Below are 56813 nucleotides of genomic sequence, written 5' to 3' on the forward strand. Positions count from 1 at the left end.
GCGACACCGTGCCGATCCGGCGCGCTCTCGTCTCGGTCAGCGACAAGACCGACCTGCTCGTGCTCGCCGCCGCGCTCGCCGAGGCGGGCGTCGAGATCGTCTCGACCGGCTCGACGGCGTCCACCATCCGCGACGCCGGCTTCGAGGTGACCGACGTGGCCGCGGTCACCGGTGTCGCCGAGATGCTCGACGGCCGGGTCAAGACGCTGCACCCGAAGGTGCACGGAGGCCTGCTCGCCGACCTGCGCCTGGAGGACCACGAGCGGCAGCTCGCCGACCTCGACATCGCGCCGTTCGAGCTCGTCGTCGTCAACCTCTACCCGTTCGTGGAGACCGTGGCCTCCGGCGCCGAGGGTGACGACGTGGTGGAGCAGATCGACATCGGCGGCCCCGCCATGGTGCGTGCGGCGGCGAAGAACCACGCCAACGTCGCGATCGTCGTGTCGCCGCAGTCCTACCCGGCGATCATCGCGGCTGCGGCGCAGGGCGGCACGTCTCTCGCCCAGCGGCGGGAGCTCGCGGCGCGGGCGTTCGCGCACACCGCGGCCTACGACACGGCCGTCGCGCAGTGGTTCGCCGAGGGCACGCTCAACGACCCGGGCGACCTCCCGGCGCACCTGACGATCCAGGCCGAGCGCCTCGCCACCCTCCGCTACGGGGAGAACTCCCACCAGCGCGGGGCCATCTACACCCGCGCCGGGGGCCACGGCATCGCCCAGGCCACGCAGCTGCAGGGCAAGGAGATGTCGTACAACAACTACGTCGACGCGGACGCCGCCCTGCGCGCCGCCTACGACATGGTCAAGCCGGCGGTAGCGATCATCAAGCACGCGAACCCCTGCGGGATCGCCACGACGGCCCCGAACGCCCTGGACCCGATCGCCAGCGCGCACCTCCGCGCCCACGAGTGCGACCCCGTGTCGGCGTACGGCGGCGTGATCGCCGCGAACGGCACCGTGACGCTGAAGATGGCCGAGAACCTCAAGGACATCTTCACCGAGGTCATCGTCGCGCCGTCGTTCGAGCCCGCGGCCCTCGAGGTGTTCAAGGCGAAGAAGAACCTGCGTCTGCTGCAGCTTCCCGAGGACTGGCAGCAGGAGCGCATGGACGTGCGTCTCGTGTCCGGCGGCCTCCTGCTCCAGGACGCGGACCGCTTCCCGGACGACATCGTCTCCGTCGCCAAGAACTGGGAGCTCGTGTCGGGGGAGCGTCCGAGCGACGAGGAGATGGAGAACCTGATCTTCGCGTGGAAGGCCTGCCGGGCCGTGAAGTCGAACGCGATCGTGCTGGCGAAGGACAACGCGACGGTCGGCGTCGGCATGGGCCAGGTCAATCGCGTCGACTCGTGCCGCCTCGCGGTGGAGCGTGCGGGTGATCGTGCCGCCGGATCCGTCGCCTCGTCCGACGCGTTCTTCCCGTTCGCCGACGGTGCCCAGGTGCTCATCGACGCGGGTGTCACGGCGATCGTGCAGCCCGGCGGCTCCGTGCGGGACGAGGAGGTCGTCGATGCCGCGCGCAAGGCCGGTGTCACGATGTTCTTCACGGGGGAGCGTCACTTCTTCCACTGACCGAGACCCCGGTCTTCCGCCGAGACCCCGGCGTGCGCACGTCTGCACGCCGGGGTCTCGGCGCGTAGGCGGGGTCTCGGGGGAGGGAACCGCGATGTCCGATTTCCGCCAGCCGTAGCCGTGCGGGGGTGAGAGAGTGGAGGACATGAACCCCTCCTTCGACGAGCGCTACCGGGCGATCAGCGCTCGGGACACCCGCTTCGACGGGCAGTTCGTCACCGCCGTGCGCTCGACCGGGATCTACTGCCGGCCCAGCTGCCCCGCGCGCACGCCGAAGCCGCAGAACGTCACGTTCTATCCGACGAGTGCCGCGGCGCACGAGGCCGGCTACCGCGCGTGCAAGCGGTGTCTGCCGGAGGCCGCCCCCGGGTCGCCCGCGTGGGACGTCCGCGGAGACACGGCCGCGCGGGCCATGCGCCTGATCGCGTCCGGCGTGGTCGAGCGCGAGGGCGTGCCAGGACTCGCGTCGCGGCTCGGCTACTCGAGCCGTCACCTCACGCGGCTGCTGACGACCGAGCTCGGCGCCGGGCCGCTTGCACTTGCGCGAGCGCACCGCGCCCACACGGCCCGCATGCTCCTCGTGGGCACCGACATGCCCATCGCGGACGTCGCCTTCGCCGCCGGTTTCCACAGCGTCCGCCAGAGCAACGACACGATCCGCGAGGTGTTCGGTCTCACGCCGGGGGAGCTGCGCGCCCGCCGCCGCACGCCCTCCGCGGCCGTACCCGGAACGATCGACCTCGTCCTGCCGTACCGGGGCCCCCTGGATGCGGCCGGGGTCTTCGCGTGGATGGCCGCGCGAGCCGTGACGGGCGTCGAGGAGACCACGGCGACCTCGTTCTCCCGGCACCTCCGGATGCCGGGCGGCCCCGCGTGGTTCGAGGTGCGTCAGGACGAGGCGGACCGTCTCCGCCTCCGTGCGCGGGTCGCGCAGCTCAGCGACCTCGCACCGCTCGTGGCGACCGCGCGCCGCATCTTCGACCTGGATGCGGACCCTCTTGCGATCGAGGAGGCGCTGATGGCGCACCCGCCGCTCGCGCCCCTCGTCGCGCGGACCCCCGGCATCCGCGTGCCCGGCGCTGCCGATCCGCACGAGATGCTCATCCGCGCGATGATCGGGCAGCAGATCACGGTTGTCGCCGCCCGCACCGCGCTCACCGCCCTCACCGACGCGCTGGGGGAGCGGACCCCCGAGGGACTGCTGTTCCCGACGATGTCGGCCATCGCGGCGCACGGCGCGGAGGTGCTGCGCGGACCCGCCGCCCGGATCCGCGCCGTGACGGGAGCCGCCGCGGCCCTGGCGGACGGGAGCCTGACCCTCACCGTGGGCGATGACGGCCCGACGCAGCGCGCCGCCCTCCTCGCGATGCCCGGCATCGGACCCTGGACCGCCGATTACGTGCGGATGCGGGTGCTCGGCGATCCGGACGTGCTGCTCCCCGGCGACGTGGCTCTCCGGGCCGGTGCCGCCGCGTCCGGGCTGCCCGCCGACCCGAAGACCCTCACCGCCTGGGCGGAGCGCACCGCACCGTGGCGCAGCTACCTCAGCGCGCATCTGTGGCGTGCCGCCCCGATCCGTCCCGCCGGACCGCGGCGCAGGTCCGCCGTCCGGCCCGCCCGCGACATCGCATCCGACACCGAGGAGACCTCATGACCGCTCTCATCCAGACCCTCGACACCCCCGATGGTCCCTTCACGATCCTCGCCGACGAGCGCCAGCGGGTGCTCGTGTCCGGGTGGACCGACGACGTCGAGGCGATCCTCGGCCGTCTTCCCGCCCGCGTCCGCCCCGACACCGTGCGCGACGCCGAGACGGAGGCGGCCGACGCGGTCGGCGCGTACTACGCGGGTGACGTCACGGCGATCGACGGGGTCGCCGTCGCGCAGACGGGCACCGCCCTCCAGCTCGCCGGCTGGGCGGCGCTCCGCGGCATCGCGCCGGGGGAGCCCCTGACCTACACCGGCTTCGCGGCCCGGCTCGGCAATCCGCAGGCGGTGCGGGCCGCGGCGTCGATCTGCGCCCGCAACGCCCCGGCGCTGTTCGTGCCCTGCCATCGGGTGCTCCGCACGGACGGCTCCCTCGGCGGCTTCGCGTGGGGGCTCCCGGTGAAGGAGAGCCTTCTGGCGCGGGAGCGCGCCGCCCGCTGACCTCCGATACGAGGAGCCCGCCCCGCACGGAGCGGGCTCTTCGGCGTCCCGGGAATTCCCCTTGCGCTCAGCTGGTTCACAGGAATAGGCTGATGGGCTGTCGCGCCAACCGGACGACCTCGCCGAGCCTTGAGGAGGACACCATGACCACGATCGCCACCGCGCGGATCGCCACCCTCGGCTCGACCCCGGCGCGCCCGCTCTCCTAGAGCCTCCGCCCCTCTTCTGCACCGGATGCCGGGCTCCGTGAGCCCGCTCTCGCATCCGTTCCCCGCTCTTCTCCCCTTCGACTCCTCTGAGAGACATGTCTTCCTCGTCTTCCGCGCAGAACCCGTCCCCCTCGTCCTCCCTCTCCACGCCCGCCGCGCTGTGGCGGCTCAAGCCGTTCGTGAAGCCCGTCATCTGGCGCCTCGCCGGCGGTGCCGCCAGCGCGCTCGCGGCCGCGCTCATCGCCCTGATGATCCCCATCGTGCTCGAGCAGATCATCGGCGGGCCGGTGCAGTCCGGAGCGCTCGACGCGATCATCTGGGGAGCGCTCGCCGTGTTCGCCCTCGGCCTCGGCGAGGCGCTCATGGTGTGGCTCCGCCGGCAGTTCGTGCTCTTCCCCGCCACGCAGGTGGAGTACCGCATGCGCACCGAGCTCTACTCGCGCCTGCAGACGCTTCCCGTCGCGTTCCACGACCGGTGGCAGTCCGGGCAGCTGCTGAGCCGCATGATGCAGGACATCGGCCTCATCCGCCGGTGGCTCGCCTTCGGCCTCGTGCTGCTGGTCGTGAACGTGCTGACGATCCTCATCGGCTCGGTGCTGCTGTTCCGCTGGCACTGGCTGCTGGGCACGATCTTCCTCGTGACGGCGATCCCGCTGTGGATCCGCGGCTACCTGTTCGAGAAGCGCTACGGCGCGCTCACCCGCCGCAGCCAGGACCAGGCGGGCGATCTCGCCACCAGCGTCGAGGAGAGCGTGCACGGCATCCGCGTGCTCAAGGCGTTCGGCCGCGGCACGCACGCCCTCCGCCGCTTCAGCCGTCAGGCCGAGACGCTGCGCGAGACCGAGATGAGCAAGGCCGGGGCCATCGCCTCGATCTGGTTCTGGCTCGACCTCATGCCGCAGATCGCCTTCGGCCTCAGCCTCATGTCGGGCATCTGGCTCATCTCGCAGGACGCGATCACGTCGGCGGAGCTCTTCGCCTTCTTCGCGATGGCCGTCGTGCTCCGCTGGCCGATCGAGTCGATCGGCTTCCTGTTCTCGTTCATGCTCGACGCGCGCACGGCGACGGACCGCGTCTTCGACATCTTCTCGGAGACGAACACCATCACCGATCCGGAGAACCCGGTGCACATCGAGAACCCGCGCGGCGAGCTCGCGTTCGAGAACGCGCACTTCCGGTACCAGGACGCGGCCGCCGACGAGCGGGACCTGCTCGACGGCATCGACCTCGTGCTGCGGCCGGGGGAGACCATGGCGCTCGTCGGGCTCACCGGCAGCGGCAAGACGACGCTGACGACGCTGCCGACGCGGCTGTACGACGTGACGGGAGGCCGGGTCACTCTGGACGGCGTCGACGTGCGCGACCTGACGCTCGCCGAGCTCCGGGAGCACATCGCGATGGCGTTCGAGGACGCGACGCTCTTCTCGGCGTCGGTCCGCGAGAACGTCCTGCTCGGACGCGCTGACCTCGACGTGCACAGCCCCGAAGCCGAGCGCGTCCTGCGCGAGGCGCTCGACGTGGCCCAGGCCGCCTTCGTCGACACGCTCCCCGAGGGCGTCGAGACGGTGATCGGCGAGGAGGGACTGAGCCTGTCCGGCGGACAGCGCCAGCGGCTCGCGCTGGCCCGTGCCGTGGCCGCCAACCCCCGGGTCCTCGTCCTCGACGATCCGCTGTCGGCGCTGGACGTCGACACCGAGGCGCTCGTCGAGGAGGCGCTGCGGCACGTGCTCGCCGACACCACCGCGATGATCGTCGCGCATCGTCCGTCCACCGTGGCCCTCGCCGACCGCGTGGCGCTGCTCGAGGACGGCCGGATCACCGCCGTCGGCACGCACGCCGAGCTGCTGAGGACGAGCCGCCACTACCGGCATGTCATCTCCAGTCTGGAAGCCGAAGAGGCCGCCCGCACCGGTGCCATCCCGATCATCCGCGACGAGCAGGCCGAGATCCACGAGACCGTGCAGGACGGCATCCGCGAGGAGGCCGATGACGAGGCGCCGGGAGGCGCCCCCCGATTCGCAGGAGAGGAGGTGCAGCGATGAGCTCCCTCACCGGAACCCAGGACGAGGACCGCTCCCGCCTCACCACGGAGGAGAGCAGGGCGATCCGCCGCCGCTCGCTGCGGCTGCTCGGCTCGCTCGTGCGTCCGCTCAAGCCGCAGATCGTGCTCGCCGCGACCGTGCTCGTCATCTCGACGGCGCTGCAGGTGGCGGGGCCGATCCTCATCAGCATCGGCCTCGACCGGGCGCTCCCCGCGGTGCTCGACGACGCCGACTGGATGCCGACGTTCGTCGTCGGCGGGATCTACCTGCTCGCGGGTGCTCTCGCCGCCGTGCTCATCGCCTGGTACGTCATCATCGCGGCGAAGCTGACTCAGGCCGTCCTGCTGGACCTGCGCAAGCGCATCTTCCTGCACACCCAGCGCCTGAGCCTGGAGTTCCACGAGTCGTACACCTCGGGGCGGATCATCTCGCGCCAGACGAGCGACCTGGACTCCATCAAGGAGCTCCTCGACGGCGGCCTGAACGAGCTCGTCTCCGGCGTGCTCTTCGGTGTCTTCACCTTCATCGCGCTGTGCGTGTGGGACTGGCAGTCCGGTCTGATCCTCGCGATCGGCGGCATCCCGCTGTTCTTCCTCATGCGCTGGTTCTACTCGCGCTCGCAGCTCGTGTACCGCGAGTCCCGGGTGATCAGCGCGAAGGTGATCGTCCAGTTCGTGGAGACCATGACGGGCATCCGCGCGGTCAAGGCCTTCCGGAAGGAGCCGCGCAACGACGAGGCCTTCCAGGGTGTGGCCGGCGAGTACCGGGATGTGAACCGTCGCTCGATGCTGCTGTTCGGCACGTTCGAGCCGGGCCTCATGGGCGTCGCGGCGCTCGTGCTCGGCGTCGTCGTGCTGTGGGGCGGCATCCGGGTCTCGGAAGGAGCGCTCACGGTCGGCGTGCTGCTGTCCGCCGTGCTCTACGTGCGCAACTTCTTCGCTCCGATGCAGGAGATCGCGATGTTCCTCAACTCCTACCAGTCCGCCACCGCGGCGCTGGAGAAGGTGTCGGGCGTCCTGGAGGAGGTCCCGACGGTGCCGGACCCCGAGAAGCCGGTCGACCTCTGGGAGTCCCGCGGGCACATCCGCTTCGACGAGGTCACGTTCGCGTACAACGAGGACAAGACGATCCTGCCCAACTTCTCGCTCGACATCCCGGCCGGGCAGACCATCGCGCTGGTCGGGACGACGGGGGCGGGCAAGTCCACGCTGGCCAAGCTCATCTCGCGGTTCTACGACCCCTCCGCGGGGACGGTGACGCTCGACGGCGTCGATCTCCGGTCGCTGCACCCGAAGGATCTCCGCCGGGCGATCGTCATGGTCACGCAGGAGGCGTACCTGTTCAGCGGGACCGTGGCCGACAACATCGCGCTCGGGCGCCCGGACGCGACGCTGGACGAGATCCGCGAGGCGGCACGGGCGGTGGGCGCCGACGCGTTCATCTCTGCGCTGCCGGACGGGTACGACACCGACGTGAACAAGCGCGGTGGTCGTGTCTCGGCGGGGCAGCGCCAGCTCATCTCGTTCGCCCGCGCCTTCCTCGCCGACCCGGCGGTGCTGATCCTCGACGAGGCGACGGCCTCGCTGGACATCCCGTCCGAGCGGTTGATCCAGGACGCGCTGCAGACGCTGCTGGCCGACCGGACGGCGATCATCATCGCGCACCGGCTCTCTACGGTGGCGATCGCGGATCGGGTGCTCGTGATGGAGCACGGCCGGATCATCGAGGACGACACCCCGGCCGCCCTGATCGGCGGCACCGGGAAGTTCGCCCAGCTGCACGCGGCCTGGCAGGAGACGCTCGTCTGACGCGCTGACGCGACAGCGGCCCCGGCATCCGCACGGATGCCGGGGCCGCTGCGTCGGGGCGCGGGCGCGCCGCGATCGGTAGCATCGAAGGATGGACCCCTTCCTCCTCGTCGCGGAGTGGTGGTGGCTCGCGCCGACCGCCGCCGCCGGGGTGACCGCGGGGGCGATCGGGGTGCGTCGTCGCAACACCCGCAGCGGCCGCCGTCTGGAGTACGACGCCGCACGGCACGACCTCCGCGAGGCGCAGCAGCGCGCGGTGGTCCGACGGACGGCGCTGAAGGTGGCACGAGCCGACCTCGCGAGGGTCTCCGCCGAGCGGGCCGCGCAGCGCGCGAGCGCCGAGCAGGTGGCCGGCGCCCGGCGCATGCTCAAGGAGCGTGAACGCGATGCCAGGGCGGCGGCGGCCGACGTCCGCGCCCGGCGCGTCAGGGTGAACGCCGCCCGGGCCGCGATCCCCGCCGGCTCCGCCCCGCGGCCGCTGGAGCGGCTGTATGCGGAGCACGAGGCAGTGACGGCGCGGTGGATGCGGTACGAGACCGACCCCGCGCTGCAGATCACCTATCCCGAGATGACGGACGTGAAGCGCCCGGAGACGGCCGCCTACCTCCGGGCCGCCGGCGCGGCGGTCGAGGCGCGTCGGCAGACGACGGGCCGCGTGACCGCCGCCGAGTACGCGGCCTACCGCGACGCCGTCGCCGAGCTGGAGCGGGCGTTCGAGGCCGCCGAGCACGCCGCGAAGGTGCAGACGGGGGAGGCGCCGCCGACTCCGGCCTGGCAGGACGCCGCACAGGACATGCTGCACCGGTCTGCGGAGGCCATCGACCGGGCGGCCGGAGCTGCCGCGTCTGCGCTCGCCGCGTGGAACAGCCGCCGGGGGAAGGGCACGCCTCCCGGCGACAGCGGTCAGCGCTGAGAGGGATCGAGGTCGCGCCGCCCGGCGGAATCCGAGGGCGACGGAGTCTCGATGGGGGAGGGGATTCGAGACCCCGCCGCCGGTCTCAGGAGGGGACCCGGATCTCGGCGATGACCTCGCCGTAGGCCGTCTCCCCGACGGGGGTGAAGCCGACGCGCCGGAAGAACGCCTCCGGGCCGTCCTCGCCGGCTTCGTAGATGACGTTGACGTGGTCGACGCCGCGGTTGCGCGCTTCGTCGATGAGGCTCTCCACGGCGAAGCGGCCGACACCGCGACCCTGGTCGTCCGCGTCGACGTTGATGCGCCACAGCACGGAGCGGAAGTGCTCCTCCGGGGCCTCGTCATCGAAGTTGGCGCTCACGAAGCCCACGACCTCGTTGCGGTCCAGGATCACCCGCTGCCAGGAGGTCTGCGGGTTGATGACGGTGGCCGCGATGCCGTACGAGACGGGGGCGAGGAACTGCTCCTGTCCGGGCTTGAGCGACAGGTTGTTCACGGCGACGATCGTCGCGGCGGAGAGTTCGACCATGCGCAGTTCGGACATGTCCCCAGGCTAGCCCCTCCGGTCACCGCATTCATCACTCGGGAGGACTTTTCACGGACCGGGTGCCTCCCTCGGGGCCGCCGCTTCGGGGCCGACGCCGCTCAGGTATCTTGGTATCGAGACAAATAGACCTCGTGAACGGAGAACCTCCCGGTGACCGACGACGCCATCATCTACACCTACACCGACGAGGCACCGGCACTGGCCACCGCCTCGTTCCTGCCGATCGTCCAGGCCTACACGGGCCAGGCGGGCATCGAGTTCGAGACGCGGGACATCTCTCTGGCCGGCCGCATCCTCGCCGCCTTCCCGCAGAAGCTCACCCCCGAGCAGCAGGTCGGCGACGCGCTGGCGGAGCTGGGCGGCCTCGCCACCCTCCCCGAGGCCAACATCATCAAGCTGCCGAACATCTCGGCGTCGATCCCGCAGCTCAAGGCGGCCATCGCGGAGCTGCAGCAGCAGGGGTACGACATCCCCGACTTCCCGGACGAGCCCTCGTCGCTGGAGGAGAAGGACATCCGCGCCCGCTACGACCGCATCAAGGGCTCCGCCGTGAACCCGGTGCTGCGCGAAGGCAACAGCGACCGCCGGGCCCCGCTGGCGGTGAAGAACTACGCCAAGAAGCACCCGCACCGCAACAAGCCGTTCGCGGAGGGCTCCAAGACCCGCGTCGCCACCCTGGGCCACGACGACTTCAAGCACAACGAGCGCTCGTGGGTCGCCGCTCACGACGACGTCCTCTCCTTCCGCCACACCGCGAAGGACGGCACCGTCACGGTCCTCAAGGAGGGGCTCAAGGTCCTCCCGCGCGAGATCATCGACGCCACGTTCCTGTCCGCGAAGGAGCTGGACGCGTTCCTCGCCGACACCCTCGCGGAGGCCAAGGCCGACGACGTGCTCTACTCGGTGCACCTCAAGGCCACGATGATGAAGGTCAGCGACCCGATCATCTTCGGTCACGTCGTGAAGGCGTTCTTCAAGGACGTCTTCGACCAGTACGGTACCCAGCTCGCCGAGGCCGGGCTCAGCGCGAACGACGGCCTCGGCTCGATCCTCGCCGGCCTGGCCACCGTCGCGGGTGGCGAGGAGATCGCCGCGGCGTTCGACAAGGCCATCGCCGAAGGGCCGCGCCTGTCGTACGTGAACTCCGACAAGGGGATCACGAACCTGCACGTGCCGAGCGATGTCATCGTCGACGCGTCCATGCCCGCCCTCGTCCGCAACGGCGGCAAGCTCTGGGGCAAGGACGGCGAGGAGGCCGACACGATCGCGGTCATCCCCGACTCCTCCTACGCGAGCGTCTACCAGGCCGTGATCGACGATGTGATCGCGAACGGCCCGCTCGACCCCGCCACCATCGGCACCGTGCCGAACGTGGGTCTCATGGCGCAGGCGGCCGAGGAGTACGGCAGCCACGACAAGACGTTCGAGATCACGGCGGACGGCATCGTCCAGGTGCTCGACAGCGAGGGCACCGTCCTCATCGAGCACGAGGTCGGCGCGGGCGACATCTGGCGTGCGACGCAGACCAAGCACATCCCGGTCATGGACTGGGTCAAGCTCGCGGTCGGCCGCGCCCGCGCGACGGGTGCCCCGGCCGTGTTCTGGCTCGACGCGAACCGCTCGCACGACGCGCAGATCATCGCGAAGGTGCACCAGGGTCTCGCCACGCTCGACACCAAGGGCCTGACGATCACGATCCTCGCGCCGGAGGAGGCGACGCGGTACACGCTCGCCCGCATGCGTCACGGCCTGGACACCATCTCGGTGACCGGCAACGTGCTGCGCGACTACCTCACCGACCTGTTCCCGATCCTCGAGGTCGGCACGAGCGCCAAGATGCTCTCGATCGTGCCGCTGCTCGCCGGCGGCGGACTGTTCGAGACGGGCGCCGGTGGCTCGGCTCCGAAGCACGTGCAGCAGCTGGTCGAGGAGAACTACCTGCGCTGGGACTCGCTGGGCGAGTTCTTCGCGCTGGCCGCCTCCCTCGAGCACTTCGCCGACCGCACGGGCAACGAGAAGGCCCGCGTGCTCGCGGAGACGCTCGACGCCGCGACCGGCACCTTCCTCGAGGAGGACCGCTCGCCCGGCCGTGCTCTCGGCACGATCGACAACCGCGGCAGCCACTTCTACCTCGGCCTGTACTGGGCGCAGGAGCTGGCGACGCAGACGAAGGACCCGGAGCTCGCCGCCGCCTTCGCGCCCATCGCCGAGAAGCTCGCCGCCAACGAGGAGACGATCGTCTCCGAACTCAACGCGGTCCAGGGTTCCCCGGTGGAGATCGGCGGCTACTACCGTCCGGACGAGAAGCTCGTCGAGGCGGTCATGCGCCCGTCCACGACGCTCAACGAGATCGTCGACGCCCTGCGCTGAGACGACGAGAAGGGGGCGGATGCTGCGGCATCCGCCCCCTTCTGCTGTCTTCCCCTGCCGGGCTCGCCCGGTGCAGGGCTCCGGGTCAGTTGTGGACGGACACCTCGAGACCCTCGGGGGACCAGTTGTAGACGTACTTGGCGAGGTCGACCGGGAGGTTGACGCAGCCGTGGCTCATCCGGTTGCCGAAGTTGTTGTGCCAGTAGGTGCCGTGGAAGCCGATGTTCGGGGCGAACCAGGTGATCCAGGGCACGTCCTCGGTACAGTACGGCGCCCCTTCGAAGCAGCCCATGTCCTGCATGGCGGTGTGTGCGAAGACCTTGAAGTTGCCGGTCGGTGTCGGAGTCCCCGGGAGACCGGTGGACACCGCCCAGGACTGCACGACCTTGTCGTTCTCGAACAGGTACGCCCGCTGCGAGCTCAGGTCGATCTCGGCACGACGGAACAGATTCGTCGTCTCGAAGGGGGTCTCGCTGACCGGGAGAGCGAACGCCCCGTTGCCCGCGGCCAGCTGTGTCGCGAACTGGTCGGCGATCTGCGAGGTGTCGCCCAGCGCGCGTCCGGTGGCGCCCTCCTGCTCGGCGCGCAGCACCGTACCGGCGGAGTCGACGATGTTGGTCGCGTTGACGGGCGCGCGGTCCACGGCGGCGGGCAGCGTGTCGACCGTGGCCTGGATCGCCTCGGGGTCGGCCTCGATGCGGAGCTGCCCGTCGTCGTCGACCACGGTCAGCCAGGAGGCCGCGACCTCGGGGGAGACGGGGACGGTCCGCTCCTCTCCGACGTAGAAGCCGATCGTCGAGAGCATGGTGTTGAGCGTGGTCGCCGTCGCCGTGGCGTCGTCGTCGGACACGGCCGGCGCGGCTTCGGCCGGACCGCCGGGGTACTCGAACGTCGTGCGGCCGTCGCCCACGGCCTCGACGAAGGCCGCGTTCAGATCGGCCACGTCGATGCCCGTTCCCGGAGTAGACGGGGTGACGGTGTAGGCCCCCGTCGCGGCGTCGAAGACGACACCGGCGTCGACCGGGTCGACGAAGCTCCCGGGGACGGCGCTGCGGAGAGCCGCGGCGGCGGTCTCCTGGTCGAGCACGATGTCGGCCGGCACGGGGTCGCCCATCCACGCGCCGAGGTTCCACATCGGGTGCGCGGAGAACGCGGCGTCGGCGAGCGCGGTGGCATCGGCGGTCGCGCCCAGGTCGGCGCCCGTGAGCACGGCGTCGTCGCCCTCGCCCGTGAGCGTGACCTCGGTCTGCGCGAGGCGGGAGCTGATCGCATCGGCGGCGGCCCCGGGGGTCATCCAGCCGACCGGGATGCCCGCGACGGTGGTGCCGGGGGCGATGAGGATCATCGAGGCGGCGCCGGCACCGAGCGCGACCACGCCGAGGCCGAGACCGATCCACAGGCCGAGGCGGCGCTTCTTCGGGGCGGGCTCGACGGGAGCCCAGGCCAGGGGCTGCTCGCCGGTCTGCGGAGGCACCGTGTCGGTCGTCGCCTCCGGCGTCAGGACGCTCGTCGGTGTCGCATCGTCGGGCTGTGCCCCCGTCGCAGTGCCCGGTGTGGAAATCAGATCGGTCACGAACTACACCCCCCGCAGTCTCGACGTGTCCTGTCGTCCATGGTACGGGATGGCTGGTAACGGGGAGGCAACGGTCCTGATAAGGTGCCTCCCCGTTCGCCTGGGGTGTCGGAGGTCAGTCGACGACGGCGAGCCCGTCGATCTCGACGAGCATCTCCTCGCGGGGAAGTCCGGTGAAGACGGTGGTCCGCGAGGGCAGCACGCCGCTGGTCGTGTGGGCCTCGACGAATGCGCCGTACGCCTCGTTCATGATCGGGAAGTCCTCGCGCTTGGTGAGGTACACGCGCAGCATCACGACATCGTCGAACGTGGCGCCGGAGGCCTCCACGATGGCCTTGACGTTCTCGAGCGTGCGGGTGGTCTGCGCCGCGACGTCGCCCGGGTACAGGTACTCGTTCGTCTGCGGGTCGACGGGGCCCTGGCCGGAGACCTGGACGATCGGGCCCTTGCGGACGCCCTGCGAGAAGGTGTGCGCGGGAGCGGGGGCGGCGTCGGTGGAAACTCGTGTCTTCGCGGTCATGCCGCCAGCCTAGTAGCCTTGTTAGATGCCTCTACAAATTCCGGATCCCGTCCTCGGCGCCTGGGCGAAGGGGTTTCCGGCCCACGCGGCGGGGCTGCGTCTGTCGGAGGTCGGCGCCGCCGGTCTGCGCCTGTCGGACCTCGGCACCCCGGTGCTCACGGTGCATGCCGACGCGATCGCGCACAACGAGGACACGGTGTTCGGCTGGGCCGCCCGCGAGGGCGTCCGCCTCGCCCCCCACGGCAAGACGACCATGGCGCCCGCACTCTGGCAGCGGCTGCTCGATGCCGGAGCCTGGGGGATCTCGGTCGCCACGCCCTGGCAGGCCCGCGTCGCCGTCGACGCCGGTGTGCCGACGGTGCTCATCGCCAACGGAGTGACGGACGGCGCCGCGGCCCGTGAGCTCGGAGCGATGCTCGCTGCCGACGAGGGCCTGCGGATCCTCTGCGGCGCGGACTCCCTCGCCGGGGTCGCGATCCTCGCCGACGCCCTCGCCGGCGCCCCGCGACCGCTGGACGTGCTCGTGGAGCTCGGCGGCGCGCAGGGCAGGACGGGCGCGCGCACGGTGGCGGAGGGCGAGCACATCGCCGCGGCGATCGCGGCCGCTCCTGGCCTCCGCCTGGCCGGAGTGACGGGCTACGAGGGGCCCTTCGGTCCCGACCGCTCCGCGGCCTCGGTCGCCGCGGTGGACGGCTTCCTGGCCACGCTCGTCGAACTGCATCACCGACTGGACTACCCCGACGACCTCCGGCCCGTGCTCAGCGCGGGAGGCAGCTCCTTCCCCGATCGCGCCGCCGCGGTCCTCGGCGCCGCGGGAGGGGACGCCGAGGTCGTGCTGCGCTCCGGTGCGTTCCAGATCCACGACGACGGCTTCTACTCCCGCATGTCGCCGTTCGGTCCGCTGACGGACACCGCTCCGCTGCGGTCCGCGATGCACGCGTGGTCGCGAGTGGTCTCCCAGCCCGAACCCGGCCTCGCCCTGCTCGACGCCGGGCGGCGGGACGTGCCGTTCGACATCGACCTCCCGGTGCCGCAGTCGGTCGCCGGCGCCGTGACCGCCCTGAACGACCAGCACGCCTTCCTCCGGCTTGCCGACGGGGCGACCGTCGCGGTCGGGGAGGTCGTGCGGCTGGGTCTCTCGCATCCGTGCACCGCGTTCGACAAATGGCGCGTCGTCGCCGTGATCGACGACCCCGACGCCGAGGACCCCCGGGTGATCGACGCGGTGGCGACATGCTTCTGAGCGCCGAGAAGGCCACCGCCGGCCTGGTGCGCGTCTATCGTCGGGCGACCGTCGTCGACGGCACCGGTGCCCCGCGCGTCGTCGCGGACGTCGCGGTGGAGGGGGCCAGGGTCGTCGCCGTCGTCCGCGACGGCGACAGGGCGACGCTCGAGCTGCCGGAGGGCGCGGTCGAGGTCGACGCGTCCGGCCTCGTCCTGGCGCCCGGTTTCATCGACATGCACGCGCACAGCGACCTCGCGGTGCTCCAGGGCGCCGCGCACGACGCCAAGATCCGGCAGGGGGTCACGACCGAGGTGCTCGGGCAGGACGGCCTGGGCTACGCGCCGCTGGACGAGGCGACCGCCGCCGTCATCCCTGCCCAGATCGCGGGCTGGAACGGGCGGCCGGCGGAGGTCCCGTGGCGGTCGATGGACGACTTCCTGGAGGCGATCGACGCTGCCGCGGTGGCCAACGCCGCGGTGCTGGTGCCGCAGGGCAACCTCCGGATGATGGTGGTCGGACATGACGACCGCCGGGCGACCCCTGCCGAGATCGCGGAGATGGCCGACCTTCTCGGGCAGGCCCTGGACGCGGGGGCCTTCGGCATGTCGAGCGGCCTGACCTACACCCCGGGCATGTACGCCGACACCGCGGAGCTCGAAGCCCTCTGCCGGGTGGTGGCGGAGCGCGGCGGCTACTGGGCGCCGCACACCCGCAGCTACGGGCGGGCGGCGCTGGACGCGTATCGCGAGGCCATTGAGATCGGCCGCCGCACCGGGTGCCCGGTCCATCTCACCCACGCGACCATGAACTTCACCCCGAACCGCGGTCGCGCCGCCGAGTTGCTGGCGCTCGTCGACGCGGCGACGGCCGACGGCGTCGACGTGACCCTGGACACCTATCCCTATCTCCCGGGGGCGACGACCCTCGCCGCCCTCCTGCCCAGCCGGCTGGCGGCGACCGGCGACCTGCTCGGCGTCCTGGGAGCTCTCGACGCCGAGGGGCGCGAGGCGGTCCGGGTCGAGCTGGAGGAGATCGGCTGCGACGGATTCCACGGCGAGACGGCGGACTGGTCGGCGATCCAGATCTCCGGAACGGCCCACCCCGATCTGGCCGGGCTCGTCGGCCGGACGATCGCCGACATCGCGGCGGAGACGGGGCAGCGCGCCGTCGACGTCGTGATCGACACGATCCTCGCCGATGCGGGCGCCACGGGGGTGCTCATGCACATCGGCGACGAGGACAACGTCCGCGCCATCATGCGGCACCCGCGGCACTCCGGCGGCAGCGACGGCATCCTCATCGGCGCGCGCCCGCACCCGCGCGGCCGCGGCACGTTCCCGCGCTACCTCGGGCACTACGTCAGGGAGCTGGGGGTGCTGAGCCTCGAGGAAGCGGTCCGTCATCTCTCCGGCAACCCGGCCGCCCGCCTCGGCCTCGACCGCGGCGACGCACCGCGCGGGGTGATCCGCGAGGGCGCCACCGCCGACCTGGTGCTCTTCGATCCCGCGACGATCGCGGCCGGAGCCACCTTCGACGACCCGCACGGCGCGCCGCAGGGCGTGCAAGAGGTGCTCGTCGGCGGTGTGCCGGTCGTCATCGACGGCAACCCCACGGGTGCCGTCGCCGGCCGTGCGCTGCGGATGCCTCCGTCCGCGCCGCGGGCGACGGTGCCGCACATCCCCGCAGAGATCGTCTCCCTGGCTCCGGGCTTCCGGTGGACGCCCTCGACCCCGATCCTCGGCGCGCTGGAGCTGGCGGCCGCGGTCGCACGGCTCGGCGGCGGGGGAGCGGACGACATACTGCCCGCGATCCGCCTCGTGATCGACGAGGAGCTGGGCGCCGCGGCCTCCGCCGCGGGGCGCCACGGGGCCGAGGCCTTCCGGGTGACCGTGACGGCCTCCGGGATCGAGATCGCGGGGGCGACGCCAGAAGGAGTCTTCCGCGGCGCGACGATGCTGCGGCAGCTCCGCGACCCGGACCACGACCCCGCCCTCCCCGCGATCATCCCGGCCGGGCGCTGGGAGGGCTCTCCCGCCTCCGCCTGGCGCGGTGCGATGCTCGACGTGGCGCGGCACTTCCGCCCTGCGGAGGACGTGCGTCGCCTCATCGACCTGCTCGCCGATCACCACCTCAGCATCCTGCACCTGCACCTGACGGACGACCAGGGCTGGCGCTTCGAGGTGCCCGGCTACCCGCGTCTGACCGAGGTCGGCGCGCGGCGCGAGGCCACCCAACGCGGTCACGGACCGGAGGCCACGGTCGAGCCCGGCGTGCACGAGGGCTTCTACACCTCCGCCGAGCTGCGCGACCTCGTGCGCTACGCGGAGGAGCGCTTCGTGACGCTCGTGCCCGAGGTCGAGCTGCCGGGACACATCCAGGCCGCGCTCGCCGCCTATCCAGAGCTCGGCAACCTCGACGTCGGGACGCCGCCCACCGGGCCGTGGGAGCGCTTCGGCGTGAACGCCCGCACCCTCGCGCCGACCCCGGAGGCGCTGGCCTTCGGCCGTGCCGCCATCGACGCGCTGTGCGACGTGTTCCCGTCCCCGTGGATCGGGATCGGCGGGGACGAGGTCCCGGTGACCGAGTGGGCGGAGAGCGCGGCCGCCGCCGCGCGCATGCAGGAGCTCGGGCTGGCCACGGCGCACGACGTGCAGCCGTGGTTCACGGCGCAGTTCGTCGACCACGTCCGCCGCCGCGGTCGGACCGCGCTGGCCTGGGACGAGGTGCTGGAGGGCGAGGTGCCCGAGGGCGTCCGCATCCTCGCCTGGCGCGGACCGGTCGCGATGCGCGAGGCGCTGCGCCGGGGGATCCCGGTCGTGGGGTGTCCGGATCTCGAGGTCTACCTCGACTACCCGCAGTCGGAATCGACCGAGGAGCCCATCCGCGTCGGTCCGCCGCTGACCATCGAGCGCGCGTACTCCTTCCAGGTCGTCGAGGGGGCGGTCGGCGGGCAGGCGAACGTGTGGACGGAGCACCTGCCGAGCAGGGACCGGGTCGACTTCGCGATGTTCCCGCGTCTCGCCGCGATCGCGGAACGGCTCTGGGACGGGGGAGAGCCCGCCCCGTTCGCCGACTTCGCGCGGCGGCTGCCCACGCACCTGCGGCGCCTCGCCGCGGCGGGGGTGCGGTATCGTCCGCTGGACGGTCCGTCGCCCGAGCAGCGGCGCCCGGGGGTCCCCGGCAAGCCCATGACCGTAGAGACACGGGAGGCGATCGTCGCCGGCCTCGTCGAGCGCCTGCTCCGCCGGGCCGCTGACGAGGATCCGTGGTCGGCATGATGTCACGTTTCGGTAACCCTGCCCGCGGAATCGCGCGGAACAGTTGCACAATTCCTGTTCGTAAGGTCTACTAACAAACATGTCCGTTTCGGATGATCAGCGCCCCGCGGCAACGACAGACTTCGTCGCCGCGAACGCGCACGCCTTCGGCCCCGCGCGGCATCTCCGTTCGCGCACCAAGGTGCTCCCCGAGCACGCGCGCGGTCACAACCGCGCCCTCGTGCTGCAGACGCTCTATCACTCGGGGGCGATGAGCCGCGCCGACCTCTCCCGCGAGACCGGCCTCACGCGCGTCACGATCTCCGACCTCGTCGCGGAGTTCATCGCCGACGGCATCGTCGTCGAGATCGGCGTCCGCGAGGCGGTGGGCCCCGGAAAGCCGCCGATCCTCATCGACATCGACCGCGTGGGGCATCAGATCATCGGACTCGACCTGTCCGGTCCGACCGCCTTCGAGGGCGCCGTGCTCAGCCTCGACGGCGACGTGCTGGAGCGGCGTCAGGTTCCGCGTCCCGCGACGCCCGACGGCGATGCCGCGTACGACGCCCTCCGCGGCCTCGCGCAGACCCTCGTCGAGATCGCCACGCAGCCGGTGCTCGGCGTCGGCATCGGCACCCCGGGTGTCGTGCGCCCGGACGGCCTCGTCCTCAGCTCGCCCAACCTCGGCTGGACCGACTTCCCGTTGGAGGCCAAGCTCAGCGCCGAGCTCGACCTCCCCGTGCTGGCGCGCAACGACGCCAACGCCGCTGTGCTCGCGGAGTACACGTTCGGCGAGGCGGAAGCCGACTTCATGCTGATCAAGATCGGCCGCGGCGTGGGTGCCGGGCTCATCACCGGCAGCCAGCCGCTCCTCGGCAGCCGTTTTGCGGCGGGGGAGATCGGTCACGTCGTCGTCGGCACGGACGGCGGCCCCCGCTGCGCGTGCGGCAAGATCGGCTGCCTGGAGGCCTGGCTGAGCGTGAGTCGCATGCAGGAGGCGCTCGACGCCGACCCGGCCGCGCGCGAGGAGATCCTCCGCGACTCCGGGACCCGCATGGCGATCGCGATCGCCCCGATTGTCGCCGCCCTCGACCTGTCCGAGGTCGTGCTCTCCGGACCCGCCGAGCTGCTGGACGGCACGCTCATCGACGCCGCCGTCGAGACGCTCCACGCCCGCACGCTCGAGGGCGTCTTCGAGGACGTCATGGTGCGGCTCACCCGTCAGGACGACATCGTGCTCCGGGGCGCCGCGGTGATGGTGCTCTCCGGGCAGCTGGGGGTGTCGTGACCTCCGCGACCATGACCGGGAACGGCATCCGATGATCGTCCCCGCCTCCGCCGACCGCGCCGGTCGGCCCCTTCGCGTGGGCCTCGACGTGGGCGGCACGAAGATCGACGCCGTCGCCGTCGACCCGGCGGGGACGATCCTCGCCCGCCTCCGCCGCCCGACCGGGTGGGGAGAGGACGCCGTCGTCGACAGCATCGTCTCGACCGTCGCCGCGCTCGCCGAGGAGAGCGGGCTGCCGCTGTCCGCCGTCGGATCCGCCGGCATCGGCATCCCCGGCCTCGTGGAGGCGGAGACCGGGCGTGTGCTGCACGCCGTGAACCTCGGCGTGGAATCCCTCGACCTCGCGGCGCGCGCCGAGCAGGCGCTGGGCGTCCCGTTCCGGGTGGAGAACGACGTGAAGGCGGCCGCGCTCGGCGCCGCCGTCCTGAGCGACGTCGCCGGATCGATGGCCTACCTGAACCTCGGCACCGGCGTCGCGGCCGGCATCGTCGTCGACGGCCGCATCTGGCGCGGGGCGCGGGGGACCGCGGGCGAGGTCGGGCACCTCTCCGTCGACCCCCGCGGGCGTCTGTGCGGCTGCGGACAGCGCGGCTGCGTGGAGACGTTCTGCGGCGGCGGGGCGCTGGCCAAGGCCTGGGGACGCCCCGGCGCGCTCCCGATCAAGGACATCGTGGAGGCAGCCGACGCGGGCGATCCGCACGCCCTCGCCCTGCAGGCGGACCTGTTCTTCGGGGCCGCGGCGGCCGTGCGCGTGCTCGTGCTCTCGGCCGACGTCGAGACGGTGGTCATCGGCGGCGGTCTCACCGCGCTCGGTGGCCGGCTCGCGGACGGGATCCGCGCGGCCCTGCACGCGGGCGCGCAGGCGTCACCGTTCCTGAAGTCCCTGCGGCTGGATGAGAGAATCGAACTGCTCCCCGCGGGTTCCCCCGCCGCCGCTTTCGGCGCCGCTCTGGTGGGCGCATCCATTTCTGAGAAGGAGATCGTTCCGCATGGCTGAGGTCGTCATCGTCGAGAATGCCGAGGCCGCCGGCGCCCTGGTCGCCACCGAGATCGTCGAGCTCATCGACCGCCGCCCCGACGCGGTGCTCGGACTCGCGACCGGATCCACGCCGCTGCCGGTGTACCAGGCTCTCCGCAGCCGCCTCGCGGGCCGGGACGTCTCGCAGGTGCGGGGCTTCGCGCTCGACGAGTACGTCGGGATCGACCCCTCCCACCCGGAGAGCTACCGCTCGGTCATCACCCGCGAGGTGGTGGAGCCGCTGGGCCTCGACCCGGAGCGCATCCACGTGCCGAACGGCGCGGAGGCGACCATCCAGCACGCGGGTGAGGACTACGACGCGGCCATCGCCGCGGCCGGCGGGGTCGACCTGCAGATCCTCGGCATCGGCACCGACGGGCACATCGGCTTCAACGAGCCCGGGTCCTCCTTCGCCTCCCGCACCCGGGTGAAGACCCTGACGGAGCAGACCCGGGAGGACAACGCCCGGTTCTTCGACTCGATCGACGACGTCCCGATGCACTGCATCACGCAGGGGCTGGGGACCATCCTGGAAGCGCGTCACCTCGTGCTGCTGGCGTTCGGCGCGGGCAAGGCCGAGGCCGTGGCCGGTGCGGTCGAGGGGCCGCTCACCGCGCTGCTGCCTGGTTCGGCCATCCAGCTGCACCCGCACGCGACCATCGTCGTCGACGAGGCCGCCGCGTCGAAGCTGCAGCTCGCCGACTACTACCGCTACACGTTCGCGAACAAGCCGGCCTGGCAGGGCATCTGATCCGAGGCGCTAGCGCGCTCCGGCCGGCCACGCGAGCGGCAGCAGATGCTCGACGCTCAGCGGGGCCAGCGGGAGCGCCGCGGCGTCCTCCGGGGTGATCCAGCGCAGCTCGGCGAGCTCGGCCTGCACGCGGACCCCGTCGGGATCGATCGTGGCCGAGAACGCGTCGGCCACCACGCGGTGCCCCGGCTCGTTGGCGGCCGCCGACACGAAGCGCCCCAGGGGCCGGAGGTCGGCGTCCGTGAGCTCGAGCCCGAGCTCTTCGTGCAGCTCGCGGATGAGGGTCTCGACGGGGGATTCGCCCGGCTCCGGCTTGCCGCCGGGCTGCATGAAGCGGGTGGTGCCGTGCTTGCGGACGACGAGGACCCGCCCCTGCGCATCGACGATCACGGCCGCGCTCACGTGGATGTCAGGCATCGGGAGAGAAGACCTTTCCGGGGTTGAGGATGCCGAGGGGGTCGAACACCGCGGCGATGTCGCGCTGGAGGCGCCATTGGTCGTCGCCGAGCTCGTCAGCCAGCCAGCGCCGTTTGAGGACGCCGATGCCGTGCTCGCCGGTGAGGGTGCCGCCCAGCCGGATCGCGGCGCGGAAGAGCTCGTCGGCCGCCGCCCACACCTGCGGCGGGGTCTCCGGACCCTCGAAGATGAAGTTCGGGTGCAGGTTGCCGTCGCCGGCGTGGGCCACGGTCGGGATCACCATGTCGAACTGGCGCTCGATCCGGGCGATCTCGTCGAACATCGCGGGCATGGCGCTCCGCGGCACCGAGACGTCCTCAATGAGGGTGGTTCCCAGCGACGCCATCGCGGCGTGCATCGACCGCCGGATCGCAAGCAGGCGATCGCCCTCGACGGGGTCGTGCGAGACCACGGGGACGCCCTCGTGGGCGCTCAGGATCGCGGCGATGGCGTGCGCCTCCGCACGCGCGGCCGGACCGTCGGTCTGAATCGTCAGCTGTGCGGCGCCCGGGGTCGGCGCGGGGAGGGCGAGCAGGGCGTGGACGGCGGCGAGGCTCGCGGCATCCATGAGCTCCATGATCGCGGGCTGGATCCCCGCGGCGGTGACGGCCGCGGAGCCTGCGGCCGCCGCCCGGACGCCGGGGAAGGTCGCCGTCACGGTGCAGGTCTCGCCCGGCACCAGGCGGCGCAGCTTGAGTGTGGCCCCGACGACGACGCCGAGCGTTCCCTCCGACCCCACGACGAGGGCGGTGAGGTCGAGCCCGGTCACGCCCTTCACGCTGCGGTGCCCGAGGTGGAGCAGGCGTCCGTCGGCGAGGACGAGATCGACGCCGAGGACCGCATCGCGGACGACGCCGTATTTCGCGCAGAGCAGTCCGCCGGCTCCGGTCGCGATGTTGCCGCCGACGGTGGAGATGTCGCGACTGGCGGGGTCGGGCGGCCACCAGAGTCCCTGGGCCGCCAGGTGCGCGTTGAGGTCGGCATTGAGGATGCCGGGCTCGACCACGGCGAGGAGGTCGTCCGGCCGCACCTCGAGGACGGCGTCCATCCGGCGGAGGGAGAGGACGATCTCCCCCTCACCGGCGTTGGCGGCCCCGGCGAGCCCGGTCCCGGCACCGCGAACGACCACGGGCGTGCGCGTGGCCGTGGCGATGCGCAGGGTCTGCTGCACGTCGTCCACGCTCTCGGCATGGATGACGGCCAGGGGGAGGCCCACCGCGGCATGACCGGAGCGGTCGGCTCTGGCCTCGCGCCGCGCCTGCTCGCTGACGTCCACGCGCGCCCCGAGGGCGTCGCGGAGCAGCGAGACGACGCTCACGACCGTGCGCTCATGCCAGAGCGCGGCGTCCGCTGAGGACTCCGGCGACGACGGCCACCAGCGCGAAGGCCGTGCCGATGAGGGCCTGGCCCATGGACCACCACGCGATGGTCACGCCGACGTAGATGAAGAGCTCGACGACCGCGCGGAGGAAGGGGTGCACGCGGAGCACCGGGCGCGGGGAGAGGAACAGCGCCCACAGCAGGAGGGCGACGACGGGGGCGCCGACGCCGATCACGATGTTCCACGGCAGGTCCCAGCTCGCGAACCCCCACAGGGCGAGCGAGGCGATCGCCGCGATGAGGACGACGACGCGGACGATGTCGAGGGCCGTGAGGGCCGGACGGTCGACGCCGGCGACAGGGGCGGAATCCGGGGTCATGCGTCCAGTCTATTCTGCGACCGGAGCGTCCTCGGCCGGGGTCGGGGCCTCCTCGACGAGCGCGCCCGCGCTCGGAGCGGGCGTGGCCGGGGCCGCCTCAGGTGCCGGGGCGGGGTCCGTCGGCTCGGTCTCAGCCGGGGTGGCCTCGACGATCGTGGTGGTCTCGTCGGCCGGGGCCGCGGACTCCTCGGCGGCGGCCGTCGGTGCCTCGATCGAAGCGGGCTCCTCGACGACCGCCGTCTGCTCGACAGGAGCGGTGGCCACCGTGCGCTCGTCCGCGCCTGCGGCCTCGGGCTGCAGGTCGTAGAGCGTGGTGACGGTCGACGGACCGACCTCGTCACCCGGGAAGAGATAGCGGAACGTCACCGGCACGAGGGGGGCGATGAGGACCTCGAAGTGCGACGGGCGGAGCTCGATGGTGGCCGTGCCGTCCTCGCCCAGGACGACGCGGGGGCCGTCCTCATCATCTCCGAGGAGTGCCTGCACGATGAGCCCTGGCGTGCCCGCCACCGGCACGAGGTAATGCCAGTGCAGATCCTCGTCGAGCCAGAAATCCGCTGCGCTCCACGTGGGCGGCTCCGTCGGGAGCGGGGGGACCTCGGTCTCCGGCGAGGGGGACTCGGGCTCCGGCGCGGCGCCAGGACCGGCGGGAGCGGCCGGTGGCTGCGGGGCCTCGGGCAGCGCGGGCACCGCCACGGGGGCGGCAGGAGCCGCATCGGGTCCGGCCTCCGAAGACACCGGCGGGGCCGTCTCCTCCTCGGCGGGGGGAGACGGCGGCTGCGTGGCATCCGGCGTCTCGATGACCACGGGCTCGTCGAGGTCGAGCGAGGAGTCCGGGGCGATGTCGGTCGCGATCGACGACGGATCGGTGTCTGAGGCGCTCGGCAGAGAGGTCGCGGGATTCGCGCCCGCGAGCCCGGGGACGATGGCCGCCGCGGCGACGACTCCGGCCACCACGAGGGCCGCCGACCCGGCGCCGACGACGGCGCCCATGCCCGTGAAGACGCCGCCCGTGCTCGCGCCCGTGCCCGCACCGCCGGCGGAGCCGGCTCCCGAACCCGCGGCGCCGGCACCGGAGGTGGCCGCCGCGGCGTGTCCGATACCGCCGTCGCCGACGAACACCGCGCCCGGGATGGTGGACGCCGCGCCCGCCACCGCCAGGACCGGCGCACCGCCCTGGAGGGCGGCGAGGTACCCGGAGGCGCCGGTGGCGCCGAGGACGAGCGGGAGCAGCACGAGGGCGAGGCGCTTGGAGACGTCCTTGGCCTCGGCGGCGACGATCATGCAGCGCGCGCACTCGTCGAGGTGCAGCTCCAGGCGACGGTGGTCGCGGGTGGCGAGGTTGCCGCGCGAATAGGCGCCGAGATGCTCGATCGTCCACTGGCACTCGGAACCGGGGCTCGCGCTTCGCAGGTGCGCCTGGATCCACGCCTCGCGGAGCCCTTCGCGGGCGCGGAAGGCGAGCTGCGACACCGCGCCGGCCTTCATGCCGAGGAGCGGAGCCACCTCCTGGGGCTTCATCTGCTCGATCTCGGTGTACCAGAGCACTTCCTGCCACCGCGAGGGGAGGCTGCGGAACGCCTGAGCGGTGAGGCTGCGGTCGAGCGCCTCGTTCGTGGCGTGCTCGGTGCTGTCCGGGTCGGCGACCGTGTCGAGCTCGTCGATCGCGGTCTCGCGGCGCGCGCGTCCCCAGGCGGCCGCGGTGTTGCGGATGCTCGTGAAGAGGTACGCGCGGAACGAGCCGTTGGGGCCGCCGCCCTTGAGGATCGCCTGGTAGATGCGGGTGTAGGACTCCTGCACCAGGTCGTCCGGATCGATGGACGAGGTCACCGACCGTGCGACCGCCATCCCGGAGGGGTAGTGCCGCCTCCAGAGTTCGCCGAACGCCCCCTTGTCGCCGGAGCGGACGCGGAGGATCAGGTCGGCATCGCCGATGGTGTCGTCTGGTGTGGTGTTCTCTCGGTGCACGGTCATCCATCTGGTCCCGGGGCACACAACCGTCCCCAGGAGGAGAGACGCGAGAAGGCGTCTTTCATTACGCGGTCCCTCCATTGTCTCGCGAAACAGGTGTCGTGGCCACCCCCAGGGAGGACTCGAAGCAGATGCTCGGGGACGCCTCCGCGTCCCGGCGGTGATGCCCGGGAAGAACTCTCTGAACTTTTTTCCGAGAACCGCGTAATGAACCGGGCCGCCCTTCGTCTCATCCCGTAGAGACAGCCGAAATGGACTCCACCGGGGGGCGGAGTTCCGGCGCTGGTGCGGGGGGTACTGCACCAGTGGGCGGGTCGGGATCCTCGGGGGAGGAGCTCCCGGCCCCGCCCGCTCGAGCGGGAGGGAATGGGCCGCCGATCTGGGGAGAACGGCGGCCCACCACTCCCACACCTGCGAGACGCACGTCACCGATCTGGGGAGTCCGGTGACACCGTCTTGTCCGATCGACCGGAGACCGCAGTGCTGCGCGTCGCGCGGAGCGCTGTCGTCCTAGGCGGGCAGCGCCGGTCCCGTCCAGACCCGCGCGACGCGCAGCTCCGCGTCCAGGAGCACCGCATCGCCGAGCAGGCCGGGGCGCAGCGCGCCGAGGTGGGCGTCACGTCCGATCGCGCGGGCCGGGGTCTCCGTGAGCGCCCGCACGACCTCCGGCAGCGGCACGCCCGCCGCCACCGCCCGCTGCAGCGCGACGTCCTGGGTTAGGGTGGAGCCGGCGATAGAGCCGGTGTCGTCGGCGCGGGCCACGCCGTTCTCGACGGTGACCTTGACCGCACCGAGGTCGTACGTGCCGTCGGCGCTCCCGGCCGCGGCCATGGCGTCGGTGATGAGCGCCACGCGCTGCGGCGCCGCGTCGAACACGAGCTTGACGACGTGCGGGTCGAGGTGCACGTCGTCGGCGATCGCCTCCAGGATCACCCGATGGTCGGCGGCCGCAGCCAGCACCGGACCGGGGGCGCGGTGGTGGATTCCGGGCATCGCGTTGAAGGCGTGGGTCAGCAGCGAGGCGCCGGCCTCGAAGGCGGCGACGGCCATCGCGGCGTCGGCGTCGGTGTGCCCCACCGCGGCCGCGGCACCCGCCGCGACGATCTGACGGACGGCGTCGATCCCGCCGGGGAGTTCCGGCGCGATGGTGACCTGACGGACGGTGCCTTCTCCGGCATCCAGCAGACGGGCCACGTCGGCCGGGACGGGGTGCCGCAGCAGCGAGGGCTCATGGGCGCCGTGGTGCCCGGGGTCGAGGAACGGGCCCTCCAGGTGCGAGCCGAGGACGTCGGGGTCGGTCCTGGTCAGGGCAGCGATCAGGGCGACGCTGCGGGCGAGGTCGTCGATCGTGCCCGTGACGAGCGAGATGACGGCCCTGGTGGTGCCGTGCTCGCGGTGCAGATCCCGCCCGGTCCGGATGGCGTCCACACCGTCGTCGTACGCCGCACCCGCTCCGCCGTGACCGTGGATGTCGACGAAGCCCGGCGTGAGCAGCGCGCCCGCGCCCGCCACGGCGGTCGCGTCCACGACCTCCGTCGCGGGCTCCCAGTCCGTTCCGGAGCCGCGGGACGCCACGACGCCGTCCTCGATGCGCACCCAGCCGTCCTCGACGATCTCCCCGTGATCGACGAGGCGGGCGGAGTGGATGACGAGGGAACCGGTCGCGGAGGAGAGGGTCTTCAACGGGCGCTCCAGGGGATCTCGGGGGCAGGGTGGAAATCGACCCCCTCAGCCTTCCACAGCGGCGCGAGGGCGCCGACCCGGGCGCGGAAGGAATCCCACGTGCGGCCCACGCCCTCGCGCGGCGACCAGGCGATCTCGGCCTGCGCGGCGGCACGGGGGAACACGAGCTGCTCCACCTCGTCGAGCGTGCGGGTGGTCTCGGACCACAGCGGCGCCTCGATCCCCAGGATCGCCTCGTCCGGCACGTCGAGGACGGCGGTCGGCTCCCACTCGTACGCGCGGCGGACGTCGATGATGGCGGCCCAGGTGAGTCCGAGCGGGAACTCGGCCGTGTACTTCATGTCGAGATAGGTCGCATCCGCCGCCGACATGATGAGGGCTCCGCCGCGCTCGACGAAGTGCGCGGCCTCCTCGGCATGCGTGCCCGTCGGCGTCGTCATGCCCCAGTACTGCCCGATCGTGCCGCGGGCGATGCCGGCCGCCGACCCCATCTCGTGCCACGCGACCGGGGTCTTGCCCTCCTCGACGACGATGGCCGTCGCGCGCTCCGCGAACAGGTCGAAGTCGGCCTGGGGTGTGCCGAGGGACTCGTCGCCCCCGATGTGGATGTAGGGCCCCGGGGTCATCTCGGCGAGCTCGCGGACGACGTCGCGGACGAACCGGTACGTCTCCTCCTCGTGGATGCGCACGCTGGAGTGCCCGACGCCCCAGCCCAGGTAGGGCTCTCCGGCCACAGGGAGCGGCTGGCCGAGCTGCTCGGACTGGGCGACCAGCGCGTCGTTCAGCACCGGGGCCTCGACCAGCTCCGGGTAGGCCACGCCGATCGCGTGGGTGTGGCCGGGGAGGTCGACCTCGGGGATCACGATCATGTGGCGCGCCGCCGCGTATGCCACGATCTCGCGGTAGTCGTCCTTGGTGTAGAAGCCGCCGGGGGCGCCGTCGGCCGCGGTGGCGGCGGCGCGCTCGGTGAGCAGCGGCCAGGAGTCGATGTGCACGCGCCAGCCCTGGTCGTCGGTGAGGTGCAGGTGCAGGTGGTTGAACTTCAGTGCGCTGGTGCTGTCGATGAGCCGCTTCACGTCGTCGACGCCGAAGAAGTGCCGCGCCACGTCGAGCATCACGCCGCGGCGGGCGAAGCGCGGGGCGTCGGCGATGTCGGCGCGGAGCAGCGCCCAGCCGGCGTCGTCCTCCCGGAGCAGCTGCAGCAGCGTCTGGACCCCGTAGAAGAGCCCCGCCTCATCGGCGCCGATGAGGATGGCGCGGTCGCCGACCTCGAGCGTGTAGCCCTCCGGCGCGGAGGAGGCCGCGTCGACGAACAGCTCGATCTCGGCGGGGCCGGAGTCCACCGCGGTGAGGCGGAGGCCGGTGCGGCGTTCGACGGCGTCGATCAGCTGTCCGGCGGCGGGGGAGGTGCCGAGCACGCGCGTCGTCGCGGCGAGCGGCAGACGTCCCTCCCTGGCCTTCGCGGACACCGGAGCAGGGACGAGGGGCAGATCAAGAGGTAGGACCATGAACAAAACCTAGCCGTCGAAACGCCGCAAGGGAACAGGGGGATCGAAACGATTCTGCAGACGGTGGGCACGATGACCGAAACGGCCGCGTGCGCGGCGGCTCGCATCGGCTATGCTCGTAACCGTCGCGACTGGCGTCTGGGTGGACAACCACCGGGGAGCGACTGACCACGGAATTCGACCGCGCGCCTGGGCCGATAGGAACACCCTTTTCGAATCCGTCGTCAAAAGGAGCACGTCATGACCGACCGTTACTTCAACGCCCCGCTTTCCGAGGTCGACCCGGAGATCGCCGAGGTCCTCGATCGCGAGCTGAAGCGTCAGCAGACCTTCCTCGAGATGATCGCCTCGGAGAACTTCGTCCCCGTCTCGGTCCTGCAGTCGCAGGGCTCGGTGCTCACCAACAAGTACGCCGAGGGCTACCCCGGCCGCCGCTACTACGGCGGCTGCGAGGAGGTCGACGTCGCGGAGGAGCTCGCCATCTCCCGCGCCAAGAGCCTGTTCGGCGCCGAGTTCGCGAACGTCCAGCCGCACTCCGGTGCGTCCGCGAACGCCGCGGTCCTGCACGCGATCGCCCGCCCCGGCGACACCCTGCTCGGCCTCTCGCTCGACCAGGGCGGCCACCTCACGCACGGCATGAAGATCAACTTCTCCGGCCGCCTGTACGACATCGTGGCCTACGGGGTCGACGCCGAGACCTCGACGATCGACATGGACGAGGTCCGCCGCCTCGCCATCGAGCACAAGCCCACGGTCATCATCGCCGGGTGGTCCGCCTACCCGCGCACGATGGACTTCGCCGCGTTCCGTGCCATCGCCGACGAGGTGGGCGCGATCCTCTGGGTCGACATGGCGCACTTCGCCGGCCTCGTCGCCGCCGGCCTGCACCCGAACCCGGTGCCGCACGCGCACGTCGTCTCCTCCACCGTGCACAAGACCATCGGCGGCCCGCGCTCGGGCTTCATCCTCACCAACGACGCCGACCTCGCCAAGAAGATCAACACCGCGGTCTTCCCCGGCCAGCAGGGCGGTCCGCTCATGCACGTGATCGCGGCGAAGGCGACCGCCTTCAAGCTCGCCGGCACGCCGGAGTTCAAGGAGCGCCAGGAGCGCGTGCTGCGCGGGGCGAAGCTCATCGCCGAGCGCCTGTCGCAGCAGGACGTGAAGGACGCCGGCATCGCCGTGCGCTCGGGCGGGACGGACGTGCACCTCGTGCTCGTCGACCTCCGCGACGCCGAGATCGACGGCAAGCAGGCGGAAGACCTCCTGCACGACATCCACATCACCGTGAACCGCAACGCCGTGCCGAACGACCCGCGTCCGCCGATGGTGACCTCGGGTCTGCGCATCGGCACGCCCGCGCTCGCGACCCGCGGCTTCGGCGACGCCGAGTTCACGGAGGTGGCCGACATCATCGCCCTCGCGCTGCTCCCCGGTGCCGACATCGAGGCGCTCCGCGCCCGCGTGGACGCGCTCGCCGCGGCCTTCCCGCTCTACCCGGACCTGCAGCAGTGACCGCGGTCGTCCTCGACGGCAAGGCGGCGGCGGCCGAGATCCGCGCCGAGCTGACGGAGCGGGTCGCCGTGCTGAAGGAGAAGGGCGTCACCCCCGGCATCGCCACGGTGCTGGTGGGAGCCGACCCCGCCTCGCAGCTCTACGTGGGCATGAAGCACCGGCAGTCCGAGGCGATCGGGATGAACTCGATCCAGCGCGAGCTGCCGGCCGACGCCACCCAGGCCGACGTCGAGGCGCTGATCGACGAGCTCAACGCCGATCCCGCCTGCCACGGGTACATCGTGCAGCTGCCGCTGCCGAAGCACCTCGACACCGACGCCATCCTGGAGCGGATCGATCCGGCGAAGGACGCGGACGGGCTGCACCCGACCAACCTCGGGCGCCTCGTCCTCAACGTCAACGCGCCGATCCACACGCCGCTGCCATGCACCCCGCGCGGGGTCATCGAGCTGCTGCTGCGCAACGACTACGACCTCAAAGGCAAGCACGTCGTGGTTGTCGGTCGCGGTGTCACGATCGGGCGTTCGATCGGGCTGCTGCTGACCCGTCGCGACCTCAACGCCACGGTCACGCTGACGCACACCGGCACGGTCGACATGCCGCGTTACCTGCGGGAGGCCGACGTGATCGTGGCGGCGGCCGGCGTGAAGCACCTCATCCGCGCCGAGGACGTCAAGCCCGGAGCCGCGGTGCTGGACGTGGGGGTCACCCGCGAGACCGATCCGGAGACCGGGAAGAACCTCGTCTTCGGCGACGTCGCTCCCGAGGTCGCCGAGGTCGCCGGGTACCTGTCGCCGAATCCGGGAGGGGTGGGGCCGATGACCGTCGCCCTGCTCATGACCAACGTCGTCGAGGCGGCCGAGCGGACGGTCTGACCTCCGCACCGCGTCGCAGATTCACGCGAACGCCGCAGGGATCCCGGGGATCCCTGCGGCGTTCGTGCGTTTCTGCGGACTCAGACCTGGCCGTGCAGCGAGCTCTCCACGCCGCTGATCCGGGCCTGCTCGTCGAAGCGGATCGTCGCGGTGCCCGAGGCATCCGTCACCGTGGCGCCGGAGAAGGACTCGTCCGTCCAGGTGAGGGTCCAGCCGGCGAGACGCGCGAGGTCCCAGACCGCCGTGCGGGCGTCGGGGAGGGGCGTCTGCGCGAGGGTGCGGGGCAGGGCCACCACCGTGTCGGCGACCGTGAGCGGGGCGAGCGGGGCGTCCAGCAGGAACACCGCGCGGGTGCCGCCGTCGACGGGGGCCGAGTAGTAGGGGGAGCGACCGGTGAGCTCGACCGCCACGCCGCCGATCGTATGCGCCGCGCGGGCGATCCACTCCGCGTCGCCCGAGGCATCGGCCGGGAACGGGACCTCGGGGGTGGTGAGCTCGGCGATCCCGTGCTGCTCGCCGTACGCGCGGAGCTGCGCCGCGACACCCTGGGGGTCGCCCTGGGGGTGCGCCCATGCCCACAGCAGCGAGCGGGGGCCGGGGGCGATCGTGGCGATGAGGTGCGCGCGGGTCACGAGCTGCCGGGTCGGGTCGTCGTTCGCGGTGAAGGTCAGCGTTCCCGCCGCGAGGTCGGCGTCCCACCGGTGCTCGCCGAGCGCATCGGCGGCCGCGGAGAGGGCGTCCTGGCGGAGCGCGGTGAAGAGGGCGGCACGGTCGGCGAGGGGCTGCAGCGGGGGGAAGGTCATGCCCACAGTCTCGCCGGGATTGCTATGAATCCGCCACTCCGCTTCGAATCGCGCACATGGCCCCATTCCGGCCGCGGATGGAGCCAGGTGCGCGACTCGAAGTCAGTAGCTGGGGCGGCCGGAGGTGTCGGAGCGGGGGAGGAAGCGGGCGGCGAGGGCCTCGGAGGCGCGGGCGAGGAGGGCGACGTCGGCGCCGACGGCCACGAAGTCCGCCCCCGCCGCGAGATACGCGTCGGCGGCGGAGGGGTCGAAGGCGTTCACGCCCACGGGCTTCCCGGCGGCACGGACCGCGGCGAACACGGACTCCACGGCGGCGACCACGTCCGGATGCGTCTGCTGTCCGAGCAGGCCCATCGACGCGGACAGGTCCGAGGGGCCGACGAACACCGCGTCCACCCCGTCGACCGCGGCGATGTCAGCGGCAGCCTCGACCCCCGCGGCCGTCTCGATCTGCACCGTCAGCGACACGTGCTGCGCGGACTCCTGCAGGTAGCGGTCGACGCGGTTCCAGCGGGCGCTGCGGGCGAGGGCGCTGCCGACGCCGCGGACGCCCTCGGGGGGATAGCGGGTCGCGGCCACGGCGGCCCTGGCCTCGTCGGCGGACGACACCATCGGCACGATGAGGTTCTGCGCACCGAGGTCGAGCACCTGCTTGATCGCGACCGCATCGTTCAAGGGCACCCGGACGAGCGGGGTCACCGGATAGGCCGCGACCGCCTGGAGCTGGGTCAGCACGGACTCGAGCGTGTTCGCCGAGTGCTCCATGTCGATGAGCAGCCAGTCCAGCCCGGAGCCCGCGGCGACCTCGGCGAGCAGCGGGCTGCCGGAGCACACCCACATCCCCACGAAGGGACGATCGGACGCGGCGAGCTGCGCGCGGAAGGACGGGTCTAGACGAAGCGGCATGTGATGGTCCCCATCGGTCCGTAGTCGCACAGCACCTCGTCGCCGCGCGACACCCACATCGGGCGTGTGAACGATCCTGCCAGGATGATCTCGCCCGCCTCCAGACGCGCGCCGTGCTGATGGAACTTGTTAGCGAGCCACGCGACCCCGGTCGCGGGGTGGCCGAGCACGCCGGCGGCGACACCGGTCTCCTCGATCTCCCCGTTGCGGGACAGCACGCCGGGCACCCACCGCAGGTCGATCTCGTCCGGGCGCTTGCGCACCGTCCCCAGCACCATCGCCCCGTACGCGGCGTTGTCGCTGATGGTGTCGACGATCGTTCGGCCCTCGAGCTCGATGTGCGAGTTGAGCACCTCGAGGGCCGGCACGGCGTAGTCGATGGCGGCGAGGGCGTCCTCCAGCGTGCAGTCGGGGCCCTCAAGAGGCTCCTTGAGCACGAACGCGAGCTCCACCTCGATGCGGACGTTGGAGAAGTGCCCGGTGGGGATCTCCGCGCCCGACTCGTACACGGTGTCGTCGAACATGACGCCGTAGTCGGGCTCGGTGATCCCCGTCGCCTGCTGCATGGCCTTCGAGGTCAGGCCGATCTTGCGCCCGACCAGCCGACGGCCGGCCGCGACCTGCGAATCCCGCCACACGCCCTGGATGGCGTAGGAGTCCTCCACGGTCGCCTCGGGGTACCGCGCGGTGATGCGCGGGATCACCCCGTGCGTGCGGTCGGCCTCCGCGAGCTCCGCGGCGATCTGCGCGATGGTCTCCTCAGACAGCATGAGCGTCTCCTAGAGCTGGTGGCCGAGCTTGTACTCGCCCTGCTTGTACTCGGGCATCGAGGTCTCGCCTTCGTCCGCGCGGGTGTAGGAGAAGCCGTCGGCGCCGATCGTCACGGCCATCTCGCTGGAGTCCGTGCGGGCGACGACGGGCTGCGGGTTGCCGTCGAGGTCGATCACGAGCGAGGCGTCGGTGTACCAGGAGGGCACCACCGGGGTGCCCCACCAGTCGCGGCGCTGGTTGTCGTGCACGTCCCAGGTGACGACCGGGTTGTCCGGGTCGCCGGTGTAGTAGTCCTGCGTGTAGATCTCGACGCGGTGGCCGTCGGGGTCGCGCAAGTAGAGGTAGAACGCGTTGGAGACGCCGTGCCGGCCGGGGCCGCGCTCGATGGCGTCGGAGCGGCGCAGCGCCCCGAGCTTGTCGCAGATCGCGAGGATGTTGTGCTTCTCGTGCGTCGCGAAGGCGACGTGGTGCATGCGCGGGCCGTCGCCGCCCGTCGCCGCGGTGTCGTGCACGGTGGGCTTGCGGCGCATCCACGCGGCGTACACGGTGCCCTCGTCGTCCTGGATGTCCTCCGTCACGCGGAAACCGAGGTCCTGGTAGTGGCGCACCGCACGTGGCACGTCGGGGGTGACCTGGTTGAAGTGGTCGAGGCGCACGAGCTCGCCGGGGGTGTGCAGGTCGTACCGCCAGGACAGGCGCTCCACGTGCTCGGTGGCGTAGAAGAACTCGTACGGGAAGCCGAGCGGGTCGACGACGCGCACGGAGTCGCCGATGCCCTTCACGAAGCCGTTCTCCTGACGACGGACGTCGCAGCCGAGTTCCGTGTAGAACTCCACGGCGCGGTCGAGGTCCTCCGCGGCGCGCACCCGGTACGAGAACGCGGCGACCGCGGCGATGGGCCCCTGACGCAGGACGAGGTTGTGGTGGATGAACTCCTCGGTCGAGCGCAGGTAGATCGCCTCGTCGTCCTCCTCGGTCACGTACAGGCCCAGGATGTCGACGTAGAACTGCCGCGAGGCGGCCAGGTCGGTCACGACGAGCTCCATGTACGCGCAGCGCAGGATGTCCGGCGGGGTGCTCTTCGGCGTCGCGACGGGGTTGTCGCTCTGGATAGGGGCCTCCTGGCTCACGTAGTAGCCGGAGGAGGTGAGGGTCTTGGCGGTCTTGTCGGTCATGTCGGCGTCCTTGCTCGTCAGGGGATCGGGTCAGCTCTCGGCGTCTTCCGACGCCTCGGCCACGTCTTCGGCGAGGGCCTTCTTGCCGAACGTGGGGTTGTGCGGGGTCGAGGCGAGCGTGATGTGCACGCTCTGCTGGTCGGTGTAGAAGTCGATGGAGCGGTAGCCGCCCTCGTGGCCCAGGCCCGACGCCTTCACGCCGCCGAACGGCGTGCGCAGGTCGCGGACGTTGTTGCTGTTCAGCCACACCATGCCGGCCTCGACGGACTGCGCGAACGTGTGGGCGCGCTTGAGGTCGTTCGTCCAGATGTAGGCCGCGAGCCCGTACTTCGTGTTGTTCGCGAGCGCCAGCGCCTCCTCGTCGGAGTCGAACGGGGTGATGGCGACGACCGGGCCGAAGATCTCCTCCTGGAAGATGCGGGCGTCGGGGGCGACGTCGGCGAACACCGTCGGGGCGACGAAGTTCCCCTCCTCGAAGCCCTCGGGACGACCGCCGCCGGCGACCAGGCGGCCCTCGGTCTTGCCGATCTCGACGTAGGACATCACCTTGTCGTAGTGCTCGGGGTGCACGAGCGCGCCGACCTCGGTCTCGGGGTCGTGCGGGTAGCCGACCTTGACGCGCTGCGCCTGCGCGGCATAGCGCTCCACGAACTCGTCGTAGATCGAGCGCTCCACTATGATGCGGGACCCGGCGGTGCAGCGCTCGCCGTTGAGGGAGAAGACGCCGAAGATGGTGGCGTCGACGGCGGCCTCCAGGTCGGCGTCCGCGAAGACCACGGCGGGCGACTTGCCGCCGAGCTCCATCGACAGGCCCTTGAGGAACGGCGCGGCGTTGCCGAAGATGATCTGCCCTGTGCGGCTCTCACCGGTGAAGGAGATGAGCGGCACGTCGGGGTGCTTCACCAGCGCGTCGCCGGCGTCTTCGCCGAGGCCGTTGACGAGGTTGAAGACGCCCTGCGGCAGCCCCGCCTCCTCGAAGATGCCCGCCCACAGCGAGGCGGAGAGGGGCGTGAACTCGGCCGGCTTGAGGACGACCGTGTTGCCGGTGGCGAGCGCGGGGCCGAGCTTCCAGGACTCGAGCATGAACGGCGTGTTCCACGGGGTGATGAGCCCGGCGACGCCGATCGGCTTGCGGTTGACGTAGTTCATCTGCTTGCCCGGCACCTTGAAGGCGTCGTCGGCCTGGGCGACGATCAGGTCGGCGAAGAAGCGGAAGTTCTCCGCGGCGCGGCGGGCCTGACCGAGGGCCTGCGTGATCGGCAGGCCGGAGTCGTACGACTCCAGCTCCGCGAGCCGAGCGTCGCGCGACTCCACGATGTCGGCGATCCTGTGCAGCACGCGCGAGCGCTCGCGGGGGAGCATGCGCGGCCAGGGGCCTTCGTCGAAGGCGCGCTTGGCGGCGGCGACGGCCCGCTCGATGTCGGCCTTCTTGCCGGCGGCGGCCGTCGTGTAGGTCTGGTTCGTCACCGGGTCGAGCACGTCGAACGTGTCGCCGTCGATCGAGTCGACGAAGGCGCCGTCGATGTAGTGCTGGATGTGGTCGGGCAGGTCGGCGGGGATGCGGGAGTCGGTCATGATGCTTCTCCTTCGGCGGGGACGGAACGGGTGTGCAGGGCGTCGAGGAACGCGTCCCTCGTGCGCCACCGGTGGTTGCGGGCGGCGAGCTCGATCTCCAGCGGCTCGGCGCCGTCGCGGATCAGCTCGAGGATCTGGGTGTGCTCGTCGACCGAGTGGTGGGCGCGGCCGGGCACGTAGGCGAAGGTCGAGTCGCGGATGCCGGACAGCCGGGCCCAGCCGCGGTGCACGAGGTCGAGCAGGTGCGGGTTGGGGCACGGCTCGAACAGCACGGAGTGGAACTGCCGGTTGAGCTCGGTGAACGTGTGCGGGTCGAAGTGGTCGAGCAGGCGGCTCATGCGCTCGTTGACCTCCGCGGCCTGCGCGAGCGCGTCCGCGTCGAGCAGGGGAGCGGAGAGCGCGGTGGCCGCCCCTTCGACGAGTCCGAGCGTCTGCATCGTGTGGGCGTACTCGCCCTCGTCCACGAGGGTCACGCGGGCGCCGACGTTGCGCTCGAAGGTCACGAGCCCCTCGGCCTCCAGGCGGCGGATCGCCTCGCGCACCGGGACCACGCTCATCCCCAGCTCCTCGGCGATCGGACCGAGGACCAGGCGGTAGCCGGGACCGTAGGTATGCGCCGAGATGCGCGCGCGGATCCAGGCGTACGCCTGCTCCGACTTGCTGGCGCTCTCGACCGTGCTCACTTCCGCTCCGCTCCGGTGCCGGTCGCCTGCTCGTAGCGGGCGCGCCATTCGGCGTTCATCGGGAAGAGGCCGTCGACCGGGTGCCCGGCGGCGACCTGCTCGGCGATCCAGGCGTCCTCCATCTCCTGGGCCACGGCGTCGGCGGCGACCTCGGCGGCGAGAGCGGGCGGGATCACGATCACGCCGTCGCTGTCGCCGACGATGATGTCGCCGGGCTGCACGGTGGCACCGCCGCACGAGATCGTCACGTCGACGTCCCACGGCACGTGCTTGCGGCCGAGCACCGAGGGGTGCGCACCCTGCGAGAACACCGGAAGCCCGATCTCGGCGACGGCCTGGAAGTCGCGGACACCGCCGTCGGTGACCACGCCCGCCGCGCCGCGGGTCTGCGCGCGCAGGGCGAGGATGTCGCCGAGCGTGCCGGTGGTCGCGTCGCCGCGGGCCTCGATGACGATGACCTCGCCTTCGGCGACCGCGTCGAACGCGCGCTTCTGGGCGTTGTACCCGCCGCCGTGGGTGCGGAACAGGTCTTCGCGGAACGGCACGAAGCGGAGGGTCTTGGCGGTGCCGACGATCTTCGTGCCCGGGAGGTTGGCGGAGACCCCGTCGATGAAGCAGGAGTGGTGTCCGCGTTTGCGCAGCTGGGCCGAGAGGCCGGCGGTGGGGGCTTCGAGGAGCTGGGCGCGGAGCTCGGGGGTGAGCGTGGGCGCGGTGTCCTCGGCGGGCAGGCCGGCGAGCTCGCGGGAGCCCCAGGCCTCGGTGCGCTGGAGGTCGTCCACCGCGGGGAGCGAGCCGAGGTCGCCGTCGAAGGGGACATCCCCCTGCGTGACCGTCGTGACCAGGCGGCCGGACGTGGGGGCGCCGGGGGCGTCCGGGGCGTCGACCTCGATCTCGACCACGTCGCCGGGGACGATGACCGACGAGCCCGCGGGGGTGCCGGTGAGGATCACGTCGCCGGTCTCCAGCGTGAAGTGCTGGGAGAGGTCGGCGACGAGCTGGGCCAGCGGGAAGATGAGGCCGGCGGTGGTGTCGTCCTGGCGGAGCTCGCCGTTCACCCAGGCGCGCACGCGGAGGGCCGCCGGGTCGACCGTGCGGGCGTCGATCAGCTCCGGACCGAGCGGGGTGTACCCGTCGCCGCCCTTGGAGCGGACGTTGGAGCCCTTGTCGTTGGCGCGCAGATCGTAGAGACCGAGATCGTTCGAGGCGGTCACCCACTGCACGTGGTCCCAGGCGTCGGCGAGGGCGACCCGGCGGGCCGGGGCGCCGATGATCAGCGCGATCTCCCCCTCGAACGCGAGCAGCTCGGTGCCGGCGGGGCGCTCGACCGTGCCGCCGGAGACCCCGACCGAACTGGCCGGCTTGAAGAAATAGGAGGGGTGGGCGGGGCGTCGACCGCGCTGGTCGGCCCGCGAGGCGTAGCTCAGGTGGATCGCGATGATCTTCCCCGGGCGGGCGATGGTGTCCGTCACGGATGCGCCTCCTCGCGCTCGTCAGGACGCGTTGTGCGTCGTATCCGAAATCATATATCATCGTCTCACCCCTCGGCAAGCAGATCGGATTCACGTCCGGGCGCGCCGTGACAACGCGGTCACAAGCACAAAGGAGACACCCCATGAGCGGGCAGTCACAGGGTGGGTTCACGCCCACCGGAACCATCGCGACGGCGGCCGACCGGCGTCGTGTCGTCTTCGCCACCGTCGTCGGGACCACCGTCGAGTGGTACGACTTCTTCATCTACGCCACGGCGGTCGGGCTCGTCTTCGGACAGCTCTTCTTCGCGCCGCTCGGCGCCAACAGCGCTCTCGTCGGCTTCGCCACGGTCGGTGTGAGCTTCCTCTTCCGGCCCCTCGGCGCGTTCCTCGCCGGCCACTACGGCGACAAGCTCGGCCGCAAGGCCGTGCTGATGTGGACGCTGATCCTCATGGGGGCCGCGACCGCCCTGATCGGTCTGCTCCCCACGTACGAGACCATCGGCGTGATGGCGCCGGTCCTCCTCGTGCTGCTGCGCATCGTGCAGGGCATCTCGGCTGGCGGCGAGTGGGGCGGCGCGGTGCTGATGGCTGTCGAGCACGCCCCGCGCAAGAAGCGCGGCATCTTCGGCGCCTCCCCGCAGATCGGCGTGCCGCTCGGCCTGCTGCTCGCCTCGGGCGTCATGGCGCTGATGACCGCGATCGCTCCGGGGGACCAGTTCCTCGCGTGGGGCTGGCGCGTGCCGTTCCTGCTGAGCGTCGTGCTGATCCTCGTGGGCTACTACGTCCGCCGTCGCGTGGAGGAGAGCCCGGTGTTCGCCGAGCTCGCCGAGCGCAAGGAGAAGGCGAAGATGCCGATCGTGCAGCTCTTCCGCAAGCACCTGCTGCTCGTCATCATCGCCGCCCTCGTCTTCGCCGGGAACAACGCGGTGGGCTACATGACCACCGGCGGCTACATCCAGGGCTATGCCACGAACCCCGAGGGGCCCATCGGCCTCGAGCGCGGGCCCGTGCTGTGGGCGGTCACCGGATCGGCCGTCACCTGGCTGCTCACCACGCTGCTGGCCGGCTGGGTGTCCGACCGCATCGGCCGTCGCACGACCTACCTCATCGGCTGGGTGCTCCAGCTCGTCGGCGTGTTCACGCTGTTCCCGCTCGTCAACACCGGCGAGGTGGGGCTGCTGTTCGCCGGTCTCGCAATCCTCACGATCGGCCTGGGCTTCACCTACGGGCCGCAGGCGGCGCTGTACACCGAGCTGTTCCCCGCGAGCATCCGGTTCTCCGGCGTCTCCATCTCGTACGCGATCGGCGCGATCGCCGGTGGCGCCTTCGCGCCCACGATCGCGACGTTCATCGTCGATCAGACCGGCTCCACCGAGGCGGTCACCTGGTACCTCGCGGGCATGACCCTCCTCGGCCTCGTCGCCACGCTCCTGCTGCGCGACCGCTCGGGCATCCCGCTCGGTCCGGACCACGAGGAGGAGCAGTCCGTCAGCCCGATCCGCGGGCTCGCGAAGGTCTGACCTCCCTGCCACGAGAGCGCACGTCCCTGAGGGGCGTGCGCTCTCGTGCGTTCCGGCTCAGCCCTCGAGGGCCTCGCGGATGAGGTCGGCGGAGCGCCGGAGGCGCGCGGCGATCTCCCCGTCGTCCAGGTCGGTCGCGACGTGCACGACCGCGATCGCGGCGGGACGCTGACCGCGCAGACGCAGCGGGACGGCGACCGACTGGACCGTGGGGATGACCTCGTCGTGGCTCGTGGCGTAGCCGCGCGCGGCGGCGGCGTCGACGTCGGCGCGCAGGGCGGGGGAGATGGCGACGGGGACCTCCGCGCCGTCGAGCTGCGCGAGGATCGCCTTCCCGGGGGCGCCGACCGTGACGGAGTGCCGCGCGCCGGGGCGCTGGGCGACGCTGGCGACGGCGTGCCGCGGCTCGACGCTGGCGAGGGTGATGCACTCGGCCCCGTCGAGGACGGCGAGGAAGCAGGTCATGCCGAGCTCGTTCGCGATGGCGGTGAGCTCCGGCAGGGCCTCGGCCTGGAGGTCGTGGGCAACGCCGGCGGCGAGGGCGGCCATGCGGGCGCCGAGGCTCACGGCGCCGCTCGCGTCGCGGGTGACGAGACCGTGATCCTCGAGGGTGCGGAGGAGGCGGTAGGCGATGGAGCGATGCACTTCGAGGCGTCCGGCGATGTCGTCGATGGTCAGCGCGCCGCGGGCGTCGGCGAGCACCTCGAGGATGCGGATGCCGCGGCTCAGCGTCTGCGAGGCGGGGGCGGCGGGGCGCTCGGACATGGCTCTCCTTGCGATGCGCAAGGCACCGGTCTAGGCTGTGTTCAATAGTAGAACACTGTGTTCGAATATAGAACACCGTGTTCCTGGACGCAACACCCGACGAAGACGTCCGGAAGGAATCGACGACGATGCAGTTCCACCACCACGGCTATGTGTCCGGAGACCCGCGCGTGCAGGACGCCGCTGGCACCGGGATCGACCGCCCCGCCGCCCTGCCCGACGAGGTCGACGTCCTCATCGTCGGCTCCGGGCCCGCGGGCATGCTGCTCGCGGCACAGATGTCGCAGTACCCCGACATCACCACCCGCATCATCGAAAAGCGCGAGGGCCGCCTCGTCCTCGGGCAGGCCGACGGCATCCAGCCTCGCAGCGTGGAGACCTTCCAGGCCTTCGGCTTCGCCGAGCGCATCATCGCCGAGGCCTACAACATCGGCTGGATGAACTTCTGGGGCCCCGACCCCGAGCACCCCGATCAGATCGTGCGGACCACCCGCACCGCCGACTACGCCTACGACATCTGCGAGTTCCCGCACCTCATCGTCAACCAGGCCCGCGTGCTGGACTACTTCGCCGAAGCGGCGGCTGACGGCCCCGGACGGATCGTGCCGGACTACGGCGTCGAATTCCTCGGGCTCACCGTGCACGAGGAGGGCGAGTACCCGGTCGAGGTGCGCGTGCGGCACGTCGGCGCGGCCGACGAACGCGTCGTCCGGGCGAAGTACGTGATGGGCTGCGACGGCGCCCGGAGCGGCGTGCGTCAGGCGATCGGACGCACGCACGTCGGCGCGAGCGCCGCGCACGCCTGGGGCGTCATGGACGTGCTCGTCAACACCGACTTCCCGGACTGGCGCACCAAGTGCGCGATCAACTCGAAGGCCGGCAACATCCTGCACATCCCGCGGGAGGGCGGCTACCTCAGCCGCATGTACATCGACCTCGGCGAGGTCGCGGCGGACGACGACCACCGCGTGCGCCAGACGCCCATCGAGGAGATCATCCGGCGCGCCAACGCGATCCTCCACCCCTACACGCTCGATGTGAAGCAGGTGGCCTGGCACAGCGTCTACGAGGTCGGCCACCGTGTGACCGACGGCTTCGACGACGTGGACCCCGGCGCCGACCGCAGCCCGCGCGTCTTCCTCACCGGCGACGCCTGCCACACCCACAGCGCCAAGGCCGGCCAGGGCATGAACGTGTCGATGCAGGACGGGTTCAACCTCGGCTGGAAGCTCGGGTCCGTGCTGAGCGGCCGTGCGCCCGAGTCGCTGCTCGCCACGTACGGCGCCGAGCGCCGTCCCGTCGCGCAGCAGCTCATCGACTTCGACCGCGAGTGGTCCAGCCTCATGGCGCGCAAGCCCGAGGAGATCTCCGACCCGAACGAGCTGGCCACGTACTACCTGGCGACGGCCGAGTTCCCGTCCGGGTTCATGACCCAGTACACGTCCTCCATGATCACCGGCACGAACGCCCACCAGGCGCTCGCCGTCGGGTACCCGCTGGGCAAGCGCTTCCAGTCGGCGGAGGTCGTGCGGGTCGGGGACGGCAACGTCGTCCACCTCGGACACCACGCGAAGGCCGACGGCCGGTGGCGGGTCTACGCGTTCGGCGACCGGACCGGCGAAGCGCTCGCCGCGTGGGCGGAGAAGGCGGCGCCCGTGTTCGCACGGTTCACGCCGACGGATGCCGACGCCGATGCCGTATTCGACGTGAAGGCCGTGTACCAGCAGCCCTTCGAGGAGGTCGAGGTGACGACGACGCCCGAGCTCTTCCAGCCGAAGACCGGCCCGCTCGGACTCACCGACTGGGAGAAGGTCTACGCGGCCGGCCCGAGCAAGTGGTGTGGCACGGACATCTTCGAGGCGCGGGAGTTGTCCCGTGACGGCGTCGTGATCGTCGTGCGTCCGGACCAGTACGTCGCAGCGATCCTCCCGCTGGACGGCGTGGACGAGCTGGCGGGCTTCCTGGACGGGGCGCTGCTTCCCGCGCGCTGAGGTCTCCGGGCGTCGTCCGCCTCTGGCGGGTGTCGGAGGCCGCGCGTACTGTGAGGGCCGACGGGTGACGGAGCCCGACAGGAGGAGTGCGTGATGGACTGGAAGATCGAACTCATCTTCGTGCCGGTCAGCGATGTCGACCGGGCGAAGGACTTCTACGTGAAGATCGGCTTCCACGCCGACCATGATCAGGTGCCGTGCGAGGGGCTGCGGTTCGTGCAGATGACCCCGCCGGGATCGGCCTGCTCGATCGCCTTCGGCACAGGGCTGACCAGCGGCCTGGAGCCGGGGCAGCAGAACACCATCCAGGTGGTCGTCCCCGACGCCGACGAGGCTCTCGCACACCTGCGGGGTCTCGGGGTGGAGGCCGAGGGCGTGGACGAGCATGACTGGGGCCGTTTCGTGCGTTTCGACGACCCGGACGGCAACACCTGGACCCTGCAGGAGCTCCCGGACTACAGCGCTCAGGGGTGACGACGGTCCCCGGGCCGGGTCTGGGTCTGGTCCTGGGGGTCGGGTCTGGTTCTGGGGGTCGGGTCTGGTTCGGGTTCGTCCCGGGTCTGGTTCGGTTCCGGGGGCTCGGGGTCGTGTGCGGTCACAGATGCACGACCTCGGGACGGATGCACGACCGGCGACAGTGTCTGGTCGTGCAGATGGAACGGAGTCGTGCAGGTGTAGGCGGGCTCGGGACGCGGGTCCCCTGTCGGGGCGGAGTGGCACGACTGGGGACGAGTGCACGACCGGGTGACGGATGCATGACCTGGAGACGAGTGCACGACCTGGGGTGAGTCGTGGTCGTGCACCCGTCACCGGATCGTCCTCCTGTGCGTCATGCCCACGTGCCGTATGTCGTGCCCGGGCGGTCGATGTCTCGTCGGCCGCGACCGATGCACGACCGGGTGACGGATGCACGACCGAGGGCGGGTATCGGTCGTGCGGGCGGCCCCGGGTCGTGCGGGCGGCCCCGGGTCGTGCGGGCGGCCCGGGGTCGTGCGGGCGGAACCGGGTCGTGCGGGTGTGCCTGTCGGGGAGGTCCGGAGTCGGGCGACGGGTGCACGACCGGGCGACGGATGCACGACGAGGGGTGGGGTGTGGTCGTGCAGACGGAACCGGGTCGTGCAGGCGGTCCGGGATGAGGGACGTCCGGAGGTCAGGGGAGGCGGGTGGCTCCGCCGGAGACGACGAGGCCGCCGGTGGACGGGATCGCGACGCGGAGTTCGCTCGGGCGACCGACGTGGGCGCCCTGATGGATCCGGACGGCGTCGCCCGGATAGCCCTGGGCGCGGAGATAGGCGCCGACCGAAGCGGCCGCGGACCCTGTCGCCGGATCCTCCGTGATGCGCCCCACGGGGAAGAGGTTGCGGGCCTGGATCTCGGCCGGATCCTGGGCGTGCAGCACCGTCACCGTGCCGTGCCAGCCCTGCGCGCGCATGAGAGTGGCGACCTCGGCGGGGGAGAAGCGGAACTGGTGGAAGAGCTCCCGGTCGGCGACGAAGACGATCGGATGCCAGTTGCCCGCGAACGCCTCGCGGACCGGGAAGCGCGGGTCGACATCGGCCGGCTCCATCCCCAGCAGCGCGAGGAGGCGGTCACGCACGACGGGGTCGAGGTCGCGCACCTCCGGCTCGACGCTCGTGAACGACACCGTGACCCGGCCGTCCGCGTCCGCGAAGGACTCCATCGACACGTCTCCGGCCGCGGTCGCGAACACGACCGTCCCCGGACCCTGCCGCTCGGCGAGGGCCACCGCGGTCGCGACGGTCGCATGCCCGCAGAACGGCACCTCCGCAGCCGGCGACCAGTAGCGCACGCGGAAACGGGAGCCGTTCGCCGCGGCGTCCTGCACGAACGCGGTCTCCGAGTAGCCGACCTCGGCCGCGATCCGCTGCATGTCCGCCTCGTCGAGCCCGTCCGCGTCGAAGACGACCCCGGCGGGGTTGCCGCCGTCCGGCGTCGCGGCGAAGGCGCTGTAGCGCAGGACCTCATGAGCATCCGTCATTCCGGGAGCCTATCGGCCCGCACGGGTCAGGAGTTCACGCGGATGATCTCCTGCTGGTACGGCGCGATCACGTCGCCGGAGATCCGGAGGTCGAGGACGAGGAAGCGTCGGGTCGCCGGGTCCTCCTCGGCCCACGCAGCGAGGCGATCCAGGTCGTCCAGCGTCCGCACGACGATGCCCTCCGCACCGACCGCCGCCCCGAACGCGGCGAAGTCGACCTCGGGGATGCGCATCGGACCCTCGGCCAGGCCCTTCAGCCCGTAGAGGTTGACCTCGGCCCCGTACGCGGCATCGTTCCAGACCACGGCCATGCCGCGTCCGCCCGCCGCCCGCACGGCCGATTCGAGGTCGGCGATCGCCATGAGCCCGCCGCCGTCGCCCGAGGTGAGCACGATGGTCGTGTCCCGACGGGCGAGGGCCGCACCCACCACGCTGGGCCAGCCCTGTCCGATCGACTGGAACGCGGTGCCGATCATCATCATCCGGTCGGGCGCGGCGACCGGCCAGTACATGTTCGCCCAGCCGATGAAGTGCCCGCCGTCCGACACCACGACGCGGTCGTCGGGGAGGAGCTCGGCGATCCGGCGCGCGGCGGAACGCGGGTCGAGGCGGCCGTCCGGGGCGAGCTCGTCTCCGGGCTCGTACGCGCGGGCCGCGGCGACATCGACCGTCTCCCGCCACGGGCGGGTGGGCACAACTGCGGAGTCCGCGCCCGACACGCCGCCGGAGTCGGGGACGGCCTCGGCGAGTCCGACGGCATCTCCGAAGTCGTGCCCGGAGGAGCCGGAGGAGAGGCGGGTGACGAGGGCCTCGGCGGCGAGGCGGGCGTCGGCGCGCACGAAGCCGCCGACGTGGGCGTGGGTCGCGGACGGAGCGGTGTCGATCTGGTACACCCGGGTGCCCGGGGCGAACAGGTCGCCGAAGCGCATCGTGAACTGGTTGAGGCTCGCGCCGAAGACCACCGCGACGTCGGCGGTCCGCACGAGCTCCATCGCCCCCTCGGCGCCGAAGCCACCGGTGACCCCGAGGTCGTACCGGGCGTCCGGGAAGATGCCGCGGCCGAGGGCGGAGGAGGCGGTGAGGGCCCCGGTCTGCGCGGCGAGGGCGCCGAGAGCCTCGCCCGCGCCGGCCAGCCACGCCCCGCGCCCGGCGAGGAGGAACGGACGCTCGGCGTCGCGCAGGGCGGCGGCGATCTCATCCAGCATGCCCTCGGCGAAGTCCCCGCGCGGGGCGAGCGGCGCGGGGAGCCGGGGAGCCGGGGCCGTCGGCACCGCGCCGGCCTCGAGGGCGGCGACGTCGTAGGGGATGGCCAGCACGACGGGCACACGATAGGTGAGGGCGTGCTCGACGGCGATGACGGTGGTCGCGGCGGCATCCGTCCGCCCGACGGTGTAGGTGCGCGCGCCCACCGCCGAGGCCAGAGCGATCTGGTCCACGTCCCACGGCCGCGGCCCCGATGTGGGCTCGTCACCGACGACGAGGACGAGCGGCACGTGCGCCTGCACGGCCTCGGCCAGCGCCGTGATCGTGTTCGTGAAGCCGGCGCCGTAGGTGGAGGTGCCCGCGGCGATGCGGCCGGAGGCGCGGAAGTGCGCATCGGCCGCGACGACCGCGCCCTGCTCGTGACGGACGGCGGTGAAGGTGGCGTCGGTCTGCGTCTCGAGGGCGTCGAGGAAGTAGGCGTTGCCGTTGCCCATGACACCGAAGACGGCATCGACGTGCTGGGCGAGGGTGAGGGCGACGTGCGCGGAGACGGAGGGCATGGAGAAGCCTTTCGAGACAGGGACGGAGAAGGGGGATCCGTATGTGTCTCGCCCTCGCGGCGATGCGAGGTGCTTCGTGCCTCTTTTTCAGGCACCGGCGGGGCCGGACCTGCTCAGTCTAGCGGCGGCCCGGACGCAGCGGATGCGCGAGAATGGACCGATGACGGATGCATCGATCGAGCGCGAGACGCTCACGTGGGACGGCTTCGGCGCGGCGACGCGCGATCTGGCGCGGAACATCATCGCGACGGGCTTCGAGCCGGAGGTCGTGGTGGCGATCGCGCGCGGCGGCCTGCTCCCGGCCGGCGCCATCGCGTACGGACTCGGCGTGAAGAACTGCGGCGCCATCAACGTCGAGTTCTACACCGGCATCGGCACCGTGCGGGACGCCCCGGAGGTGCTGCCACCTGAGCTCGACATGGCCTACCTCGACGGCCGCCGCGTGCTGCTCGTGGACGATGTCGCCGACTCCGGTCGCACGCTGGCGCTCGCGGTGCAGCTGCTGCAGGAGAAGGGCGCCGACGTGCGTTCCGTCACCGTCTACACGAAGCCCTCGACGATCATCCAGCCGGACTTCGCGTGGAAGGACACCGACCTCTGGATCGACTTCCCCTGGTCGTTCCGCGGCACCGTGCGTCAGGAGGACGAGGGACTGCCGCCCACGGCCTGATCAGGCGTCGTCCGCCGCGCCGCGCCGCAGGGCCAGGAGGGTCTGGATCGTGTCGGCCTCCGCAGCGGTCTTGTCCGGGCGATACCCCTTGACCCGGGCGAAGCGGAGGGCGAGGCCGCCGGGGTAACGCGGGGACCGCTGCACGCCGTCGATCGCGATCTCGACCACGAGCTCCGGCCGGAGGAACACCGTCGACGCGGAGCGATGGGTCTCGTGCGCCGGGAACTCGTCGGTCTGCCACTGCAGCAGCGCGTCGGTGAGGCCCTTGAACGTCTTGCCCACCATCACGAAGCCGCCGGGGTCGCCGAAGTCGCCATCCGGGTCCCGCGCGCCGAGGTGCAGGTTCGACAGCCATCCGCGCCGTCGCCCCGACCCCCACTCGGCGCCCAGCACGACGAGGTCGAACGTGAGGACCGGTTTCACCTTGACCCAGGACTTGCCGCGGCGACCGGCGGCATACGGCGCATCCACGGCCTTCACCAGCACGCCCTCATGACCGGCCGCCAGGGCTTCGCGGGATAGGCGCTCGGCTTCCTCCGCGCTGTCGGTCACGATGCCGGGCATGCGCCACTCGCCGGCGACCTCGGCCAGGACCTCCTGGCGTACTGACAGCGGCTCGTCCAGCAGGTCGCGGCCGTCCACGTGCAGGACGTCGAAGAACCAGGGCCGCAGGGCGAGCTCGCGCGCGGCATCCGCACCGAACCGGGACATCGTCTCCTGGAACGGCCGGGGACCGCCGTCCTCGTCGAGCGCCAGGGTCTCGCCGTCGAGGATGACCTCCTGCGCGGGAAGGCCGCGGACGACCTCGACGATCTCGGGCAGGCGGTGGGTGACGTCGGCGAGGCTCCGCGTGTAGATGCCGACCTCATCGCCGCGGCGGTGCACCTGGATGCGCGCGCCGTCGAGCTTGTACTCGACCGAGGCGCGTCCGGTGATCTCGAGGGCGGCCGTGGGCGTCGGCGCGGTGGCCGCGAGCATCGGGAGCACGGGGCGACCCACCCGGAGCCCGACCTCGTCGAGCGCTCCCTCGGCACCGGTGAGCGCGAGCAGCGCCGTCTCGCCGAGGTCGCCGGAGAGCATGGCGGCCCGTCGCACGGTCGCGGCCGGAGCCTCTGCGGCACGGGCGATCGCGTCGAGCAGCACGCCGCCCAGCGCTCCGGTGCGGAGCTCCCCGAGCATGGCCCTGGTCAGGAAGTCCCATTCGGGAGCCGTCGCGCGGGCGGCGAGATCGTGCAGGAGCGCGCTGCGGACACCGGCCGATCCGGAGCCGGACGTGTGCGCGAGGGTGTCGAAGGCGTGGTCGACCTCCGCGATGGTCAGGGTCGAGGTCGCGCTGTGCTCGATCGCGAGAGCGGTCAGCCCCCGCCAGCCCACGCCGAGGCGACCCTGGCGGGGCGTGGCGAGGAGCAGCCCCACGAGAGGGGCGATGTCGTCGACGTCGGCCCTGCGGAGCAGCGCGGCGATCGCCTCGATCTTGGCCAGACGGGACGAGGTCGCGGCGACCTGGTCGGTGGTGGTGACGAGCTCCGAGAGCAGCATGCGGGCATCCTCCCACCGGGGTCGGACACCGCACGAGACGGTTGACAGCGACGACCGGGCCGTGGCGTCAGCGCCCGCGGAACTCCGGTTTCCGCTTCTCCTGGAACGCGGCGAAGCCCTCGCGGTAGTCCTCGGTGTCGCACAGGGCGGCCTGCGCCGCGTTCTCGACGTCGATGGACTCCCACAGGGTGAGGCGTTCGTCGCGGATGCGGGCGATGAGGTCCTTGCTCGCCCGGAAGGCGGCCGTGGCGCCGTGGGCGGCCTTCCCCGCAGCGGCTGTCGCGGAGGCGAGCACCTCGTCGTCCGGGAGGACCTGGGAGAAGAGCCCCGAGCGCACGGCTTCCGTGCCGCTCATGAGCCGGCCGGTGTAGATGAGGTCGAGCGTCTTGTGCGGGCCGAGCCGGTCGAGGAACAGCGCATGCCCGCCGGAGTCGAGGGTCGCGCCGAGCGCCGCGAACGGGGAGCCGATCTTCGCCGATTCCGCGACGTACACGACATCCGTCGCGATGAGCAGCCCGAGTCCCACGCCCAGGCAGGCGCCGTGGGCGACGGCGAACGTCGGCGCGGGGAAGCGGGACATCCGCTGCAGCAGCGGTGTCACCCGCCCGCCGAGATAGCCGAGCACGTCGTCGTCGCGCGGATCGACGGCGGAGATGTCCCGACCGGCGCAGAACGCGCGCCCTTCACCGCGGAGCAGCAGCGCGCGCACGCCGGCGGCCTCGGCCTCCCGGTACGCGGCGTCGAGCTCCGCGAGGGCGGCCTCGTCCAAGGCGTTGAGCTTCGCGGGGGCGTCGAGGACCACGGTGGCGACGTCGTCGGCGATGGCGAGATCGATCATCAGGACTCCTCAGACGTCGTAGTCCACGACCACGCGGTCGCTGGTGGGATGGGACTGGCAGGTGAGCACGTAGCCGCGCTCCAGCTCGTCGGGCTCCAGGGCGTAGTTCTCGGTCATCGTGACGCTGCCCTCGAGCACGCGCGCGCGGCAGGTGCCGCAGACGCCGCCCGCGCACGCGAACGGCGCGTCCGGCCGCACCCGCAGCGCGGCGTTCAGCACCGACTCGCGCGCCGCGACCGGGCTCTCCACCGTCGAGGACACGCCGTCGAGGTTCACCTCGATCCGTACCGTCTTCTCGCCCGAGCGCACCGTGACCGGCCGGGCGGCCCGCACCGGCTCGTCGCCGGTCGTGAACAGCTCGAAGCGCACGTGCTCGCGGGGTACGCCCACGTCGGCCAGCACCTCCCGGCAGAGGTCGACGAGCGCGAGCGGTCCGCACAGGAACCACTCGTCCACGTCGGCCGGGTCGATCAGCGCGTCGAGGATCGTCCGCAGCTTGGGCTCGTCGATGCGGCCGGAGAGCACCGGCGCGGTCCGCTGCTCGCGGGACAGCACGTGGTGCAGCGTGAGCCTCGTCGGGTAGCGGTCCTTGAGGTCGGCGAGGTCCTCCAGGAACATCACGTCCAGCGTCGACCGGTTCGTGTAGAGGAGCGTGAACCGCGAGGTCTGCGACCGGGAGAGCACGGTATGCGCGAGGGCCATCAGCGGCGTGATCCCGGAGCCGGCCGCGATGCCGACGACGTGCTTCTCGTCCAGGTCGTCGAGGCCGGAGGTGAACGTGCCCTGGGGGCTCATGACGTCGATGCGGAAGCCCGGGTGCAGGCCGGTCTGGGCCCACGTGGAGAACGTCCCGCCCTCGTCGCGCTTCACGGCGACGCTCAGACGGGTCGGCATGCCGTCGGTGCGGTGCTCGGGCGCCCGGCACAGCGAGTAGGAACGCCGCACCTCCACGCCGTCCAGCATCGTCCGCAGCGCCACGTACTGTCCGGGGAGGTGGTCGTAGTCGTCGGCGAGTTCCGCGGGCACCGTGAAGGTCACCTCGACGGAGTCCTCGGTGAGCGGGCGGACCTCCTCGACGGTGAGCGTGTGGAACCGGGCGCGGCTCCGCGCGCGGGCGGGGGAGGCGGGGGAGGGCACCGGCGTCGTCGCCGGAGCCGGGGAGAACAGCGACATCAGTGCACCTTGAAGTGATCGAAGGGTTCCAGGCAGGCACGGCACTCGTACAGCGCCTTGCACGAGGTCGAGCCGAAGCGGGAGACCTCCCGGGTGTCGAGCGAGCCGCAGCGGGGGCAGCGCACGCTGAGGGCGAGCCGGATCGGACCGGCGGGTACGGCCGCGCGGCCACTGGGCGGCGCGATCCCGTACTCGCGGAGCTTCTGCTTCCCGGCGTCGCTCATCCAGTCGGTGGTCCACGCGGGGGAGAGCACGAGCCGCACCTCGACGTCGGCGAACCCGGCGGCCGTGAGAGCGAGGACCACGTCGTCGCGGATCGTGTCCATGGCCGGGCACCCGCTGTAGGTCGGCGTGATGTCGACGACCACGCGCTCGCCGCGGAGCTCGACCGCCCGCAGCACGCCGAGGTCCTCGATCGTGAGCACCGGCACCTCCGGGTCCGGCACGCCGGCGGCGATCCGCCAGGCCTGGGCCTCCGCGTCGGCGGCGGTCCGGGTCACCATGACGCCCCCGGGTGTCGTCGCGCCAGGACCTGCATCTCGGCGAGGAGGTGGCCGAAGGGGGTCGCGTGCGCGCCGTTCCGGCCGCCCGCCGACGACGCCGGAACCTCCGGCACCGTGAGCTCGGCCTCGGCGAACACGGTGGCGATGACCGCGTCGAACGGAGCGCGGAGGGTCGACGGGCGCACGGCGACGTCGCCGAGCCGGTCGATCAGCGGCTCGTCGCGGAACAGCTCGTCGACGTACGGCCACACATCCGCGAGGGCGCGGATCATCCGCCGCCGCGACTCCTCCGTGCCGCCCGCCAGGCGCAGCGACCACTGCACGGCGTGGTCGCGGTGGTAGTCGACCTCCTTGAGCGCCTTCTCCGCGATCGCGGCGAACGTGGGCTCGGAGCTCGCGCGGAGGGCGGCGTAGAGCTCCACCAGGTAGACCGAGGCGACGAGCTGGCGCGCGATGGTCTGCGCGAAGTCGCCGTTCGGCTGCTCCACGATCCAGGCGCTGCGGAACTCCGGCTCGTCGCGGAAGTACGCGAGGTCGTCCTCGGACCGGCCGTCCCACGTGCCCGCGAAGTGCAGGAAGGAGCGCGCGTGGCCGAGCAGGTCGAGGGCGATGTTGCCGAGCGCCACGTCCTCCTCGAGCTCGGGGGCGCGGGAGATCCAGGCGCCGAGCTGCTGCGACAGGATGAGGGCGTCGTCGCCGAGCCACAGGGCGTACTCGGCGATGTCGGCGCTCGCCGCGGTCGTGCCGGCGCCCGCGAGCTCCTCGCTGAGCCGCAGCTCGTCGACGGAGACGTCGCCGTGCGCCTCCCCGTGGACGTCGCCGGCTCCCTGAGCATCGCCGAGTCCCTGAGCGGAGCTGGGTCCCTGAGCGGAGCTGGGTCCCTGAGCGGAGCTGGGTCCCTGAGCGGAGCCGGGTCCCTGAGCTTGTCGAAGGGTCACAGGTGCGGCACCCCCTCGGAGGCAGTGTAGTACACCGCGTGCCGGTAGTTCTTGCCGGCCGGGCTCTCGAAGTACGCCCCCTTGGCGTCGGGGTCGCTCGTGGTGATCGCCTCGGCCGGGACCGCCCAGATCGACACGCCCTCGCCCCGGCGAGTGTAGAGGTCGCGCGCGTTGCGGATGGCCATGTCGGCGTCGGGGGCGTGCAGCGAGCCGACATGCACGTGGCTCAGTCCGCGGTTCGCCCGCACGAAGATCTCCCACAGGGGCCACGGTTCGTGTTCGACGTGTCCGGGGGTCGCCATCACGCCACCGCCCCTTCGACACGCTCCCGGCTCGGGCGGGAGTGCTGCTTGCGGGCGTACTCCGCGGCGGCCTCCCGCACCCATGCGCCCTCGTCGTGCGCCGTGCGGCGGCGCTCCAGACGCTCGGCGTTGCAGGGGCCGTTGCCGCGCAGCACCTGGAAGAACTCGTCCCAGTCGATCTCGCCCATCTCGTAGCGACCGGTCTCCTCGTCGAACCGCAGGTCGGGGTCGGGGAGGGTGACGCCGAGGATCTCGGCCTGCGGCACGAGCATGCCGACGAACCGCTGACGCAGCTCGTCGTTGGAGAAGCGCTTGATCTTCCACGCCATCGACTGGGCGGAGTTGGGGGACTGGTCGTCGGGCGGCCCGAACATCGCCAGGCTCGGCCAGTACCAGCGGTCCACCGCGTCCTGTGCCATCTGCCGCTGCTCGTCGGTGCCGCGCATGAGCGAGAGCAGGATCTCGAACCCCTGGCGCTGGTGGAACGACTCCTCCTTGCAGATGCGCACCATCGCGCGCCCGTAGGGACCGTAGGAGGCGCGGCACAGCGGCACCTGGTTGCAGATCGCGGCGCCGTCGACGAGCCAGCCGATCGCGCCCATGTCGGCCCAGGTCGGGGTGGGGTAGTTGAAGATCGACGAGTACTTCGCCTTGCCCGAGATGAGCTGCTCCATCATCTCGTCGCGGGTGATGCCGAGCGTCTGCGCGGCGGAGTAGAGGTAGAGCCCGTGCCCGGCCTCGTCCTGCACCTTCGCCATGAGGATCGCCTTGCGCTTGAGGCTCGGGGCGCGGGTGATCCAGTTGCCCTCGGGCTGCATGCCGATGATCTCGGAGTGCGCGTGCTGGGAGATCTGCCGGATGAGGGTCTTGCGATAGGCCTCGGGCATCCAGTCGCGCGGCTCGATGCGCTGCTCGTTCGCGATCAGCTCGTCGAACAGGCGTTCCTCGTCGGAGGTCTCGCCGTCCACGAGGGACAGGTCTGCGGGACTGGTCATCGTCGACTCCTCGGGCTCCGGTCCTTCTTTACTGACCGATCGTTAGGTAATTCTGACACACGCGACGGCCCGATTCAACAGGGCGTGTCAGCGGGAGCGCGAGATCAGCGCCAGCAGCGCGCGGCCGTAGGCCTCCGCCGGGTCCGGGTGCTCGAACAGCAGGGGAGCGCCGCCGAGCTCGATCTCGACGCGGAACGTGTCGGGGAGGCGGGTGAGGGCGCGGAACGTCCCGCGGAGCAGGTCACGCAGCTGGTCCTCGCGCGGCAGCCACACCGCATCGGCGAGGGTCACGGCGTCGAGCGCCCACTCCGTCGTGCCGTTGAAGGCGAGGTCCGTGCCGGCCGGCGTCTGCCGCGCCTCGATGGTCATCGCGCTCACCGTGAAGACGTCGGCCTCGGCCTCCAGCTCCACCTCGTCGGGCAGATCGAGCTGGAACCGGTCACCCTCCGCGGGCTTCCAGTTCAGGCCGGCATCGCGGAGCGCGACGGCGAGTTCGCGGGTGATCATTCCTCCACGCTACGGCCTTCCCACCGGTCATCCACCGAGAGCGGGCGGCGGGCGGAGTCCTGTCCGAGGTCTGCGGCAGAGTGGAGGGCATGACCTCTCCGACCGCCGTTCCCCTCCGCGAGGCCGCCCGCGCCGCCCTCGGCGAACTCGTCGGCCGTCCTGACGTCGACTTCCACGACGGCCAGTTCGAGGCGATCGAGGCGCTGGTGGAGGGGCGTCGCCGCGCGCTCGTGGTGCAGCGCACCGGGTGGGGGAAGTCGGCGGTGTACTTCGTCGCGACCCTGCTCCGCCGCCGGCAGGGAGCCGGCCCGACCGTGCTCGTCTCCCCGCTCCTGGCGCTCATGCGCGACCAGATCGCCGCGGCCGAGCGCGCGGGCGTGCGCGCCGTGGCGATCAACTCGACGAACGCCCACGAGTGGGCCGAGGTGCAGGAGCGGCTCGCCGGAGACGACGTCGACGTGCTGCTCGTCTCGCCGGAGCGGCTCAACAACCCCGCCTTCCGCGAGGAGCAGCTGCCCGCGCTGGTGGCGCGGCTCGGCATGCTCGTCGTCGACGAGGCGCACTGCATCAGCGACTGGGGGCACGACTTCCGTCCGGACTACCGCCGACTGCGCGACCTCATCGCGCAGATGCCCGCCGACGTGCCGGTGCTGGCGACGACCGCGACGGCGAACTCCCGTGTGGTGGCCGACGTGGCCGAGCAGCTCGGGGTGCTGCCGAGTGGCGCGGGCGGAGCGGAGGCGGTGCCCGTGCTCACGATCCGGGGGCCGCTCGCCCGCACCTCGCTGCGGCTCGGGGTGCTCCGCCTCAAGGACTCGGCGAGCCGTCTGGCCTGGCTGCTCAGCCACCTCGACGATTTCCCCGGCAGCGGGATCATCTACACGCTGACGGTGGCGGCTGCGGTCGACACCGCACGGTTCCTGCGCGATCACGGCCATGACGTGCGCGCCTACACGGGGCAGACCGACCCCGAGGAGCGTGCGGAGTCGGAGGGCATGCTCAAGCGCAACGAGGTGAAGGCCCTCGTCGCGACCAGCGCCCTCGGCATGGGGTTCGACAAGCCGGACCTCGGATTCGTCGTGCACCTCGGCGCGCCGTCCTCGCCCGTGGCGTACTACCAGCAGGTGGGACGAGCGGGGCGTGCCAGCGAGAGCGCCGACGTTCTCCTGCTCCCCGGTGTCGAAGACCGTGAGATCTGGCACTACTTCGCGACCGCGTCGATGCCGGATCGGGAGCGTGCGGAACGGGTGATCGCGGCGCTCGGCGACCGGCCGATCTCGACGCCGGCACTGGAGGCACTCGTCGACATCCGCCGCACGCCCCTCGAGCTGCTGTTGAAGGTGCTCGACGTGGATGGTGCCGTGCGTCGCGTGCAGGGTGGGTGGGTCGCGACGGGACAGCCGTGGACGTACGACGCCGAACGCTACGAGCGTATCGCCGCCGAGCGGGTGGCGGAGCAGGAGCACATGCTCGAGTACGAGCGCACGGACGGCTGCCGGATGGCCTTCCTGCAGCGGGCCCTCGACGACGACACCGCGGCTCCGTGCGGCCGGTGCGACAACTGCGCGGGCGTGTGGTTCCCGGCGGAGGTCGCGCAGACGGCGAGCGCGCAGGCGGCCGCCTCCCTCGACCGGGTGGGCGTGCCGGTCGAGCCGCGTCGCGCGTGGCCGACAGGCGCCGACCGCCTCGACGTGCCGGTGCGCGGCCGTATCCCCGCGGGAGAGCAGGCCGATGAGGGGCGTGCCCTCGCCCGGCTCACCGACCTCGGCTGGGGCGGCACGCTGCGCGAGATCTTCGCGGCAGGTGCCCCGGACGCGCCGATCAGCCCGGCGCTGCTGCAGGCCTGCGTGCGCGTGCTCGCGGGGTGGGACTGGGCGGAGCGGCCGGTGGCTGTGGTCGCGATGCCGTCGCGGTCGCATCCGCAGCTCGTCGACTCCCTCGCCCGCGGGCTGTCCGAGATCGGGCGGCTGCCGTACCTCGGCGCGCTGGAGTGGCGCGGCGGAGGGCCTTCGGGGCAGGCGGGCGGGAACAGCGTGTTCCGGCTCGCGGGGGTGTGGGACCGCTTCGACGCGGCGCATCTCGAGGTACCCGCCGGCCCGGTGCTGCTCGTCGACGACCTCATCGACAGTCGCTGGACCCTGACGGTCGCGGCGCGCGCGGTGCGGCAGGCCGGGGCCACGGCCGTGCTGCCGTTCGCACTCGCCCTGCGCGGCTGACCGCCGGGATCGAGGGTGGACGCGCCCGCCGTCAGTCCTCGGCGGGGGCCACGGGCGGTGGCCAGGACGTCGCGCCGAGTTCGCGGCAGATGTTCCGTGCCGTCTCGCGGAGCGCGTGCACGACGGCGTCGGATGCCGGTGCCTCCGCGGTCGGCAGCACGACGGCCACCGCGGCGACGATCGTGTTCGAGGCGTCGGCGATCGGTGCCGCGAGGGACGACTCACCGAGGACGGCCTCATCGCTCTCCGCCGCCGTCCCGCGCTCCGCGATCCCCGGCAGCTCGAGGGTCAGTCGCGCCACGTCGGTGACCGTGTCGCCGGTGAGGCTGCGCAGGGGCTCGGCGAACACGCTCTGCTGGAAGCCCTGGTCGTACGCGAGGAGCACCTTCCCCATCGCGGAGGCGTGCGCGGGGACCGCCATCCCCGTCTCCAGCATCTGCGGGCTGTCGTCGGGGCGGAGGTTGTGGTGGATGACGAGGACGTCCGTGAGGTGCGGGGCGCCGAGACGCACGGACAGCTCCGTCCGCCGCGCCAGGTCCTGCGTCCAGCGCATCGCCCGCGCCCGCACGTCCAGGGTGTCGAGATACACGTTGCTCAGTCGCAGCAGCGTGGGGCCGAGCATGTACCGCTGTCCGCCGCGCTCCTTCGCGACGAGGCCGTGCGCGCGCAGCGACTTCACGAGGCCGTGCACGGTCGACGGCGGCAGGCTCAGGGCTGCGGCGAGGTCCGTGATGCCGAGGTGGCGGGCGCCCTGGAGCAGGTCG

Annotated in this window: 47 protein-coding genes and 1 riboswitch (1 of these 48 cut by a window edge); of the genes, 19 read left to right on the forward strand and 28 right to left on the reverse strand. The window is 71.9% G+C overall.

All coding sequences use genetic code 11. From position 1 onward, the window contains the following. The 6 genes from purH to AUV07_RS10660 form a co-directional block, all read left to right on the forward strand. On the forward strand, positions 1-1568 hold a 1568-nt coding region (purH, locus tag AUV07_RS10635), incomplete at its 5' end, for a bifunctional phosphoribosylaminoimidazolecarboxamide formyltransferase/IMP cyclohydrolase (protein ID WP_082802911.1). A gap of 145 nt (positions 1569-1713) precedes the next feature. Next, complete coding sequence (locus AUV07_RS10640; RefSeq protein WP_062635936.1) at positions 1714-3222, forward strand: DNA-3-methyladenine glycosylase 2 family protein; 1509 nt, start codon at positions 1714-1716, stop codon at positions 3220-3222. Then, on the forward strand, positions 3219-3716 hold the full coding sequence (locus AUV07_RS10645) for a methylated-DNA--[protein]-cysteine S-methyltransferase (RefSeq protein WP_062635938.1): 498 nt from the start codon (positions 3219-3221) through the stop codon (positions 3714-3716). Before AUV07_RS10640 ends, AUV07_RS10645 begins: the two co-directional genes overlap by 4 nt. Positions 3717-4020: 304 nt before the next feature. After that, the gene (locus AUV07_RS10650; RefSeq protein WP_062635940.1) at positions 4021-5967 is read left to right on the forward strand and encodes an ABC transporter ATP-binding protein; all 1947 of its coding nucleotides are present in this window, start codon (positions 4021-4023) and stop codon (positions 5965-5967) included. Next, positions 5964-7775 carry an ABC transporter ATP-binding protein gene (locus AUV07_RS10655; RefSeq protein WP_062635942.1) on the forward strand — a complete coding sequence of 604 codons (1812 nt, stop codon included), beginning with the start codon at positions 5964-5966 and terminating at the stop codon, positions 7773-7775. The genes AUV07_RS10650 and AUV07_RS10655 overlap by 4 nt, the downstream gene beginning before the upstream one ends. Before the next feature lie 91 nt (positions 7776-7866). Further along, on the forward strand, positions 7867-8688 hold the full coding sequence (locus AUV07_RS10660; RefSeq protein WP_062635944.1) for a hypothetical protein: 822 nt from the start codon (positions 7867-7869) through the stop codon (positions 8686-8688). Positions 8689-8773: 85 nt separating this feature from the next. On the opposite strand, the gene AUV07_RS10665 is transcribed toward AUV07_RS10660, so the two are convergent. Next, the gene (locus tag AUV07_RS10665; RefSeq protein WP_025103788.1) at positions 8774-9232 is read right to left on the reverse strand and encodes a GNAT family N-acetyltransferase; all 459 of its coding nucleotides are present in this window, start codon (positions 9230-9232) and stop codon (positions 8774-8776) included. 153 nt (positions 9233-9385) lie between these two features. Between AUV07_RS10665 and AUV07_RS10670 the strand changes: the two genes are divergently transcribed. Continuing rightward, entirely contained in the window at positions 9386-11605 is a 2220-nt protein-coding gene (locus tag AUV07_RS10670) for an NADP-dependent isocitrate dehydrogenase (protein WP_062635945.1), read from the forward strand. An 85-nt stretch (positions 11606-11690) separates the two neighbouring features. Here the strand turns inward: AUV07_RS10670 and AUV07_RS10675 are convergent, their stop codons facing one another. Both AUV07_RS10675 and AUV07_RS10680 read right to left on the reverse strand, forming a co-directional pair. Beyond that, positions 11691-13178 carry a L,D-transpeptidase family protein gene (locus AUV07_RS10675; RefSeq protein WP_231868242.1) on the reverse strand — a complete coding sequence of 496 codons (1488 nt, stop codon included), beginning with the start codon at positions 13176-13178 and terminating at the stop codon, positions 11691-11693. A gap of 115 nt (positions 13179-13293) precedes the next feature. After that, a complete protein-coding gene (locus tag AUV07_RS10680) occupies positions 13294-13698 on the reverse strand; it encodes a RidA family protein (RefSeq protein ID WP_025103791.1) in 405 nt (134 codons plus the stop codon). A gap of 25 nt (positions 13699-13723) precedes the next feature. On the opposite strand from AUV07_RS10680, the gene AUV07_RS10685 reads away from it, so the two are divergent. From AUV07_RS10685 to nagB, 5 genes are all read left to right on the forward strand, one after another. Next, complete coding sequence (locus AUV07_RS10685) at positions 13724-14941, forward strand: alanine racemase (RefSeq protein ID WP_082802912.1); 1218 nt, start codon at positions 13724-13726, stop codon at positions 14939-14941. Further along, entirely contained in the window at positions 14932-18201 is a 3270-nt protein-coding gene (locus AUV07_RS10690) for a family 20 glycosylhydrolase (protein ID WP_062635947.1), read from the forward strand. Before AUV07_RS10685 ends, AUV07_RS10690 begins: the two co-directional genes overlap by 10 nt. Positions 18202-18280: 79 nt before the next feature. Then, entirely contained in the window at positions 18281-19468 is a 1188-nt protein-coding gene (locus AUV07_RS10695; protein ID WP_062635949.1) for an ROK family transcriptional regulator, read from the forward strand. 31 nt (positions 19469-19499) lie between these two features. Further along, entirely contained in the window at positions 19500-20465 is a 966-nt protein-coding gene (locus tag AUV07_RS10700) for an ROK family protein (RefSeq protein WP_062635951.1), read from the forward strand. Then, a complete protein-coding gene (gene nagB / locus AUV07_RS10705) occupies positions 20458-21237 on the forward strand; it encodes a glucosamine-6-phosphate deaminase (RefSeq protein ID WP_025103796.1) in 780 nt (259 codons plus the stop codon). Before AUV07_RS10700 ends, nagB begins: the two co-directional genes overlap by 8 nt. A gap of 9 nt (positions 21238-21246) precedes the next feature. Here nagB and AUV07_RS10710 read toward each other — a convergent pair whose 3' ends face one another. From AUV07_RS10710 to AUV07_RS10735, 6 genes are all read right to left on the reverse strand, one after another. Beyond that, a complete protein-coding gene (locus AUV07_RS10710; RefSeq protein ID WP_062635954.1) occupies positions 21247-21654 on the reverse strand; it encodes an NUDIX hydrolase in 408 nt (135 codons plus the stop codon). Further along, entirely contained in the window at positions 21647-23011 is a 1365-nt protein-coding gene (locus AUV07_RS10715; protein ID WP_062635956.1) for an FAD-binding oxidoreductase, read from the reverse strand. The genes AUV07_RS10710 and AUV07_RS10715 overlap by 8 nt, the downstream gene beginning before the upstream one ends. 10 nt (positions 23012-23021) lie before the next feature. Beyond that, a complete protein-coding gene (locus tag AUV07_RS10720; RefSeq protein WP_025103799.1) occupies positions 23022-23393 on the reverse strand; it encodes a YrdB family protein in 372 nt (123 codons plus the stop codon). Positions 23394-23402: 9 nt separating this feature from the next. Beyond that, a complete protein-coding gene (locus AUV07_RS18120) occupies positions 23403-25367 on the reverse strand; it encodes a sigma-70 family RNA polymerase sigma factor (RefSeq protein ID WP_062635958.1) in 1965 nt (654 codons plus the stop codon). A gap of 507 nt (positions 25368-25874) precedes the next feature. After that, positions 25875-27047: an N-acetylglucosamine-6-phosphate deacetylase gene (locus tag AUV07_RS10730; protein WP_062635960.1), complete on the reverse strand. Its 1173-nt coding sequence runs from the start codon at positions 27045-27047 to the stop codon at positions 25875-25877. Continuing rightward, positions 27044-28555, reverse strand: coding sequence for a family 20 glycosylhydrolase (locus AUV07_RS10735; protein WP_082802914.1), 1512 nt, complete (start codon positions 28553-28555; stop codon positions 27044-27046). Before AUV07_RS10735 ends, AUV07_RS10730 begins: the two co-directional genes overlap by 4 nt. Positions 28556-28672: 117 nt before the next feature. Next, a riboswitch (ZMP/ZTP riboswitch) is annotated at positions 28673-28757 on the forward strand. Positions 28758-28795: 38 nt separating this feature from the next. Between AUV07_RS10735 and glyA the strand changes: the two genes are divergently transcribed. Together glyA and AUV07_RS10745 are read left to right on the forward strand one after the other, a co-directional pair. Next, positions 28796-30070, forward strand: a complete 1275-nt coding sequence (glyA, locus tag AUV07_RS10740; RefSeq protein WP_062635962.1) for a serine hydroxymethyltransferase — start codon at positions 28796-28798, stop codon at positions 30068-30070. After that, positions 30067-30945 carry a bifunctional methylenetetrahydrofolate dehydrogenase/methenyltetrahydrofolate cyclohydrolase gene (locus AUV07_RS10745; RefSeq protein ID WP_062635964.1) on the forward strand — a complete coding sequence of 293 codons (879 nt, stop codon included), beginning with the start codon at positions 30067-30069 and terminating at the stop codon, positions 30943-30945. Before glyA ends, AUV07_RS10745 begins: the two co-directional genes overlap by 4 nt. Positions 30946-31025: 80 nt before the next feature. On the opposite strand, the gene AUV07_RS10750 is transcribed toward AUV07_RS10745, so the two are convergent. The 7 genes from AUV07_RS10750 to AUV07_RS10780 form a co-directional block, all read right to left on the reverse strand. Continuing rightward, positions 31026-31748, reverse strand: coding sequence for a DUF6882 domain-containing protein (locus tag AUV07_RS10750; protein ID WP_062635965.1), 723 nt, complete (start codon positions 31746-31748; stop codon positions 31026-31028). 102 nt (positions 31749-31850) lie between these two features. Further along, positions 31851-32654 (reverse strand): HpcH/HpaI aldolase family protein, encoded by an 804-nt coding sequence (locus tag AUV07_RS10755; protein WP_062635967.1) that lies wholly within the window; start codon positions 32652-32654, stop codon positions 31851-31853. Beyond that, positions 32639-33424: a fumarylacetoacetate hydrolase family protein gene (locus AUV07_RS10760; protein WP_062635970.1), complete on the reverse strand. Its 786-nt coding sequence runs from the start codon at positions 33422-33424 to the stop codon at positions 32639-32641. Before AUV07_RS10760 ends, AUV07_RS10755 begins: the two co-directional genes overlap by 16 nt. A gap of 9 nt (positions 33425-33433) precedes the next feature. Next, positions 33434-34600 (reverse strand): 3,4-dihydroxyphenylacetate 2,3-dioxygenase, encoded by a 1167-nt coding sequence (hpaD, locus tag AUV07_RS10765; RefSeq protein ID WP_062635972.1) that lies wholly within the window; start codon positions 34598-34600, stop codon positions 33434-33436. 30 nt (positions 34601-34630) lie between these two features. Beyond that, positions 34631-36175 (reverse strand): 5-carboxymethyl-2-hydroxymuconate semialdehyde dehydrogenase, encoded by a 1545-nt coding sequence (gene hpaE / locus AUV07_RS10770; protein WP_062635973.1) that lies wholly within the window; start codon positions 36173-36175, stop codon positions 34631-34633. Continuing rightward, positions 36172-36858, reverse strand: a complete 687-nt coding sequence (locus AUV07_RS10775; RefSeq protein WP_025103811.1) for a GntR family transcriptional regulator — start codon at positions 36856-36858, stop codon at positions 36172-36174. The genes hpaE and AUV07_RS10775 overlap by 4 nt, the downstream gene beginning before the upstream one ends. Continuing rightward, positions 36855-38327, reverse strand: a complete 1473-nt coding sequence (locus tag AUV07_RS10780) for a fumarylacetoacetate hydrolase family protein (protein WP_062635974.1) — start codon at positions 38325-38327, stop codon at positions 36855-36857. The genes AUV07_RS10775 and AUV07_RS10780 overlap by 4 nt, the downstream gene beginning before the upstream one ends. 143 nt (positions 38328-38470) lie before the next feature. Here AUV07_RS10780 and AUV07_RS10785 point away from each other — a divergent pair, with 143 nt between their 5' ends. Further along, positions 38471-39850 (forward strand): MFS transporter, encoded by a 1380-nt coding sequence (locus AUV07_RS10785; protein WP_062635975.1) that lies wholly within the window; start codon positions 38471-38473, stop codon positions 39848-39850. 57 nt (positions 39851-39907) lie between these two features. Here the strand turns inward: AUV07_RS10785 and AUV07_RS10790 are convergent, their stop codons facing one another. After that, on the reverse strand, positions 39908-40615 hold the full coding sequence (locus tag AUV07_RS10790; protein ID WP_062635976.1) for an IclR family transcriptional regulator: 708 nt from the start codon (positions 40613-40615) through the stop codon (positions 39908-39910). 128 nt (positions 40616-40743) lie between these two features. Here AUV07_RS10790 and AUV07_RS10795 point away from each other — a divergent pair, with 128 nt between their 5' ends. Next, a complete protein-coding gene (locus AUV07_RS10795; RefSeq protein WP_062636092.1) occupies positions 40744-42606 on the forward strand; it encodes an FAD-dependent monooxygenase in 1863 nt (620 codons plus the stop codon). Between the two features lie 93 nt (positions 42607-42699). Continuing rightward, entirely contained in the window at positions 42700-43080 is a 381-nt protein-coding gene (locus tag AUV07_RS10800) for a VOC family protein (protein WP_062635977.1), read from the forward strand. Between the two features lie 676 nt (positions 43081-43756). Here AUV07_RS10800 and AUV07_RS10805 read toward each other — a convergent pair. Both AUV07_RS10805 and AUV07_RS10810 read right to left on the reverse strand, forming a co-directional pair. Next, positions 43757-44605, reverse strand: a complete 849-nt coding sequence (locus AUV07_RS10805) for a PhzF family phenazine biosynthesis protein (RefSeq protein ID WP_062635978.1) — start codon at positions 44603-44605, stop codon at positions 43757-43759. Positions 44606-44631: 26 nt separating this feature from the next. Then, the gene (locus AUV07_RS10810) at positions 44632-46368 is read right to left on the reverse strand and encodes a thiamine pyrophosphate-binding protein (protein ID WP_062635980.1); all 1737 of its coding nucleotides are present in this window, start codon (positions 46366-46368) and stop codon (positions 44632-44634) included. A 160-nt stretch (positions 46369-46528) separates the two neighbouring features. On the opposite strand from AUV07_RS10810, the gene AUV07_RS10815 reads away from it, so the two are divergent. Continuing rightward, positions 46529-47038, forward strand: a complete 510-nt coding sequence (locus AUV07_RS10815; RefSeq protein ID WP_062635982.1) for a phosphoribosyltransferase — start codon at positions 46529-46531, stop codon at positions 47036-47038. Here the strand turns inward: AUV07_RS10815 and AUV07_RS10820 are convergent, their stop codons facing one another. The 8 genes from AUV07_RS10820 to AUV07_RS10855 all read right to left on the reverse strand — a co-directional run bounded on the left by AUV07_RS10820 (position 47039) and on the right by AUV07_RS10855 (position 53833). Continuing rightward, positions 47039-48577, reverse strand: a complete 1539-nt coding sequence (locus AUV07_RS10820; protein WP_062635983.1) for an ATP-dependent DNA ligase — start codon at positions 48575-48577, stop codon at positions 47039-47041. Between the two features lie 67 nt (positions 48578-48644). Then, positions 48645-49415 carry an enoyl-CoA hydratase/isomerase family protein gene (locus tag AUV07_RS10825; protein WP_062635985.1) on the reverse strand — a complete coding sequence of 257 codons (771 nt, stop codon included), beginning with the start codon at positions 49413-49415 and terminating at the stop codon, positions 48645-48647. Positions 49416-49424: 9 nt separating this feature from the next. Further along, a complete protein-coding gene (paaE, locus tag AUV07_RS10830) occupies positions 49425-50588 on the reverse strand; it encodes a 1,2-phenylacetyl-CoA epoxidase subunit PaaE (protein ID WP_062635987.1) in 1164 nt (387 codons plus the stop codon). After that, positions 50588-51091, reverse strand: coding sequence for a 1,2-phenylacetyl-CoA epoxidase subunit PaaD (gene paaD, locus AUV07_RS10835; protein ID WP_062635988.1), 504 nt, complete (start codon positions 51089-51091; stop codon positions 50588-50590). Before paaD ends, paaE begins: the two co-directional genes overlap by 1 nt. Next, positions 51085-51867, reverse strand: coding sequence for a 1,2-phenylacetyl-CoA epoxidase subunit PaaC (gene paaC, locus AUV07_RS10840; RefSeq protein WP_062636094.1), 783 nt, complete (start codon positions 51865-51867; stop codon positions 51085-51087). Before paaC ends, paaD begins: the two co-directional genes overlap by 7 nt. A gap of 158 nt (positions 51868-52025) precedes the next feature. Beyond that, entirely contained in the window at positions 52026-52331 is a 306-nt protein-coding gene (paaB, locus tag AUV07_RS10845; protein WP_062635989.1) for a 1,2-phenylacetyl-CoA epoxidase subunit PaaB, read from the reverse strand. Then, on the reverse strand, positions 52331-53326 hold the full coding sequence (paaA, locus tag AUV07_RS10850; RefSeq protein WP_062635990.1) for a 1,2-phenylacetyl-CoA epoxidase subunit PaaA: 996 nt from the start codon (positions 53324-53326) through the stop codon (positions 52331-52333). Before paaA ends, paaB begins: the two co-directional genes overlap by 1 nt. 87 nt (positions 53327-53413) lie before the next feature. Beyond that, positions 53414-53833, reverse strand: a complete 420-nt coding sequence (locus AUV07_RS10855) for a pilus assembly protein CpaE (RefSeq protein WP_025103831.1) — start codon at positions 53831-53833, stop codon at positions 53414-53416. 89 nt (positions 53834-53922) lie between these two features. Between AUV07_RS10855 and AUV07_RS10860 the strand changes: the two genes are divergently transcribed. Beyond that, positions 53923-56049 (forward strand): RecQ family ATP-dependent DNA helicase, encoded by a 2127-nt coding sequence (locus tag AUV07_RS10860; protein ID WP_062635991.1) that lies wholly within the window; start codon positions 53923-53925, stop codon positions 56047-56049. A 31-nt stretch (positions 56050-56080) separates the two neighbouring features. Here AUV07_RS10860 and AUV07_RS10865 read toward each other — a convergent pair whose 3' ends face one another. Then, positions 56081-56813, reverse strand: partial view of an IclR family transcriptional regulator gene (locus tag AUV07_RS10865; protein ID WP_062635992.1) — the 3' portion only. Its footprint extends 35 nt past the window's final position; the window shows 733 of its 768 coding nt (coding positions 36-768); the start codon falls outside the window, past its right edge; its stop codon occupies positions 56081-56083.

Source organism: Microbacterium sp. CH1, from assembly GCF_001595495.1.
In the GTDB taxonomy this organism is placed as follows: domain Bacteria; phylum Actinomycetota; class Actinomycetes; order Actinomycetales; family Microbacteriaceae; genus Microbacterium.

What these genes read in the sequence shown, in the direction of transcription:
- AUV07_RS10640 (WP_062635936.1), top strand. Translation starts at nt 1,714, where the DNA reads ATGAACCCCTCCTTCGACGAGCGCTACCGGGCGATCAGCGCTCGGGAC.
- AUV07_RS10645 (WP_062635938.1), top strand. Translation starts at nt 3,219, where the DNA reads ATGACCGCTCTCATCCAGACCCTCGACACCCCCGATGGTCCCTTCACG.
- AUV07_RS10650 (WP_062635940.1), top strand. Translation starts at nt 4,021, where the DNA reads ATGTCTTCCTCGTCTTCCGCGCAGAACCCGTCCCCCTCGTCCTCCCTC.
- AUV07_RS10655 (WP_062635942.1), top strand. Translation starts at nt 5,964, where the DNA reads ATGAGCTCCCTCACCGGAACCCAGGACGAGGACCGCTCCCGCCTCACC.
- AUV07_RS10660 (WP_062635944.1), top strand. Translation starts at nt 7,867, where the DNA reads ATGGACCCCTTCCTCCTCGTCGCGGAGTGGTGGTGGCTCGCGCCGACC.
- AUV07_RS10665 (WP_025103788.1), bottom strand. Translation starts at nt 9,232, where the DNA reads ATGTCCGAACTGCGCATGGTCGAACTCTCCGCCGCGACGATCGTCGCC.
- AUV07_RS10680 (WP_025103791.1), bottom strand. Translation starts at nt 13,698, where the DNA reads ATGACCGCGAAGACACGAGTTTCCACCGACGCCGCCCCCGCTCCCGCG.
- AUV07_RS10685 (WP_082802912.1), top strand. Translation starts at nt 13,724, where the DNA reads ATGCCTCTACAAATTCCGGATCCCGTCCTCGGCGCCTGGGCGAAGGGG.
- AUV07_RS10690 (WP_062635947.1), top strand. Translation starts at nt 14,932, where the DNA reads ATGCTTCTGAGCGCCGAGAAGGCCACCGCCGGCCTGGTGCGCGTCTAT.
- AUV07_RS10695 (WP_062635949.1), top strand. Translation starts at nt 18,281, where the DNA reads ATGTCCGTTTCGGATGATCAGCGCCCCGCGGCAACGACAGACTTCGTC.
- AUV07_RS10700 (WP_062635951.1), top strand. Translation starts at nt 19,500, where the DNA reads ATGATCGTCCCCGCCTCCGCCGACCGCGCCGGTCGGCCCCTTCGCGTG.
- nagB (WP_025103796.1), top strand. Translation starts at nt 20,458, where the DNA reads ATGGCTGAGGTCGTCATCGTCGAGAATGCCGAGGCCGCCGGCGCCCTG.
- AUV07_RS10710 (WP_062635954.1), bottom strand. Translation starts at nt 21,654, where the DNA reads ATGCCTGACATCCACGTGAGCGCGGCCGTGATCGTCGATGCGCAGGGG.
- AUV07_RS10720 (WP_025103799.1), bottom strand. Translation starts at nt 23,393, where the DNA reads ATGACCCCGGATTCCGCCCCTGTCGCCGGCGTCGACCGTCCGGCCCTC.
- AUV07_RS18120 (WP_062635958.1), bottom strand. Translation starts at nt 25,367, where the DNA reads ATGACCGTGCACCGAGAGAACACCACACCAGACGACACCATCGGCGAT.
- AUV07_RS10735 (WP_082802914.1), bottom strand. Translation starts at nt 28,555, where the DNA reads ATGGTCCTACCTCTTGATCTGCCCCTCGTCCCTGCTCCGGTGTCCGCG.
- glyA (WP_062635962.1), top strand. Translation starts at nt 28,796, where the DNA reads ATGACCGACCGTTACTTCAACGCCCCGCTTTCCGAGGTCGACCCGGAG.
- AUV07_RS10750 (WP_062635965.1), bottom strand. Translation starts at nt 31,748, where the DNA reads ATGACCTTCCCCCCGCTGCAGCCCCTCGCCGACCGTGCCGCCCTCTTC.
- AUV07_RS10755 (WP_062635967.1), bottom strand. Translation starts at nt 32,654, where the DNA reads ATGCCGCTTCGTCTAGACCCGTCCTTCCGCGCGCAGCTCGCCGCGTCC.
- AUV07_RS10760 (WP_062635970.1), bottom strand. Translation starts at nt 33,424, where the DNA reads ATGCTGTCTGAGGAGACCATCGCGCAGATCGCCGCGGAGCTCGCGGAG.
- hpaD (WP_062635972.1), bottom strand. Translation starts at nt 34,600, where the DNA reads ATGACCGACAAGACCGCCAAGACCCTCACCTCCTCCGGCTACTACGTG.
- hpaE (WP_062635973.1), bottom strand. Translation starts at nt 36,175, where the DNA reads ATGACCGACTCCCGCATCCCCGCCGACCTGCCCGACCACATCCAGCAC.
- AUV07_RS10785 (WP_062635975.1), top strand. Translation starts at nt 38,471, where the DNA reads ATGAGCGGGCAGTCACAGGGTGGGTTCACGCCCACCGGAACCATCGCG.
- AUV07_RS10790 (WP_062635976.1), bottom strand. Translation starts at nt 40,615, where the DNA reads ATGTCCGAGCGCCCCGCCGCCCCCGCCTCGCAGACGCTGAGCCGCGGC.
- AUV07_RS10795 (WP_062636092.1), top strand. Translation starts at nt 40,744, where the DNA reads ATGCAGTTCCACCACCACGGCTATGTGTCCGGAGACCCGCGCGTGCAG.
- AUV07_RS10800 (WP_062635977.1), top strand. Translation starts at nt 42,700, where the DNA reads ATGGACTGGAAGATCGAACTCATCTTCGTGCCGGTCAGCGATGTCGAC.
- AUV07_RS10805 (WP_062635978.1), bottom strand. Translation starts at nt 44,605, where the DNA reads ATGACGGATGCTCATGAGGTCCTGCGCTACAGCGCCTTCGCCGCGACG.
- AUV07_RS10810 (WP_062635980.1), bottom strand. Translation starts at nt 46,368, where the DNA reads ATGCCCTCCGTCTCCGCGCACGTCGCCCTCACCCTCGCCCAGCACGTC.
- AUV07_RS10815 (WP_062635982.1), top strand. Translation starts at nt 46,529, where the DNA reads ATGACGGATGCATCGATCGAGCGCGAGACGCTCACGTGGGACGGCTTC.
- AUV07_RS10820 (WP_062635983.1), bottom strand. Translation starts at nt 48,577, where the DNA reads ATGCTGCTCTCGGAGCTCGTCACCACCACCGACCAGGTCGCCGCGACC.
- AUV07_RS10825 (WP_062635985.1), bottom strand. Translation starts at nt 49,415, where the DNA reads ATGATCGATCTCGCCATCGCCGACGACGTCGCCACCGTGGTCCTCGAC.
- paaE (WP_062635987.1), bottom strand. Translation starts at nt 50,588, where the DNA reads ATGTCGCTGTTCTCCCCGGCTCCGGCGACGACGCCGGTGCCCTCCCCC.
- paaD (WP_062635988.1), bottom strand. Translation starts at nt 51,091, where the DNA reads ATGGTGACCCGGACCGCCGCCGACGCGGAGGCCCAGGCCTGGCGGATC.
- paaB (WP_062635989.1), bottom strand. Translation starts at nt 52,331, where the DNA reads ATGGCGACCCCCGGACACGTCGAACACGAACCGTGGCCCCTGTGGGAG.
- paaA (WP_062635990.1), bottom strand. Translation starts at nt 53,326, where the DNA reads ATGACCAGTCCCGCAGACCTGTCCCTCGTGGACGGCGAGACCTCCGAC.
- AUV07_RS10855 (WP_025103831.1), bottom strand. Translation starts at nt 53,833, where the DNA reads ATGATCACCCGCGAACTCGCCGTCGCGCTCCGCGATGCCGGCCTGAAC.
- AUV07_RS10860 (WP_062635991.1), top strand. Translation starts at nt 53,923, where the DNA reads ATGACCTCTCCGACCGCCGTTCCCCTCCGCGAGGCCGCCCGCGCCGCC.